This is a genomic window from Lysinibacillus sp. NPDC096212 (genome assembly GCF_044763105.1).
Lineage (GTDB): Bacteria > Bacillota > Bacilli > Bacillales_A > Planococcaceae > Lysinibacillus.
This window is the reverse complement of the sequence record NZ_JBIWFQ010000003.1, coordinates 142044-199714: the sequence shown is the minus strand read 5'-3', so window position 1 is coordinate 199714 and position 57671 is coordinate 142044. Positions and strand designations below refer to the sequence as shown.

Genomic DNA, 57671 nt, shown 5'->3' with positions numbered 1-57671 from the left:
ATAAGATTTGAGCAGTATTGCATCCGTTCCAAGATGCCAGGCACATACGAAAAAACCCCTTTTAGCAAAACTGCTAAAAGGGGTTCCAACTATTTCTGCCAATTATTAAGTTCCTTTAACAACTCAGGTAGCTGCAATTTCTTAACATCAATCGGTGGTAACGCCTTGATAAATTCCTTACCATACGACTTTGTTGAAATGCGGCGGTCTAAAACGATAAAGGCTCCTTTATCCTTGGATGAACGGATTAAACGACCAAAGCCTTGTTTAAAACGCATGATGGCTTCTGGTAGTGATAGCTCATTGAAGGAGTTGCGACCTTGTGCTGTAATATGCTTTGCGCGCGCCTTAAATACAGGCTCTTCTGGTGAGGAGAACGGCAGACGTACAACGATAACCGACGCAAGTGCGTCACCCGGAACATCTACACCTTCCCAGAAGCTGTTTGTACCAAAAAGAACGGCATGGCTAAATTTTTGGAATGATTTCAGGATTCGCATACGACTACCACCCGTTACACCTTGTGCAAAGAGCATATAGTCATCAAGGAGTTCACTATCTTGAATAAGCTCCACTGTTTTTCGTAGCATGTCCTGAGCGGTAAATAGGACAAAACAACGTCCTTCTGTCATCCGCACTGTACGTGTAATGGCTTGGGCGACCGCTTCAATATATTCATCCTGTGATACATGTTGAATATCGGGCATATCTGTGACAATAAATGCCTTCGCTCCTGCATAATAGGATGGTGGCGCTTGTAGCTTTATTACTTTCACACTATCGGAAATACCGAGTTGACGCGTCACAAAGCGCTCATTGCCTGGTACAGTCAAAGTACCAGAAGTCCATACTATGCTTGCCTGCTTACGAAGTGGTGCAAGTACTTTTTCAATGATCGGCGTGACATTAACAGGCTTTTTAAAGACTTGTAAGCTCCCTGGAACACTCCGTAAATCAAATTCTAACCACACTGAATTATCATCCTGTGACGATAGGAAAATTTCCTCCCATTCAGCGATTTTTACTTTTAATTCACGGATCCAATAATGCCATTCTGATAATATATAGAGCTCATTTTTATCTAATTGCTCAATATTATTTTCAAAAGCCTGTCCTACTTCTGTCGCAAGATCAAGCCACTGCTGTGTGAGCTTACTTACTTGCAAAAGCGGTTCTTTTGCGAGCGATACATCCTCAAAAAATAAAGTGCATTTACTACTAGCTTGTTTCCCTTTTATTTGTTGCTGCATTTTTTGCACGGCTCGCTGAATAGTTTCATCGAATGTCCGTTGCAGGCGTATAAATTGTGCGTCTAGTCGTTGCAAGCTTTGCATAGAAACGCGTTGTTTTTTCTTAGCTGCCTGACTAAATTGCTGGAACAAAGCAGTTTCCTCCATCGTTCCTACTTGACCGAAAATATACTTCCACTGCGTATAGGAGAAGACTACTTCGTCCTGCTGCATGGCAGATTGTATAAATTGATGTGCTTCGTCAATGATCCAACCGTCAATTTGTGTAAAGATCGGTGTTTGACGGACTAAATCACTGAGTACCATAGAATGATTAGTTACAATACAATCCGCAAATTCACTATTTTTTAACGCTTGTTCATAGAAATCAAAGCCCTTCGAAGGTTTTTCATCAGGCATTTTGCGGATTTTCTCTAAAAATAGTTGTCCACCACCAGAAACATTGAGCTCACTTAACACACCTGTTTCTGTTTTAGTCAGCCAAACGAGAATCTGCAAAATCGTAAATGTATCATCATAAGTTTCATCAGCATAAGCCATACATTGCTCAAAGCGTGCAACGTCAATATAATGCTGCATGCCTTTAAGAACAGCAATATTTACTTTAGTGCCAAGGATTTTTTCAATCTTCGGTAGCTCTTCTTCAACAAGCTGCTCCTGCAAGTGTGACGTATATGTGCTAATCGCAATTTTTTTATCGACTGCTCGAGCATATAAAATCGCGGGAAGTAGATACCCCGCTGTTTTACCAATGCCTGTTGATGCCTCTATAACGCATTCCCTTTTGTCATTGAGCGCCTGCCAAATAGTATCCATCATTTCGAATTGTGCCGGTCGTTGCTCAAAATTTGGCATCACCTTTGTCATTAATGATGTTTTGTCAGCTGCTGTTTGTGGATATGATACAATTCCCGCATTATTTGGATGCTTTTTTCGTCCATCACAAATAGCCAAATTGCGATAGTAGGAGACATTCTCATTAGCCGTTACATGCTGTCTTTTAATTTGAAGAGCTTCAAAGAAAAGTTGGGATAAATTTGATTTCAATCTGAATGAACGTTTATGCATTTGTTCAAGAGTTAGCTGAGGGAGACAGAGTAGCTCCTTCCAGCAATGTTTAAAGAGTTCAGCAGTTGCTCGTGCATCGTCATCTGCCCGGTGTGCATTTGTTAGCTCTATATTTAAATCTGCCGCTAAATCACCTAGCTTAAAGCTCAGTGACATTGGGAACAATATTTTGGCAAGCTCAACTGTATCCATCTTTTTACCCTGCCATTTTGGTAAACCTGCACGCTTAAACTCTGCTTGTAAAAAGGATAAGTCAAAATCCGCATTATGCGCGACAAATACACAATCAGCAAGCAGTTCATATATGTAGTCGGCATGTGCCTCAAACGGCAAGGCATCCTTTACATCCTCATCCGTAATATGCGTTAAATCCTGAATGAACGTTGGGATAGCTTTACCTGGATAAATAAACTTCGTAAAGGTCTGCTCAATTTTCCAATCTTTCATAATAACAATTGCTATTTGAATCATTCGGTCCCCATTTGCTGGTGAATGACCAGTCGTCTCTAAATCAACAATTGCATATTTTTGACTTTCCATCATACATCTCAACTCACAGTTCACATTAGATAGATGAATTTTATCACATATTTGGCTCTACGGCATCCCTTCGCCTTTTAGTTTGGACACAAAAAAGAAGCATGTACAACTTGTACACGCTTCCTCTCTATTACATCACCGTTGCTTCTGGCTCATAGGTAATCATTTCTTTAATTGTATTGCCTTCGCCCATAATAGCTACTGTTGGCTTATGATCTTTTGCCTCTTCGTTATCTACGTACACATAAGAAATTATAATCACAATATCTCCACGTTGTACTAGGCGTGCTGCTGCACCGTTCACACAAATAACGCCTGATCCACGTTCCCCTGCAATAATATATGTTTCAAAGCGTGCGCCATTGTTGTTATTAACGATATGCACTTTTTCGTTTGGAAGCATCCCTACTGCATCTAAAATATCCTCATCAATCGTAATAGATCCAACATAGTTTAAATCTGCTTGTGTCACTGTAGCACGGTGGATTTTACTGTTCATCATCATTCGTAACATATTACAATCCTTCTTTCACATTAAAGATACAATTATCAATTAAACGAGTTTTACCAATATAAACGGCTACAGCTAAAAGCACTTGCTCCGTCTCAGCAGTTGCAGGTATTAAATCTGGATACGCTAATAGTTCAATATAGTCGATGTGGCCGTGTGTACGTGCTGCAATGTGTTCCTTTGCTTTAGCAAGCGCATTCGCAACATCACCATTCGCTAAAAAACTATCACGAGCAAGCTGGAGCGATTCATTAATTGCCGGTGCCTCAAGACGATCCACTTCACTTAAATAAACATTACGAGAGGATTTCGCTAAACCGTCCTCCTCCCGCACAATAGGTACTACTCGCATTTCCAAAGGGAAATTAAAATCGCGTACCATCGTAGCAATAATAGCAACCTGCTGCGCATCTTTTTGTCCAAAATAAGCTCGTGTCGGCTGTGCTAGGTGAAATAATTTTGATACGACCTGTAAAACGCCATCAAAATGTCCTGGACGGCTCGCCCCACAAAGAATGGTTGCCTGTTCACCCGCATGAATACGAATACCACCATCATGCGGATACATTTCTTCAACGCTCGGTGCGAAAATAATATCTACACCGACAGACTCTGCTAAAGCAGTATCCCGTGGCAAATCACGTGGATAGCTTTCAAAGTCTTCGGCTGGCCCAAATTGTGTTGGGTTAACAAAGATACTCATAACGACTAAATCATTTTCGGCATGAGCTGTTTTCGCTAGTGTTAAATGACCCTCATGTAAATAACCCATTGTTGGAACGAGTCCAATTGTTTTTTGAGCTTGCTTAGCTGCTTGAATTTCTACGGCTAATGCTTGGATTGTAGTGACGACTTTCATTACTTTACGCCCCCATATAGCTGATCCAATGCTTCCTCTTTCATTGTGAAGGAATGCTTCGGCGCAGGGAATGTACCTGTCTTTACCGCTTCTACGTAACTAGCAATTCCACTGCTTGCTTCTTGACCCATATTAGCAAACTGTTCCACAAATTTTGGTACATGATGTGAACCGTAGCTTAACATGTCATGATAAACCAACACTTGCCCATCAGCCTCAACACCAGCTCCAATACCGATCGTTGGAATAATAAGATTAGCAGATACCATCTCTGTTAGCTGATGCGGAATACATTCTAAGACGACTGCACATGCTCCAGCCTCTTGACATTTTTTTGCATCTTCAATGAGTTTCGTTGCCTGTTCAGCTGTTTTCCCCTGAACTTTGTAACCACCAAGCACTCCTGCTGATTGAGGTAGTAAACCTAAATGAGCTACCACCGGAATGCCAGCTGACGTTAATTTACGAATTGCTGGTAGAACATCGTCTGCACCCTCTAACTTTAGTGCATCTGCTCCTGTTTCTTGCATCATGGATACTGCCGTTTTTAACGTCTCATGTACATCACCATGGTATGAACCAAATGGCATATCCACAACAACAAACGTATCCTTTGCCCCTCGGCGCACTGCTTTTGCGTGGTGAACCATATCGGCTACTGTTACTGGCATTGTAGAATCATAGCCTAGTACGACCATACCTAGTGAATCTCCCACTAGAATCATGTCGACGCCTGCTTCCTCGGCAAATTTTGCAGCAGGATAATCATATGCAGTAAGCATAACGATTTTCTCACCTGCTGCCTTCATCTTTAAAAAATCTGAAGTTGTTTTCATCATGTAGTCCTCCTTTTTTAAGGAAAGAAAACAGAAAAACCCCTCTGTTCCTAAAATGGACAGAAGGGTAGTGTTTCGTTCGTCATCAAAAATCACCTCTCGTTGTTGTGTAGAGGCCATAACTTAATAAAGGGATACGGAAACAAATCTCTTTGAGAGAATTGCCCATTCCAATGAATCAAGTTATATTTTTGAACGCTTGTTTTCTTCCGTCCCTGTCATTAAAAGATCAAGGCAGATATTTATTGTAAATAGTTCTTACGTTTTTGAAGGTGCCGTTCACAAAAGGATACTGCCCTTCGCAAATACTATAACAGATTCCCCTAGTAATCTTCAAATATTATTTTCTAATAATTACGATCAATAAATATTACTAAATTCAAACCATTCGTTTCTGAAAGTTTGATTTTCGATAAACTTCATACACTGTAAATAGAAACAGGGCAAATAAAAATGTGAATAAACCAGATGTTACATTTGTAACTGGTACAAAGACGACATCCCAAAATGAATTAATTAAAGCGTGGAAAATAATACAGAGAAAAATACTTTTAGTGGAGAGGTAAATGATTGTCAATAAAAAGGATAGTGCTAAAGCTGTTAGAGAAAACCATAGGAAGTTCATGTTCATTTGGTTTGATCCAATGACGAACCATAATGGCAAATGCCAAACTGCCCAAATAACGCCCACAATAATTGTACTTGTGAAAGGAGACCATCTTTTTTGTAATGTAGGCTGTAAAAAACCACGCCAGCCAATTTCTTCTAGTCCTCCACCAATAATCATGATTGGCAATTCAAGTAACGCCAGATACATTGGATTCTCCATAGTCGCTCCACCCCATAGAGTTGGTAAAAAACACGCCGCAAATGCGAATCCGATTGCAAATAGGTACCATGAAACAGGAAGCTTAGGATTTTTCACATTATGGATAAATGATTTGAACTCTTCTTTAGTCGAATATTTCTTTTTCAACCAAATCTCACAAATTGCAGGAGTAATGCCGCCGAGAATAAATAATATCATTGATATTGCATTGCCAAACTCCAGTAAATTTAGCTGTGTTAACAAAGCTAAACTGCCCCATATTATCCAAGACGTAGCAAAGGTATAAAATAGAAATCTTCTTATCTCTACTCCCAACTTTAATCCTCTCCTTCTTTCGTACCCAATAGTAATAATACGGATTTGCAAAGTGTATTCATCAATCGAATCTCATCAAACTGCACTTGATCATTTGAGAACATTCCGTAACATTTTTGCAAGACAACGTCTCTCACAATGCCACCAATGGATGTCATCATAAAAGTAGATAAATCCTCTATCGATATCTCAAGCTGAAAACATCCTGAAGAAATACCCTTATGGATTGAATGAAAAATTTGTTGCATCAAATATTGCCCACTTTCATTTTCCACAATGTTCGATAAAATTTTCTTTTCTCTTTCTGGATTGTTAGCAAATAAAATCGTAAGCTCAAATTGAATTTTGCCAACTGTTGATACGTTTTCCTTCATGTACTCTCCAAGAAAACTAAATAATTTAATGATTGTTTTTGAGGGAGAGTTACTCGCACCCGTAATTCCATCGATAATATGTTTATAGTCTGCGTTAGCATTTACTTGATTAATAACATCAACAAGTATTTCATCCAAGTCTGAATAATAACGATAAATCCCACCTTGACTTACTCCTGACGCTTTAATAATATCCCTCATCGTAATGTCATAGAGCGGCTTCACTTTACATACTGCTATGGCTGCTTCTAAAATGCTGTTTTTCTTTTCCTGTACATATTCATGGCTTACCTTTGGCATTATCTTTACCTCCAAACATTTAAAATGACACCATTGTCATTTTATCGTAATTCATATACCTTTTATTGTCAATTTAAAAATGACACTACTATCATTTTTAATTTCCGTTTGAACTTTTTTAATAAAGTTTGACAATTCAATGTGATATGTAATATACTTCCACCATACTATACGACGTATAATATAAAATCTTGTATAGGTAATACATTGTGAGGTGAGAGAAGATGACATTTCAACTTGGCTCAGCTTTACTTGACGCTTGTGTACTCGCCATCGTCGATAAAGAGGATGCTTATGGTTACTCATTAACACAGCAAATACAATCCGTGATGGATATATCAGAATCTACGCTGTACCCAGTATTACGTCGTTTACAAAAAGCAAATTGCTTAACAACCTACGATCAGCCCTACCAAGGCAGAAATAGACGCTATTACCAAATTACTGATCAAGGTCGAATCCGATTACTGGAACTATTAAAAGAATGGCAACAGTATAAAGAAATGGTTGATTGTGTACTTATAGGAGGGAAATATGATGAATAGAGCAAGCTATTTGAAAAAGCTACGGGGGAAATTACAACGTCTTCCAGCGCATGAGATTGATGCTGCGCTTGCCTATTATGAGGAATATTTCGATGAAGCAGGAGAGGAAAACGAACAGCGGGTCATTCAACAACTAGGCTCCCCTTCTCATGTTGCATCACAAATAATGGCGGACTATGCATTAAAGGATTTAGAAGCAACTTCAAATTCAAATTCAACTTCGACTTCGACTAAGAAGAATATGTCTGCGATTTGGCTTATCATTCTAGCAATAATATCTGCCCCACTTTCTTTACCGCTACTTGTAGTTGCTATAGCACTTATTTTCTCATTTGGAGCAGTTATATTCAGCGTTATCATCGCAATTATCGCAACTGTACTTGGTATCTTTTTCGGTGGAATCGCTGCACTTATTTCAGGCTTCTTCATTTTAACTCAGGACTGGCCAACAGCATTACTCTTTATGGGTGTTGGCTTTATCGTAACAGGTTTGGGCATCCTACTTTTCCCAATCGTTACACGTTTGATCAAAACAATCGTTGTTGTTTGTGTTGAAGCATTAGGTAAACTATTCCATAAAATAACGAAGAAGCGGAAGGAGGGATACTAATGACGTCCCGACATACCCATATTGCCATTACTATGATCGCTTTAGGCGTACTGTTAGCTCTAGTTGGTTTTTTCTCCGGTGGGAAATGGAGTTTTGTCATAAATGATGAAGGTATCCAACTGCCTGAGAACAATAAACTAGTAAACAATTCCTATAAACTAGATGATTTCACTAATCTCAATATTATCAATCACTATGGAGATGTTGAAATTATTACTAGTGATCGTTATACACTAGAAACAAATGTTATTAAAGATGATGATGTGACGTACAGTATTAAAGATAAGACATTAACTGTTGAAACAAAGAGTAAGAAGAAGAATGGTTTCGAATTCGGATTTTTCAGCTTCAGTACTCCTTCCATCAAAATCTATGTTCCTTCAGATGTAAAATTGAAAACCGTTGTCCTTGATAGTAATTTTGGAGATATAACCATTCGTGGTCTAAATTATCAAGAGTTAAATCTTATTGAAGATTTTGGAGACATACTATTGAAAGACACTACTGGTGATAAAACAGAAATTACACAATCATTTGGTGATATGAAGCTACAACAATTTTCAAGTAATGGCTTCGTTGCTGAAAGTGAACATGGTGATATTAACATAGATGGAACATTAAATGGTCAATCCACTATTACATCTGACTTCGGAGATACTACACTTCATTTACAAAATAAAAAAAGTGAACTTGGCTATGAATTAGAAACTGACTTCGGGGATCTTACAGTTGATAAGAAAGATCAAAACAGCAAGGTAACGCAATCTTATAACGGTGATAACCAGTTAAAAGTAACACTTTCTTACGGTGACTTACAATTAATGTTAAAGTAAAGGGCTTTGGCAAAACGAGGAGTTGATTTCCGTTCCGGCTAGGCGCTTTGTCGCTGACGCTTCGCTTTCGCACAGAAAACATTTGTCGCTGACGCTTCGCTTTCGCACAGAAAACATTTGTTGCTGACGCTTCGCTTTCGCACAGAGCAAAGCTTCCTGGGGCGTACGATGAGCCGCTTCTCTTTCGCTCCAAGAGCAGATAAATGATAATGATTAGAAATTTTCATCAGAGCAATCGATTCTTGTAAGTGAAGGCAATAACCGAGGTGAATCAGGTCAGTTACGCCGTCATCTTGGAGATAAAATTCGATTTATGAGGTGATCATTATGAAAATTAGAAAAGCAAACATTAAAGATGCTCAAGGTATCGGAAAAGTACATGTTGACAGTTGGCGAACGACTTATAAAGGCATTCTTCCAGATGATTTTTTGAATAACTTATCTTACGAGCAGCGAACAGAGTTATGGAAGAGGAATATTTCAGATGCTACGAATTATGTACTGGTAGCGGAAAATGAACAAGGTGAAATAATTGGCTTTGCAACTGGTGGCACACGAAAAACTAATTCAGTACCCAATGCAACTGATTTAACATCTATCTATCTTTTAGAAGAATATCAAGGAATGGGAATCGGGAAGCAACTACTCAAAGAAGTATTCGCCTATTTTAAACAAAAAGGATACGAAAAAGTATTTGTTGAAGTATTAGCAGAAAATAAAACACGTGATTTCTATGAATATTATGGTGCACAATATGTCAATAACGTAGAAATTAAAATTGGTGGAAAAATAGTAGAAGAGCTTATTTATGTATGGAATGATATTGATGGGGTTACAAATGGGGCTTTGAAATAAAGTCGTACCGTTTATGAAAATTGTACCATTTTAAGTAAATTAATACTGTTTATAAAAAAGTTGCACCGTTTAACTCCTTTGGATGTACTTTGTCTAAAGGAGATTTTCATGAAATAACGACCTCTCATAAAATTGACATTTTGCGAAAAATATAAACTCATATACAGAAATGGGAGAGGAATCATTAATGAAAAAGTTAATAAGTACAATTTTAAAAACAGTTATCTTTTTTATTGGATGGGCAATTTTAATTTCTTTTACGCCTGATATACAAACAAATAATCAGGCAGTATTACGATTATGGTGGGAATTCGTACCACTTGCTTTAGTAGTTTTATTATCTATTATTTTTGTTTCAGTAATAGAAAAGGGTAAAATTAAGATCCCCATAGCTTCAAGATTCTTTAAAAATTCTCTAATAGGTGTTGTAATGGGTATCTTATGGTTGGGTAGCTTGGTAGCTGTCCTTTTACTTACAAAGACATTAAATATACATGGCAAAACAATATTGATTACATATGGATTTGGATTTTGGCATCATTATTGAATGTTGTAATGCAAGAATTGTTGATGAGAGGTTATCCATATCAATTATGGAAGCATAAATATAATGTAATTGTGGCAACCTTTTTAACTACTCTTTTATTTTCTGCGATGCACAGTGGAGCATTTGAAGCAGGTATTATCCCAGTGCTCAATGTTATTTCAATGAGTATACTTGTAACATTACTATTAGAATACACAGGCACAATTGTAGCACCTATAATTGCTCATTTCACTTGGAATACAATTGGAGCGATTATATTTGGCGGTGTTTCTTTGGCAAGTGATTATCCAAATCTCTTAAACAGTACGTTTCAAGGAAATCCATTACTATCAGGTGGCATCTATAAAATTGAAGGCAGTATTATTGTCTTAATTGTTAATTTAATTCTAATTACATACTTGTTCATATTAAATAAAAGAATGTCTAGCTAAAAATTAAATCATCAAATATATAAAAGAACGTATATTCTCTGATTGAAAATATACGTTCTTGTTTAATTAAAAACAGATAAGCAAGTACTCACGAGTATGCTAGTACTCTATGCTCTATGCTCTACAAAATTTTTATATCTCCAGAATAAATTGTTCGGACAGTGCCATCATCCTCTGTTAGCTGTAGTACACCTTCGTCCGTTATTCCACTGGCAATGCCTTCAAAGCGCCCGCGTAAAGTCGTTACTTCAATACGTTGTCCAATAGTACATGACATTTGTTCCCATAGCTTTTTAATGCTAGCAAAGCCCTCCTTCACGTATAAATCCGTGAATTGTTCTAAATATTGAAGAATAGATGCAACGAGGGCTGCACGATTAATTTCCTCACCCGCTTCTAAACGTAAAGATGTAGCTATATCAGCAATTTCTGGGGAGAAATCTGATTCGACTTGGTTTGCATTAATACCTATGCCTACTAGCAGTGCTTGTACACGGTCTGCCTCAGCCTGCATTTCTGTTAATATACCGGTACATTTTTTACCTTTAATGAGCAAATCATTTGGCCATTTAATGGCTGGTTCAATTTGTTTATATAATGTTTTAATAGCCATCGTAACCGCAACTGCTACGACAAGCGTATACGATGAAGCTTGCTGAGGCGTAACATCCGGTCTCACAATAACGGTCATCCAAATACCTGTACCATTTGCAGATTCCCATGGACGCGCCATACGACCACGACCAGCAGTTTGCTCCTCCCCGATTATAATCGTGCCATGCGGAGCGCCTTCCTGTGCAAGCTTATGTGCGATGGTTTGTGTTGAATCTACAACATCAAAATAATGAATTTCACGTCCAAAACGCTCCGTATTTAAAAATAGTTCAATTTGTGTTGGACTTAAGCTATTTGGCACACCAGTCAGTACATAGCCCTTTTTCTTAACCGTTTCAAATGTATAGCCTTCCTCCTGTAACGATTGCATATGTTTCCATATAGCTGTACGTGATACTCCAAGGGAATCTGCTAGCTCCTGACCCGAAACCGCTTCACCATTAGCAGCTAATATTCTTTTTAAAATTTCATCCTTCATAGAAATACTCATGCTATCAATCCTTTATTAAACTCTGCTATATTTTTATGCTTACATAATTTTGATTCAATTGTATTAATCATACTGTAAATTATGACAATTGACCACAATCTATCATCAAATATCTTTTAGCTACTAGTTATTCATTATTTTTAACTCTCTTGGAATCACCGTCATAACAAGTGGTTGATTTCCGTTCCGACTAAGCGCTTTCCTGGGACGTCTAAGCCGCTAATCCCTAAGGAGCTGCCCAGCCTCCACTACAATCGACTTATACTCATGGTAAGCATTTTAACAAATGCAACTTTTGGTGATAAGCTAAAAATATGATAGCACCAAAAATGGAGCCAAATTAATAAGGAGCCGTCTCATTCATTTTTTGAGACGGCTCCTCTTTTAAAAATCGATGTTGATTATTCTTTTTTGAAATAATCGTGTTCTATCCAATTCTTTATCTGTTGTCGGTCATTTTGAAGTTCGCCATTCACCACTGCTTCAAGCATTGCCTGCAACGCTTCTTTTACCCATGGTCCACCTTTTTTTCCGGACCATTTTAACAAATCTGTACCTTTTACAATAAGCTCCTGTTTATGTCTAATAGGAAGCTTTGTCTGTATTTCAAGTATACTTTGTTGTGGCATTTGAACATCAAGCTGTCTCAACTCCGCAAAATAACATGCTGCCTCCAGTTCCTGTTGAGCATATACAAAGTAATCCATTTTCGTCCAGCCACTTTTTAAAGCTTTTAAAGCTTCTAACACAGCTTTTACAAATGCCATCTCCTTATTCGATAAACGATAGTCACCTAGCACTTCTCGCCAATGATCACCCTGTAAAGCCGCAAAATATGCCCAGCCTAATAGCTTGTCCTGCGTGTTAAATTCAGACCAGTCATCAGCTTGAAAAGTACCATTCAAATAATTCACTAGGCTACTTTCCTCAAGCTTTTTTATACCGTTAAAAACATCTTTCCCTACCCATAGTTTATCGAGCTCCGCCTTTATACGCTCTTTCGCAATCCAAGAAATATTATCGGCCTTGTCCTGCATTGCTTTCATGGTTTCTGATTCAATTAAAAAACCGAGCTGAGCTGAAAAACGTACGGCCCGTAGCATTCGTAATGCATCTTCCGAAAAACGTTTCTGTGCATCACCAACAGCTCGAATTACACCAGCCTCAATATCTTGGCGTCCTCCGTAAAAATCAACAAAAGAACCATCACGACGCATCGCAATGGCATTCATCGTAAAGTCTCGGCGCTGTAAATCTTCTTTTAACGAACGTACAAATTGCACTTCCTCGGGTCTACGGTGATCCGTATATTCACCATCTGTGCGATATGTCGTTACCTCCACCGATCCAGCTGGGTCGATAACAAGTACCGTCCCATGCTGAATCCCTATATCAACCGTGCGATTAAAGACAGACTTTACTTCGTCTGGCATCGCAATTGTCGCAACATCTACATCGTGGGCAGGACGACCGAGTATAGCATCTCGTACCGCACCACCAACGATCACTGCTTCAAAGCCTGCGTTTTCTAGTTGTTCAATAACTGAATAGGCTGCTTGCCATTCTTTATTGTTTTGCATGATTTCTTTCAGCAACCTTTTCATACAAATTTTCATATTGTTCTACAATTTTAGATGAATGGAATTTTTCATCAACAGCACGGATAGCTGCTTCTCGGAAATGTTGTAATTTCTCTTCATCCTTCAATAGGTTCACTGCATACTCTGCCACTGCGTCCGTATCACCTAATTCTACTATATAGCCATCTACACCATGCTCAATGACTTCTGGAATACCGCCTACAGCTGATCCAATACAAGGTACACCACAAGCCATTGCTTCAAGTAAGACTAACCCGAATGATTCCTGCTGTGATAGTAATAATTTAAGGTCACTGATCGCATATAATTCAGCCAAATTTTCTTGTTTGCCTAAAAATAGAACGTCCTCCATATAAGAACTTTCCTTTACTTGATCCATTACACGATGCTTTTCTGGGCCATCTCCTACTAGCAACAGCTTTGCCTTCATGTTGGCACGAATCTTCATAAAAGCGTCTATAATATGGGGAAGATTCTTAATTTTACGGAAGTTAGATACGTGAATAATCACTTTTTCATCCTCTTGAATTCCAAATTGTTCCTTCAGGGTTCCTGAATTGCGCGGGAAGTATTCACGTTCATCAACAAAGTTGTAAATCGTATTAATTGGCTTTACTGTATCAATAAGCTCATAGGTTTGTTGCTTTAAGGCCTCTGACACTGTCGTAACAATATCAGATTTGTTAATTCCATACTTAATTGCCTGTGAAAGGGTGGAATCCTGCCCAAGCACTGAAATATCTGTACCATGTAGCGTTGTGACAATCCCTATGTCACGACCACTCATTTCACGTGCTAAGACAGCACAGACCGCATGTGGTATTGCATAATGCACATGAAGCACATCTAGTTCTTCATCCTTAATCACGTCCGCCATTTTACTCGCTAATGCTATATCATATGGCGAATATTGAAATACTGAATAATTATTAACTTCTACTTCATGGAAAAAGACGGTTGGATAAATTTTATTCAATCGAAATGGTACGCTTGAGGTGATGAAATGAATCTCGTGTCCTCTCTCTGCAAGCATTTTTCCTAATTCTGTTGCAATAACACCAGAGCCTCCAACAGTTGGATAACAGGTAATGCCAATTTTTAGCTTTTTCATTCGATTATCATCCTTTCTAAATCACGTCTTTTTTTAATTTCGTCTTTCTTGAATCAGTCTCCAATCCACAAAGCCTTCTTGTAGGCCTTTTAGTAATATTTCTGCAGTTCCCATATTTGTGGCCAGTGGCACTTGGTAAACATCACAAAGACGAATAAGTGCAGAAACATCTGGCTCATGTGGTTGTGCTGTTAAAGGATCACGGAAAAAAATGACCATGTCCATATCATTATTGGCAATCATTGCGCCAATTTGTTGATCGCCACCGAGTGGTCCAGAACGGAAACGTGTTACTTCTAAGCCTGTAGCTTCCATAACACGCTGTCCTGTTGTACCTGTAGCAAACAACGTATGCTCATTTAAAATATTTCGGTAAGCTATAGCAAACTGTACTAAATTATCTTTTTTACGATCATGTGCAATTAATGCGATTTTCATAATGCTTCCATCCCAATCTTTAGATGATGTTTTCTAAACCATATACAAGTTGATCCATTTTCATGACCTCTTCTACGCAGAATGCTACACCAGACATAAAAGAATTACGGTTTAACGAATCATGACGAATTGTTAATAGCTGCCCATCTCCGCCAAATAACACTTGCTGGTGTGCCACTAAACCTGGTAAACGAACAGAGTGAATACGCATACCATCAAATTCTCCACCTCTTGCACCCTCAATAGTTTCTTTTTCCTCTGGATGTCCTTGCATCTTTTGTGCTCGCACTCCTTGAATCAACTGTGCCGTTTTAACAGCTGTTCCTGATGGAGCATCCAGCTTTTGATCGTGGTGCATTTCAATAATTTCAACATCAGGTAAATATTTTGCCGCTTCCTTAGCAAATTTCATCATAAGGATTGCCCCTATAGCAAAGTTTGGAGCAATAATACAGCCTAGCTCTTTTTCTTTAGCCATTGCTGATAATTCCACTAGTTGTTCATCTGTAAAGCCTGTTGTACCAATTACAGGTCGTACATTTAAATTCAAGGCCTCTTTAGTATGTTTGTATACTGCATGCGGGCTTGTTAAATCTACTAATACGTCAGGTGCAGTCGCCTCTACAAGTTCAGACATATCTGTAAAGATTGGAGCCGTATAACTTGCCGGAAACATCTCCAAATCACCTAATGTTTTTCCAACTTCCTTATAATCTAGTACAGCTACTAATTCCATTTTGTCATGCTTCATGACCGTATGTACAGCCTCAGCTCCCATTTTTCCTCTAGGTCCTGCTATTGCTACACGAATTGACATCATTCTCCATCCTTTCTAGTCCAGCGATCTTTATCCCTTGTTTCAAATTTATGTATAACGCGTAAAAGTGCTTCATCTAATTTAATGCCCTGTGCATTTGCAAAGCACACTAAAACAAAGAAAAAGTCACCTAATTCTTCTTCAATACTGTTTGCTTCCTCTGTATTCTTTTTCTTCTTTTGCCCGTAAACGTCTTGCACTTCACGAGACAATTCACCAAGTTCCTCGGTTAGACGTGCCAGTAACTCGAATGGCGGGAAATAGCCTTCTTTAAATTGTCCTATATAATCATCTACACGCTGCTGTAAAGCTTGCATTGTCACTTGTTCAGTCATCTAAATCACACTCCTACTTACCATCGTATAAAATTTACACCATTGTTGTCAAAAACAATAAAATGTCAGATAATAGATAGCACTACTTCATTTGTTTGGAACTTCAGGAGGTCATATGCTAAAACAGATCAAAATCAGCAATATCATCGCAATAATGCTCGGAGCTGCGATTTTTAGCTTCGGCTTCGTCCACTTCAACATGCAAAATCAACTCGGTGAAGGTGGCCTAAGTGGGATTACACTCATACTTTATTTTACACTTGGCTGGGACCCTGCTTTAATGAATTTACTATTAAACATTCCTATGTTTATTATTGGGTATCGTTTACTTGGGAAAAAATCATTTATTTATACGCTTGTTGGAACTTTATCTGTTTCAGTTTTCCTTAAAGTTTTCCAAAAGTATCAATTTACTATTCATTTAGAGGACGATCTGTTACTTGTTGCTCTTTTTGCAGGGGTTTTTGTTGGACTAGGGCTCGGTATCGTCTTTCGCTTCGGTGGTACAACTGGCGGTGTAGATATTTTGGCTCGCCTTGGGCATAAATATTTTGGTTGGAGTATGGGTAAAACGATGTTCATCTTTGACGCAATTGTCATTATCCTATCATGGCTAACATTTTTAGATGCACGCTCTATGATGTATACCCTTGTTGCGGTATTTGTTGGTGCGCGCGTCATTGATTTTGTTCAAGAAGGAGCATATGCAGCACGTGGAGCACTTATTATATCTGAAAAATCTAGCGCCATTGCTGAGATGATCGCAATACGAATGGAACGCGGTATTACTATACTTGAAGGTCATGGCCATTTTACTAAGCAACAAAAAGAAGTTATTTATTGTGTCATCGGCCGCAATGAGGTTGTACGTTTAAAATCCATTGTTCATGAGGTGGATCCACACGCTTTCGTTTCTATAATAGAAGTACGTGATGTTGCAGGAGAAGGCTTCACGCTAGACGACCAAAAACAACCGCTCCATTAAAACGAACAATTTGCCTGCTCTTTCGAATAAAACATTCGTTGAGGTAGGCTTTTTTACATAGTAAAGTAACGGATTAAAAAACTTGCTATAGTGAATTACCACTACAACAAGTTTTTTATTAGTCGTCACTTCGCATATTTGTAAAGATTAATACTAAACGTAATAATTCTAATACAGCTACTGCTGCCGCGGCAACATATGTTAATGCTGCAGCACTTAACACTTTGCGTGCTGGGCGCTCTTCTTCATTTGTAATAATACCTAGAGAATTCATTTGCACTAACGCACGCTTGGATGCATCAAACTCTACTGGTAACGTTACTAATTGGAAAACCACGCCTGCTGCTAACAATACGATACCTAAAAGTAAAAATTTTGGATTCGTTGCAAAAATACCAATCATGACAAATATCCAAGACATATTTGATGAAATATTTGCAACTGGCACTAGCTTACTACGTAATGTCAGCATTGAATAAGCTTCTTTATGCTGGATGGCATGGCCAACCTCATGGGCAGCAACTGCAGCTCCAGCAATACTCGCCTCATAAAAGTTACTTTCCGATAAAGCAACTGTTTTTGTCGCCGGATTATAGTGATCAGACAACACACCTTGTGTTGGAACAACTCGTACATCATATAAGCCGTTTGCATCTAAAATCGCACGCGCTACCTCTGCACCTGTTTGTCCCTTCATTGTACGTTCTTTTGCAAACTTATTATACGTGCCCTTTACTTTCATCTGTGCGTAAAGCGGCAGTAGCATTATGATTGCAAAATAAACAATATACATACTTGTTGACAATTTTTTAACCCCTTTCTATCTCAATACTATAATTCTATAATCAATTACCTAATTCGGCAAATATTTGCGCCACCTAATTGAGAAGATGGCTAGAAAAATGCATGTAATGGATAACCAAAAAGTAAAATAACCAATATAACTTGTATAATCTGCTAAATCTCGGTACATCGGCATTTGGCCAAATACATAATCAATTACATCATTATGCAATGTCCATACGGCTGCCACGGCAATATGCCAATATGAAAAAACATATTTACCGAGATACAAAATTGCTTGAACAGCCATAGCAAAATGTGAGCCAACAAGCATCCAGCCTTGCCAGCCAATAGATCCCGTTTCAACCAACGTCCAAATATTCATCACATCGGCCCAGATTCCATATTTGACCAGCGTTATAAGTGCTAGCACTTCCATTAGCGGCCATTTTTTTTCCATAATCCATGCTAACAATACAAAGCAAAAGAATAGGCTGGCTGTCGGGCTGTCCGGCACAAAAATATAAAAGATGGGCTTCGTGATGGCAAGCTGCCCTCCATACCAATAATAACCGTAAATAGTTCCTAATAGATTGATAATAAGTAATAGTATTAAAAATGATTTATGTGTAAGGAGAAACCAGACGTTTGCACGTGTAATTTGCATAATTAAAACTCCTTTATCTTCTGTCTTTACTAAGATGCCTTTTTTATTTGTTATTATGTATAAATTAATCTTTAATTAGCCACATACTATCGATAATGAATATTGGCAGTATTTTTGTTGTCCAAAACCTTAACGTGGGGTTGATTTCCTTTCCGACTAGGCGCTTTCCCGGGGGCGTTCAGTCGGAAAGGAAATCAACTTATGTACATAGCTTACATTTTAACCAATGTCATGCCTATCTTTTATTGATGAGCTTTTTCTAACACTTCAAAATAGACCACATCAAATGTTTGGATAGCACAGGGTTAGTTCTACATAAATTCCGGGGACTGGCCTGCCACTTTCGAATATCTAAAATGTATCCTCATAAATATTATAGAACTAAAATACATTCTGGGGAACTTTTTTGAAGTTGTAACAGTCACATTATTATACTAGAAGAAAAAAAGAGCCAGTTTCCTGACTCTTTTAAACTATACTTATTTATCTTCTTTTAAGCTCGCAACAAATTCAGCTATTTGCTTCGCTTCTTCATCTGTACCCTTGAATACACCAGGTGGCATTTTGCCTCGACCGTTATGGATAATATCTTCAATTTCGTCAGCTGTTAGTGTGTTACCAAGTAATGTTGGAGCAGCTGGGCCACCTTTTAAGTCAGCCGCATGACAGCCGATACAAGATTGAGCTGCGTCACTTGTTTCACCAGTCCAAATTTTATAACCTGGTAGTGATTCATCAATAGTAACTTGAACTTCTGTTTCAATTGCGCCCATTGCTTTTTGAGCTTCCCAGTCATGGTTAGCAACTGCTTCCCATGTTAAGTAAAACATAGATGCCAGAGTCAATAACATAAACGCTGTTGGTAACGGACGTTTAGATGGACGACGTTCTGGACTTTTATCTAAAAATGGCATTAATAATAGCGCTCCAAATGCAAGACCTGGAATTACAACTGTTCCAATAACATTATATGGACCTGAAGCATATGTGTATTTTAATAATTGATATAAGAATAAGAAGTACCAGTCCGGTAATGGAATGTACGCTCTTGTCGGATCAGCTGGTCCTTCAAGTGGTGATGGATGTGCAACTGTTAATATTAAATAAGCAATTAAAAATACAGCACCAACCATCCATTCTTTTAGTAAGAAGTTCGGCCAGAAAGCTTCCGTCTTACCTGGATATTCGGAATAATCCTTTGGAACGTTCGGCATTCTGTGATTCGCTTTAATACGAGAATCACCAACAAATTTCATTCCTTTTCCGCGATGCATTATGTCCCCTCCTTTAAAAAATCATCGAACCGTCAAGAACTATTACAACGGCCCTGAAATTCCTTGACGACGAATCATGATAAAGTGTGCTGCAAGTAATGCAAACAATACTGCAGGTAAGAAGAATACATGAATCGCAAAGAATCGTGTTAACGTTTGAGCACCAAGAATAGTTGAGTCACCCGCTAATAAGATTTTAATCCATTCACCGATAAACGGTACAGATGCAGCAATTTGGATACCTACTTTTGTAGCGAATAATGCTTTCATATCCCAAGGCAATAAGTATCCTGTAAAACCAAGACCCATCATAACACCAAAAATACCTACACCAACCATCCAGTTTAATTCACGAGGTTTCTTATAAGAACCTGTAAAGAATACACGAAGTGTATGTAAGAACATCATAACGATTACTAATGAAGCTCCCCAGTGGTGCATACCGCGTACGATTTCACCAAATGCTACTTCGTTTTGTAAATAATAAACTGATTTCCAAGCATTCACTACGTCTGGTACATAGTACATTGTTAAGAACATACCTGATAGAATTTGAATTACTGTGATGAAGAAAGTTAATCCACCGAAACAGTAAACGAATGCTGAAAAATGATGTGCAGGGTTCACGTGCTCTGGCACTTCGTGGTCGGCAATATCACGCCAAATAGGTGTAATATCTAAGCGTTCATCGACCCAATCATAAATTTTATTTAGCACTGTTTTGTACCCCCTTACTTAACTAGAGTATTTGGATGAATTGGCCCAAGCGATAAATAACCATCATCTTCTTTAACTTCATATTCATCCAATGGACCTAATGGTGGTGTTCCTGCTACGTTATTACCATTCTTCTCATAGCGTCCACCATGACAAGCACAGAAGAATTGATCTGGGTGTGTTGAATCTGTTCCCCAGTCAACCATACATCCTAAATGCTTACAAACAGGAGATAATGCAACGATTTGATCGCCTTGTTTGAAAACCCATGCTACGTTTGTTACGTCTGATTTGTACCATGCATCAACTTGTTCAAATGTTAAGTCAACTTTAACAGGTTTGTCAGTAATATCAGCGATTTTATGCTCTGTTTTTACAAAGTTCCCACCAGCATGACTTTGTAGCACTGGGTCTATTGCAAAACGAAGCATTGGCATCAGCATACCTGCCGCCATAAAGCCACCTACACCAGTTAGTGTATAGCTTAGGAATTGACGACGTGAAACTCGATTATTACTCATTTTTTTCCCCCCTCTAACTTAAAGGTCAGTCCAACGGACATTCATTTACAAATAGTAATACTAGGACATATCTATGATATATCAACTCCATAGCTTGGTCAATATAGCATTCTGTGGAAAGCTGGAGAATGTGAACAATTATTGAAACTAATTGTTAAATCTGTGTCCATTTGGTCGAAAAGATCGGAATCACTTGTCGCAATTGATCTTCGAGAATGGAGCTTTTCACGCCTTTATCCATACTTTCTAACGGAATCGCTGGTAGCCAAATAACATTTACTTCATCTCCAATATTTGTCCAAAAATGGTCACAAGTAATGAAGAACACATGCTTAAAACCAGCATTATGTAATTGTGCCTCTAATTGCTTCGGCATATCTTCGTTTTTTAATGTTGCACTATACGTAAACGGTGGCATCAATAATAAACGACCTTTAAACTGTTGTTCGACAAAAGATGTAAGCGATAACAAAAAATCCACTTCTGTACCACTCTGTTTCATTTTTTCAGGAGTTAAATCGACGGTTACGAGTGGAACAATTGCTGTATCGATAAATTCCTTCTGTGCCATAAACAATGTCACATCACTTGCATTAAAATACATCTCACAAACCTCCTCTTGTTGCATAAATCAATTTCGCCTTGGCGTAATTGCGTCCGGATTTTGGGCACAATCCCGCCGGGGCTTTATCTTCATGCAGCAGGGTTTGGTACCCCCACTGCATGAAGATAAAAAAATGCCCTTCTCCACTCTTCAATAGGATAGCCAATAAAAAGTGAAAACAATCATTCACTTGTTATGTTATCATATTGAGGTAGATAAAGGACATTCCATTTTTACTTATAACTAACGTAAATTAGCCGTTTCCTTTAAAGCTTGTAACAAATTAGACAATTCATAAAAGCGATCTTCATCTCCCTGATCGAGGGCTTCATCAATTTGCGCGAGTAATTTTTCTTCTTGGAATACGAGTAAGCTGTTGGAAAGCAGCTCTTCAGCCAGTAAGCGATCTTTTTCACTAACAATCAGTGCTTCTGGCATATAAGGGTTTTCTTCAAGAACTGCTAAGTATTGTGCACTTGGTGGTACATTTGGAAAATTCAATTGTATATACATATCTTCATGCTCATGTAAACGTAAATCATGGAAGGATTTCTCAGCATCTGCTGTCATTACATTGCCTTTGTAAAAACGAAACGGCACTCCTGTTGAATCGACCGTTGACATTACCATTGCTCTAGGGCAATAGTGAGCTTCTTCAACAAATCGAATTCGTTTTAATAACTCATCGTTACTTAATAAGTAATTCAAAATCCATACACACTCACGACGTTTCAATTGATAATTTTTTAAAAACCATCTAACAAATGCTTTTTTATCGACAACTGATACAGAAGCAGTCATACCCACTCCCTCCTTTACTCAAATTCTAAGGTTTCTAACTTCTCTTGCCACTCCAGTTCACCCGGCTGAATAGTTATTAATTGACCGAGCACTTCTTTAGCTTCTGAGCGTTTTCCTTCCTCTAACAAGAAATAAACATACTTTTCTAAAAATACTGCGTCTTCCTTAAAATCATTATATGCCAAACGGTAAAATTCGTATGCACGGTCGTACAATTCTAAATTTTCATATGCAACCGCAGCAAATGGGTATAAGGTGCTCCATTCAAAATCATTTTTTTGCAACGTTTCAAATAATTCTATTACATCCTCATGACGCTCTTGCTGTGCCAACACGGAGATTAATGTTAATACTGCCTCCATGTATTCAGGATCTAAGGCAATGGCTTCACGTAGATGCTGCTCACCCTCAGCTGGCAAACCAGTTTTTAAAGCCATTTTACCGGCGAATAAAAATAAGGACTTATCGTATTCGTCACGCTTTAATCCTTCCAGAATGGCAGCGTATGCTTTTTTATTGTCCTCCGTCATGGCATAGCTTTCAGCAAGCAATAAATAGGCAGAAAAATAATCAGGGTCTAATTCTTTTAATTCCTCTAATTGTTTAATGGCCATTTCATATTTTTGTGATTGAAAGGCTGAATACGCTGCACCAAATAAAACATCTGGCTTTACTTCAGCTTCCAGAGCTTTTAAATAGTAATCTAAGGCCGTTTCATAGGCAGCTCCTGCACGATACACCTCAGCAAGTCGTTCTGTAAGACTTACCCCAGCAAATTCAACTTGTTGTTCATACAATTCTTCATATAGTCTCGCAGCCTCTAAGAAGCGACCCGTTTCAAATAAAAGCTCCGCTTTAGCAAATTGTAGTAATGGCTCATCAGGTAATATAGATAGTGCCTCATTGATGCGCATTTCTGCTACTTCAAACAATCCTTGCATTTGATAATAATCCGCTAATACTAATAATGCTTGAGGATATTCTGGAGCTGTCTCCTCTACTTCTAATAAAAAATCTAACGCTTCATCTTCATCGCCAAGTTCCATTAAGACGTTTGCACGATCAATTTTCAACTGTGCTTCTTCTGGGAATAAAAATTGTAAATGCTCCAGTACACGGTCAGCTTCCTTCATATATCCATACTGCATAAAAACTTCAGCTAGCGCATAAATGTCCTCAGGTAGCTCTTTCGTTAAAAATGTTTCAAGTAGCTGTTCAATTAATGCTAAGTCCCCTTGTTCAAGTGCTTGCATCATTTCAGTCATCGCATTGTTCACAGTCATTCACCTATTCTTTCATTAATACCTTTATGCTACAAAACATTTTCTCTCGAAACAAGAAAAAACTCCCCAAAAGACTTGGAGAGTCAAGCATAGATTTATATTACTTCCTCTATATGCTCGAAAAACGATGGATAAGAAACCGCAATACATTCTGCGTCATCTAAAGTTACAGCCCCATCTGTTATTAGTGCTGCAACAGCACCCATCATCCCTATACGATGATCACCATAGGTTTTAAGGCTAGCACCACGTAATGGAGTTGGTCCTTCAATAATCATGCCATCCTCAGTAGCTTCAATATTAGCACCTAGTTTTTTCAATTCATCCACAACAGCCGTTATCCGGTCTGTTTCCTTCACTTTTAACTCCTCGGCATCCTTAATAATAGTTTTACCGTTTGCCTGCGTTGCTAATAAAGCAAGGATCGGGATTTCATCGATAAGACGAGGAATAATATCTCCCTCAATGGTAGTGCCTTTTAATGTTGACGTTTCAATTGTAACTGTTGCTGTCGGCTCTGACTGGCTATCTTCATCCGGTATAAGTGTTATAGATGCTCCCATATTATGAAGCACTTTGATAATACCATCTCGTGTTGGATTAATTCCGACATTTTCTAGCGTTATTTTACTATCCTCACAGATGGCCCCTGCTACTAAGAAAAAGGCCGCAGATGAAATATCACCTGGCACAGACACATGTGTCCCTGTTAAAGTTTGTCCTCCTTTTAACGAAATAACACCATCCACCTCATCAACCTGTGCACCAAATTGACGTAGCATTCTCTCAGTATGATCTCGAGATACTTCAATTTCTCGCACAATTGTAGTACCTTCAGCGCGTAAACCAGCAAGTAAAACAGCTGACTTCACCTGCGCACTTGCAACAGGCATGTGGTAATCAATAGCTTGTAATGCTGTACCTTGAATGGCTAATGGCGTATATTGTCCATCTGCCCTTCCAGTAATGTGTGCGCCCATTTGACGTAACGGATCAATAACACGGCGCATCGGTCGCTTTCCAATGGACGCATCCCCTGTCATTACTGAATGTACAGTAGATCCAGCTAAAATACCTAGCATTAAGCGTGTCGTTGTACCAGAATTTCCTGTGTATAGTACCTCTGTAGGCTCTTGCCACCCCTCTATACCTGGGCTGTCGATGGATACATTTGTTCCTTCTACGTCAATTTTCACACCGAGCTTACGGAAGCAATCAATTGTACTTAAACAATCCTCACCTAATAAAAAGCCGTCAACTGTTGTTTTTCCCGTTGCAATAGCTCCAAACATAACGGAACGGTGAGAGATAGATTTATCGCCAGGAATCGTTAAAGTTCCTTGTAAGGAAGGTTTATCATATTGTAATACTTTTTCACTCATCGTTTTCTTCCCTCCAATATGAAGATAGAAAGCGCCGTAATTTCGACGCTTTCTTTTAAATAGGCATTTCCTAGGATCCTATGAAATATATGTTTCATAATTAGCGCGCTTTTGTATACACGCTGCTGCACGTTCACGGTCACTTTCACTTTGTAAGCTAATAACAAGAATCCCGAAAACGTCTTCTCTTGACTCTACGATACGTAAATTTGTAATACTAATCGCTTCGTCTGCAAGTAAGCCTGTCACCTCAGAAATAACCCCCGGATAGTCAGGAACATCAACATATAAGTCAAATGATGTGAACATTGCTCCTGCACTAATCGGTAATTCATCTCTTAGCTCTTTAGCAACTGCAAAGTATGTTTCTATGTCATCCGAGCTACCATTGAAAAGCAGCTCCTTTACACGACTCATTTCCTTTTCCCAGCCTTCTAGCTGCGCAATAAGCTCTTCTCGATTTTGTAATGTAATATCTCGCCATAAAATCGGATTGGACGAGGCAATACGCGTTACATCACGGAAGCCACCTGCAGCAAGTGAACGTGTCATTGGATATTCCCCGTTTTCTCCGCCCAATTGATGCACAAGAGAAGCAGCTACGACATGCGGAAAATGACTAACTACAGCTGTCATATGATCATGCTCACGAGCAGATACACTAACAACTTTTGCATGTGTAAATTTTAATAAACTTTCAAGCTGTGCCATATTGACAATTTCTTCACCGGCGAGCGGTGTTAGCATATAATACGCATTTTCAAAAAGGTGAGCCTTAGCAGCTAAAACACCGCTTTTATGTGAGCCTGCCATTGGATGTCCTCCAATAAAGGTAATGCCTAACTCACGTAGTTCCCCAGCCTTTTGCATAATCTTCTTTTTTGTACTTCCTGTATCTGTTACGATTACTTTATTTTTTAACGGCCATGTTTTTAATTGTTCCATCCATTCAAGCGTTGCGTTGACGGGAGTTCCAAAAATGATTACATCCACGTCGGCCACCACTTCTTTTGGATCTGTCACAATATCATGAACAATATTTACTGTTATCGCATGGTCACGAGTTTTCGCATCCATATCATAGCCAATAATTTTTGTTTCTGGTGCCTTTTGCAATGCCAAGGCAATCGAGCCTCCTATTAAGCCTAGCCCAATAACGAGCACGTTGCGTGTCATGCAAAAACTCCTAGCTCTTTTAGGACGTTTTCAAGGTGGCCTAACAATGCCGTATTTTGAGCCTCTGTTCCGATTGTCACGCGGACAAACCCAGGTAATCCTAACGCATTTCCACTACGGATTATAAAGCCTCGTTTCATTAGCTCATTGAAGACAACATCACTATCAGCATTCGTATTAAAGAAAATAAAGTTCGTATCAGAAGGGAAGTATTTCAAATTATGTTTCTCACAAAATTCAATATATTGTTTTTTACCTTTTTCATTTGCTTCACGGCAAGCATTTATATATTCTTGATCACTTAAAGCGATTGTCGCAACTGCTTGACTTAAAATTGTATTATTAAATGGCGCTCTTACTGGATCAAGCTTTGCAATTACTTCTGGTTGCCCAATTGCATAACCAACTCGGAAAGAAGCAAGACCATATGCTTTGGAGAATGTACGCATTAATAGTACATTGGGAAACTCGTCTATTAAAGGTAGAGTATCTTTGTGACCAGGATGCGTTACGTATTCGATATATGCTTCATCTAATACTACTAGTACATCACTTGGAACTTTAGCTAAAAATGCACGCAATTCAACATCAGGTATCACCACACCTGTTGGGTTATTTGGGCTACAAACCCAAATGATCGATGTATTACCATCAATTGCTGCTGCCATTGCATCAAGATCATGTGCACCTTCGATACAAGGAACTTTGCGTACCTCTGCGCCTTCTATTTCAGCATTGTGCCAGTATTGGGAGAAGGATGGGTCTGCCATCACTGTGTTTACACCTGGATACAACAATGCACGCGTAATAATTGCAATGATATCGTCGGAGCCGTTACCAAAAAGAAGCTGTGTTTCTTTGACACCTAGATGATTTGCAACAGCTGTACGTAAATTTTGCGCATAGCCGTCTGGATAGATCGCATGATTTACTGAATTATTTTGTAAATAAGCAGTTACCTTAGGTGAGCACCCAAATGGGTTTTCATTAGATGCTAATTTTACGACTTCTTGTAAGCCATATTCACGTTGTACTTCTTCAATTGGTTTACCAGGCTTATATGCTTGCATACCGTCCAATTGTTGTTTCCATTTCATCTCAAACATCTCCTCTTTTTATTTAGCTTGGGCTAAATCTGGTCTTAATTTCACTGCATCATTGAGATACAAGTGTTTTACATCCTTTTGTGCTACTTCCACATTTGCATGGATTAACACACGAATACAAAGTGGCAATGCGTTTGGCACGTCCATTTCATGCGTACACATGACAGGTACATATTGCCACCCGTCCATTAACCGTACAGCACGTGCTGGAAATGCTGACGTAATATCAGGTGTTGTGGATATTAGTATAGAAGCAATATCATCTATTTCCACATTATTGGCTGCTACTACTTCACGCACTAATCTTGCTGTCTCTTCCCATACAAGCTCTGGCTTGTCAGATTCAATTGTAATTGCTCCTCTAAGTCCACGAATCATACAAGCACCTCCGCTAATAGCTGTCGGAATTCGGCATCTACTTCTCTGCACTCCGCTAAATCAATTGGTTGTATGAATGGTTTACCAATTTTATCCAGTAGCACGAATTGTAAAATACCATACTCCGCTTTTTTATCTTTCATTAAATACTCTGTTAACTGTTCAAAGGAATATTCTTTTACAGCTTCAAATGGATAACCATTCTTCACTGCAAACTGCAAAAATGCTGTAGTGAAGGTACGATCTAATTCACCGTATCGTTCACTTAATAATAAACAATATACGAGTCCAATCATGACAGCCTCGCCATGCGCTACTTTTCCATAACCAGCGGCCGCTTCAATGGCATGCCCATAAGTATGACCTAAGTTTAAAAATTTCCGAACGGATTGCTCGGTTTCGTCTTCTGCTACGATTTGGGCCTTCACTTCAATACCTTTTCTTAGCTGCTTCGCTAATTCTTCAGTGGTGAAATGAATAACTGTCTCTGCAGCCATTAATTCCTCTAACCACGATGCATTAGAAATCATCGCGTGCTTGATCACTTCTGCTGTTCCTGAACGTACCTCGCGCTCAGGTAAGCTTTCGATAAAAACAGTATCATAAATAACTCCCTCAGGTTGATAAAATGCACCAATCATATTCTTACCTAGTGGATGGTTAATAGCTGTTTTACCGCCTACAGCTGAGTCATGTGCCAAAATCGTAGTTGGGATTTGAATAAACGGCACCCCACGCATATAAGTGGCTGCAACAAAACCTGTTAAATCACCTACAGCTCCCCCACCAAATGCAAAAATAAATGATTTACGCGAGCATTTTTGTTCAAGTAAAAATGTTTGCGCTGCATTGTATTGTTCAAATGTTTTACATGCCTCACCACCTGGTAAGATAAAAACCTCAAAATGATAAGGGAAATGAGCCTTGAAATAATCTCCTTGCGCTGCCCACACATTAGCATCCGTAAAAACAATGAGCTTATCCGCTTTTTGAAGCTTATCATCAAATGCTTTTACTGCTTCTGCTAAAAATTTATGACCAAGGACAACTTCATATTGATGGGATTTCGTCGCTACTGGTACTCGCATATTAGAACCCCTTTGTATAACGACGGTGTTCGTCGATTTGAGCTTTTAGTTGGGGTAATTGATCGCTATGGAATTGTTCCAATATTGCATTCGCTATTTCCCAGGCAATAACGTGCTCAGCAACAACTGACGCAGCTGGTACTGCACAGCTATCCGAGCGCTCTACACTTGCTTTAAATGGTTCTTTCGTTTCAATATCAACACTTTGCAACGGTTTATATAATGTAGGAATTGGTTTCATTACACCACGTACGACAATTGGCATTCCAGTAGACATTCCACCTTCTAAACCACCAAGTCGATTTGTTGCACGTGTATAGCCTTCTTCCTCTGACCAAATGATTTCATCATGTACTTCAGAGCCTTTACGGCGTGCCATTTCAAAGCCAATTCCAAATTCAACACCTTTAAATGCATTGATAGATAACATGGCAGCTGCTAATTTAGCATCTAGCTTACGGTCATAATGAACGTATGAACCTACACCAGCTGGCATTCCTTCAACAATGACTTCTACAACACCACCAATTGAGTCACCAGCTTTTTTCGCTTCATCAATTGCCTCCACCATTTTTGCCGAAGCCTCTGGGTCAACGCAATAGCAAGGATCTGCTTCAACAATGGCACGAATTTCATCTGCAGATTTTCCTTCGATTACGGAAGTGTCTGCCTTAATACCAACGATTTCTGTTACATGTGCCACTATAGAAATGCCTAATTCATTTAATAGCGCTTTGGCAACCGAACCTACTGCTACACGAACAGTTGTCTCACGCGCAGAGGAACGCTCTAACACATTGCGTAAATCACGGTGTCCGTATTTCATGCCGCCTACTAAATCTGCATGCCCTGGACGAGGGCGTGAAATTTGACGTTTGATATCGTCAGGATTCACATCTTCTGCTAACGGTTCTGCTCCCATAATTTTTGTCCAGTGCTTCCAGTCATCATTTGTGACTACGAGCGCTACGGGAGAACCAAGTGTTTGTCCGTGACGAACACCAGCGACTATTTCCACTGTATCTGTTTCGATTTGCATACGGCGGCCGCGTCCATGCCCTCCTTGACGACGTTTTAAATCATGGTTAATTTTTTCTGCTGTAATTGGTAAGAGCGACGGTAGGCCCTCAATAATTGTTGTTAATTGGGGTCCATGTGACTCTCCCGCTGTTAAGTAACGCATAAACACTTTCTCCCTTCAACTCGCTAAAGTATGTATTTTTCACTATAACATATATTCTCTAAAAAAACAGTCCTTTTGCAAATGTCTTTTAAGACTCGTTTTAATTGTTCGCAAATTTCGGATTGTTCCAGAAACTGTCCACCTCGTTAAATTAGAATATTCTGAACGATTCGCCCGAAAAAATTTTCTGCATATCCACTAATTGTTAGTCTTCAACAATCAGTTATCCCCTACCTAAGCTTTCATTAAAGTCTGAGGTTGGAGCCTTGCCCGAGATTCGAGATAGCTAATAAAAAATACGCTTTTTGCTTACATCAAGCGAAAAGCGTACGATTCATCTATGTCTAAAGCTTTGAAAATATGTACATGACATTCATATTATCTATTGTACAAATGCTTTTCTCATATTATTAACTATTTTCGTTTATAGAAGAACGTATCCTCGACTTCAAACTCATAACGAGATGGATTAAAGATTTGCTCTGTTGATCCAACAAATAAAACCCCATCTTTACGCAATGCTTTACTAAAATTAGTATAAATCTGATCTTTCGCTTCTTCCGTAAAATAAATCATCACATTGCGGCAAACAATTAAATCATGATTAGAATCGTAATGATCATTAAGTAAATTATGCTTCTTAAACGTCACACAACGTTTAATCTCATCCTTGACCCTATAAAAGGAACCTTCTTGCTCAAAATACTTGGCTTTAATATCACTCGGCACTTCTGCTAATGATCGCTCTGGATAAACACCTAATTTCGCCTTTTGAATGACATTCTCATCTAGATCAGTAGCAATGATTTGAATTTGAGATAATGGCAGTAATTGAGATAATACCATGACTAAAGAATAGGGTTCTTCACCCGTTGAACAAGCAGCACTCCAAATTTTTAAACGCTTATTAGATTGCAGTAATTTCGGAAATATTTTCTTCTGCAACACTTCCCAGCGCTTCCCATTGCGATAAAATTCGGAAACATTAATCGTCATACGATCTAAAAACTCATTCATTAAATTACGATCTTGTTCAAGTGCCTTTAGAAAGTCCACAAAATTACGATATCCCTTTTTCTCATACAGAGATGTTAATCGTCTTTTCATTTGCGCTTCTTTATATAGCGCTAAATCTATTCCTGTTTTGCGCTTTATACCTTCTATAAATTGTTCATAATCAGACATGCGGTCTTCTTCCCCTCTAGCGTCGTATTTCCATTATAGCGGAAAAGTGCCATTCCTGAAATAGTCTTTCACATGTAATCCAAGTTACTTGGTTGAGTTTTGTTTTTCCTCTAATAATAACACTTTGGATTGCTCTAATTCTAGACGTAATTTCTCTGTTTCCATCGTATACGTTTCTAATCTCAGCTTCTCTAGCTCCAATTCCTTTTCGATAGACTTTAATTTAATCTTTTGCTTTCTTGTGTTTGCATCAGTAAGTATCCCTACTAGTGCGATTAATACGCCTCCGAGAATTGCAACCATTGGAATTGACAATACGTCCACTTCCTTTCATTAATAATGATTATACGGCAAAATGGAAAAAATAGTTTCATTTTTCTTTTCATTCTTTCATTAATTTAGCAAAAATATTCATTTTGATATTTGTTACGACGTAGCCATTTAGTAAATTGCATCACGTCGTCCTATGATAACTCCTTCGAGACAAAACTTCCTTTTGGCCAATACTACTACGTCCAGTCGGAACGGATATCAATCTCACGTTATTGTATTGATCCAGTATTGTATTGATCCAGCCTTTCACAAAAAAAATGAAGGTAGTTTGACACCACCTTCAAAATGTTTAGTCCTTTAAACTTCTACTCGATAACCCTTTAAATCTTCGCGCAATTTTACCTTCATGAATTTTCCTACAGAAGTTTTCGGTATCTCATTTAAAAATACAATGTCATCAGGAATCCATGTTTTATGGAATTGCGATCGTAAATCTTCTAGTAGCTCTGATTTCGTAATAGAATCCTTACATTCAGGCTTTGCTACAACACACGCTAGAGGTCGTTCAAGCCATTTTTCGTGGGGAATGGCTATAACAGCAGCCTCAAACACTTTAGGATGCGACATTAAAGCATTTTCAAGGTCTACCGAGGAAATCCATTCTCCACCACTTTTTATTAAATCTTTTGTTCGATCTGAAATTTTAATATAACCATCTACTGTCACTACAGCAATATCACCAGTGTAGAGCCAGCCATCTTTAAAGGCTTCCGTTGTTCGTTCATCATTATAATACTCGGCAGCAATCCACGGGCCCCTAATTGTCAATTCGCCCATTGTTTTGCCATCCCAAGGGACTTCACCGTTTTCATTGACTACGCGTGTTTCAATGAGCGGCACTGTTATTCCCTGTGTAATACGAACGTCCATTTTTTCATCCATCGTATAATCTTGCATATGTGTTAAATACGACGATATGCTAACAAGCGGCGATGTTTCGGTCATACCGTAGCCCGTCATGTAAGGAATTTTAAGCTCCTCCTCAAAGCCACGAGTTAGACCGAGCGGAGATGCTGAACCACCACATATAATTAATCGTATCGAAGACAAATCACGAGGATTTTTGCGTTGCTCCTGTAATACCCCAAGCCAAATTGTCGGTACTCCTGCAGTCAACGTGACCTTATATGTTTCAATTAAATCAAGTAATAGTTGTGGTGTAAACATTGGCCCTGGTAGCACCTGGGTAGCACCAAATAATACACCAGCAAACGGAAATCCCCACGCATTCGCATGAAACATTGGTACGACAGGTAGTAAAACATCAGCCTCGCCTATCGCAATACTATCGGAGAGTCCTGCTGCCATCGTATGGAGGACAATACTTCGATGAGTATACACCACACCCTTTGGCATTCCTGTAGTGGCACTTGTGTAGCACATGCCAGCAGGTGTATTTTCATCTAAATCATCTGGGAATCTAAAATTCTCATTCGCTTCTTCGAGTAATGCCTCATAAGATAGAGCATTCGGTAATGGGATGTTTTCTAGCTCGACAGCATCTCCCATTACGATAAAATGCTTTACCGTTTTAAGCTGTGAGACAATCGGTGCAATAAGCGGAACTAAGTTATCATCAATTAGTAATATTTCATCTTCTGCATGATTAATAACGTAAGCAATATGCTCAGGTGCTAATCGAATATTAATCATATGCAAGACAGCTCCCGCGCATGGTACTGCAAAATATGCTTCTAAATGACGGTGGTGATTCCAAGCAAAGGTACCTACCTTCATACCTCGCTCCATTCCCAACTTTGTAAGAGCATCAGCTAGTTTACGAGTTCTTTTTACATATTCTTTATAGGTAAATTCGTGAATTGTTGTAGGGCTTGTCCGCGAATATATTTTTTTCGCATGAAAAAATCGTTCTGCTCGATCCAAAAAACTAGTTAATAATAAAGGTGTATCCATCATATGCATAATAACGCTCCCCTTTGTTCATAAAATTTTTGAATCGTCCAAGGCTTACTGCTACTACCAATAAGTACATACGAAACAAGCTAACTTATTCAGCTTTTTATCCGCAGACAAGCCCCTTTTCACTTCAGAGCTTCACGAAGGCGCAATCACAAAAAAGGTGATATTAGCCTTCACTCAATCTTTCTAGCTTATTTTGCAGGAGTCGAGCACCTTCAAGTTTCCCCTATTTTGGCTGCATACGAATCGCGCCGTCCAAGCGAATTACTTCACCATTTAATAAACCATTTTTGATAATACTTTCGACTAGTAGCGCGTATTCCGATGGCTTCCCAAGTCGTTTAGGGAACGGTGTCATTTGGGCAAGTGCTGTTCTTGCTGGTTCTGGTAACGATGCAAACATTGGTGTCTCTACTAATCCTGGAGCAATCGTCATAACACGTACCCCAATTTCTGCAAGCTCCCTGGCAATCGGCAAGGTCATCGCTGCCACACCACCTTTTGACGCGCTATATGCCGCTTGTCCTATTTGTCCATCAAATGCTGCCACAGATGCAGTATTAATAATAACGCCACGTTGACCATCCTCGTTTGGTTCATTATGTTGCATCTGCTCAGCTGCTAGGCGAATAACGTTGAAAGTACCAATTAAATTTACAGAAATCACTTTTTCGAATAAATCAAGGGCATGTACACCACGCTTTGAAAGTACTTTACTTGCATCAGCAATTCCAGCACAATTCACTGTGACATTAATGGACCCAAATCTCGCTACTGCTTGCTCAAGACCTGCCGCTACATCAGCTTCTTTTGTGACATTTACACGTGCATATTGGACATTCTCCCCTAACTCCTCTACTAGTGCATGTCCTCGCTCGTCATTAAGATCAAAAATTACTGCTTTGCCACCCTCTGCAACAATTTTACGAACAGTCGCCTCTCCTAAACCAGATGCTCCCCCTGTTACAACTGCTATTACTTCATTCATCAAACACAACCCCTTTTACATTTTCTCAATAATAGTGGCATTCGCCATTCCCATACCTTCACAAATTGCAAGTAAGCCATAACGTAAATTTTCTCGTTCCATTCTGTATAGCATCGTTGTTAACAGCTTTGTACCTGACGCTCCTAATGGATGCCCTAAGGCAATTGCTCCCCCGTCTGGATTTAGTTTATTTGGATCCGCTCCAATTTCATGTAACCAAACAAGTGGTACTGGCGCAAAAGCCTCATTCACTTCATACGTATCAATTTCCTCTATCGTAAGACCTGAACGTTCTAGTGCTTGTCTAGTTGCTTCAATTGGACCAGTTAGCATTAACGTCGGATCTGAGCCAACAACAACTCTTGTAACAATTTTAGCAAGCGGTTGGATGCCAAGCTCCTGTGCTTTTTCTAAAGACATTATAACTACCGCTGAGGCACCATCACTCATTTGACTTGCATTACCGGCTGTAATCACACCATCTTCCTGGAATACAGTTTTAAGCCCATTTAATTTATCAACTGTCGTTTCTGCCCGAGGTCCCTCATCAACAGAAAACGTTGTAACTGCGCCGTCTTCTTGCGTAACTTGGACAGGCAGTATTTCCTTTTTAAAATGGCCTGCCTCAATTGCAGCTAAAGCTCGTCTATGACTATTGTAAGCATAGTTATTTAGCTGTTCTTTTGATAAGTTCCATTTTTCCGCTATTTTCTCGGCTGATAACCCTTGATGTATAATCGTATAGTTTTCTTGTAATCGTTTACCTGCATAGGCACCCTTCATGTTAGAACCCATTGACACCCTCGTCATGCTTTCAACCCCACCAGCAATAACAATGTCCATATCCCCCGCTAAAATAGCCTGTGCTGCGAAATGTACAGCTTGCTGACTTGAGCCGCATTGACGATCGATTGTCACACCTGGGACACTTTCCGGAAAGCCTGCCATTAATAATGCTGTACGAGCTATATTTGCTCCCTGTTCAGCAGTTTGCGTTACACAGCCAAAAATTACATCCTCCACCTGACCCTTATTGATACCTGCTCGTTGCACTACTTCTTGCAGAACATCTGCCGCTAAGTCATCTGCTCGAACATTGCTTAATGCCCCTTTACTCCTGCCAACCGCTGTACGAACAGCTGATACAATCACTACTTCTCTCATAAAAAAATCCCCTTTGTACTGTCATCTCTCTCATTTCCTATCACCCAATGTATTTAGATGTTATGAAATATATTCTTGATAATAAGCTATATCAATTATGCCTCGGCATAATTGCGTCCGGAATCGGCTTAGTGCTTAGGCCTGCACGATGTCGGTCATTTCGGTAATGCCACAGGACGTGGCGTTTTTACCGATGCAGGTCAGTTAGCCGTTATCGCATGGATGCGATGATCTTAGGCTAACATCCTATGTGAACTCCTTTCCGATTCCGTGACATCCGCCGGAGGCTTTAACTTCTTTCAGCGGATGTTTTTTGTACCGAAAGCGTAGCGACAGCTACAGATGTTTGGACACCCGCTGAAAAGTGACTTAAAACCGCATTCATCTGACCGCCTATATAGGTGGTAGACTTCTGCTGAAAGAAGTTAAAAACCTTAATTATCAGAATATTATATCTATTATTTTACATGACTAAGAAGTATTTAACAATTCTATATGTATCTAGAAAATTCTATTCAACTGTTTTAGTAGATATACTTTTAATTCTTGGGTTCTACCTGTTACTTTAACAAAACTATCCTTCACTCCATTTAGAGCACAAAAAAAGCAATCTCAAATTAAATTGAGATTGCTTAATCTATTTGCAAATTAAACTTTGCTAATTAAACTAAATCTTCACCGAAGAATAAGCCGATTTCACGCTCAGCAGAAGCTAGTGAATCAGAACCGTGAATGATGTTGTGAGAAACAGTTGTTGCATAGTCACCACGGATTGTACCTGGGTTAGATTCTTCAGGTTTAGTTGCTCCCATCATTGTACGAGCAAGCTTAATTACGTTTTCGCCTTCCCATACCATAGCGAATACTGGACCAGAAGTGATGAAATCAACTAATTCACCAAAGAATGGACGCTCAGCATGCTCTGCATAGTGCTTTTCTGCTAATTCTGTAGGAATTACCATTAATTTAGCACCTTTCAATACAAAACCGCGACGTTCAAAACGATCTACGATATCTCCTACTACTTGTCGTTCTACGCCATCAGGCTTAACCATTAAAAAAGTTTGTTCGATTGCCATGTTTAAAACACTCCTTAAATTCGTATAACAGGTTTTACACCTACCGATAAATATTAACAAAAAATGAGCCTTTGTACAACAAAAAGCTAGAATTTACGCTTACCCATAAATAAAGCGACATCACGAAGTTTTTTCTTGACGGGATGTTTTGGTAATGCATCTATTTCCTGTAATGCCTTTTTCAAATATTTATCACTCATTTTATTAGCTTGCTCAATCGCGTCGGATTTACGCACATACCGTAGCATATTTTGACGTTCTGTTTCCGTCAATGTGCCTGCAAACACTTTTTCCAGATAAGGTTGCATTACGGGATCATCTTTTAACATTAGAATCGGTAGCGTAATATTACCTTGCAGTAAATCACTACCTGCTGGCTTCCCTAATTCTTTATCTGTTGCCATAATATCTAAAACATCATCGATAATTTGGAAGCTCATGCCCACAAAATAGCCAAATCGTTTCAAATGTCTCACCGTTTTAGGATCGACACCTGCTGCCACTGCACCAAGTTCACAACTAGAAGAAATCAGTAAGGCCGTTTTTCGTTTGATTCGTCTAAAATAATCTTTTAATCCTTGATCTAATCTAAATTTATCTTCGATTTGAATGACTTCACCGTTACAAATTTCAACCATTGTACGCGCTAAAATTTGATGAACTAATGGGTCTTCAAGCTTTGTAATATATTCAAGTGCACGCGCAAAAATAAAATCGCCCGTGTACATTGCAACTCTATTATTCCATTGTGATTTGACCGTCGGGCGTCCTCTTCGCATATTGGAATCATCAATTACATCATCGTGCACAAGTGATGCCATATGAATAAGCTCTACTGGTACGGCTACATCTTTCATCTTTTCGATATCATATTCGCCAAATTTTGCGCCAAGCAACACAAAAATTGGTCGTATCCGTTTGCCACCAGCTTGCAATAAATGGAGAGAAGCATCATTGATCAAACATGAAGAAGAGTTCACTGCTTTTTCTAATTCTTGTTCAATGATATCGATATCTGATTTCAAATCGGAATAGAGTAGTTTTAACTTCATCTTTTCCACGTGTGAAAACCTTCCCCCATTAACGTACTTTTTTTAAGCCCATATGCATTGCCGCAGCACCGCCACTGTATGCTTTGTACGTTACTTTTTCTAAACCTGCCTGCTCAAACAATGCCGCTAATTTCTTCATACCTGGGAAATCATTTGCTGATTCCTGTAGCCAAGAATATTCTTTATAGCTTTTCGCAAATATTTTACCAAATATCGGCATTATATATTTAAAATAAAAACGGAATAGTTGTCGATAGCCTGGAATTTCAGATTGAGATGTTTCTAAACAAACAACCATTCCCCCTGGTTTTACAACACGATTCATTTCCTTTAAAACTTGTAAATAATCTGGTACATTGCGAAGCCCAAAACCAATTGTTGCATAATCAAAAGTATCGTCTGGGAAAGGTAACTCCATAGCATTTCCATGTATTAGCTCGATTTGTGGGTATGGCTTTACCTTTTCCTCGCCAACCTTCAGCATGTTTTTACTGAAGTCTACCCCTTTTACTTCTCCGCCTTCACCAACTGCATTGGCTAATGCAATTGTCCAATCTGCCGTACCACAGCAAACATCTAGAGCCTTCGCTCCAGGTTTTACTGCCATGTGCTTCATCGTATCATTGCGCCAGCCAACATGCATCTGGAAACTAATAACGCCATTCATTTTGTCATAGTTATCCGAAATACTTTCAAATACTTCGTGCACGTGCTCTTCTTTCGTTTTAGCCATTTTGAAAAACCTCTCTTATCCATTAGTAGAAGCAATGGATGCCTCTACACGTGCTTGTAGAGCTTGTTTCACATCACCTTGTAAAAACGATGCATTTTCTATCACCTGTAACAGCTCTGTTTTTAATTGCACAATTTTGTCCTTTATGGCGTTGCCATAGGTCGCTCCAGTATATCTCGCGCTTTCTTCAAGAACTTTACTCATTAAAGATACTTGCCCACGTTGATATGTCGCCAATTCTCTTTCTAAACGCAAGATTAATAAGCTCTTCTCCACAATTGGAATATAATCACCAAATGAATAGAGCTCAAAAAATTTTGAGATTAATCCTGATTCAATGTTAGTTATTGAGGCAAACCATTGTTCGATTGATCGTTTTTCTGCCTCATATACTTTAATTTGGTGTTCACAACGTGCCACAATTCCTTGTGACAAATTTCGAATCAATGCGACATTTCCCGACATCGCTAAAATCTCATAATACCGGCCACTATAAAAGTCTCCTGCTAAAACGGTTAGCTGCTGTTCTTTTGATGTGGCATCTAGTTCTTTAATATGATCGTGCGCTGCTAAGGCTGCGTACACAATTCCAACAGTGATTGCAGCTTCTCGTTCATTTTGTTGCCACTCTTCCCCATTAAAAAAGGGAACTAACAAGTAAAATAATTGATTTTCATCGAGCACAGGCATTCCTGTGTATTTTTGCAAAGTTCTATGACGAACATCCATGAAAATCTCTGTTTTTAATTGTGCAATTGAATTTTGAATGTATGTTGCATTCATAGACCTTACTCCATTTCACTTTCAAATACGTTAGTCTTTTCATGACCTAACGCTTGCTTACTGAGTCATTATAGCATACGCGACGATTCGTAATAAAAATTTTTTGCTTTATTCAACATGATAGGCAGAAGAGCTTCCCCGTTAAAAAACAGAAGAAATCCAACTGCCTATCAATTATGCCTCGGCATAATTGCGTCCGGAACCGGCTTTATGTTTAGGCCTGCACGACGCAGGTCAGTTAGCCGTTATCGCATGGATGCGATGATTTTAGGCTAACATCCTATATTGAACTCCTTTCCGATTCAGAACATCCGCCGGAGGCTTTGGGCCAACACGTTGACCACTCAGTCGTGTGTTGCTGCAGTCGCTGCGCTTTCGCACAGCTAAATTGCCACAGAACGTGGTGTTCTTAGACTGAGTTCCTCTATTTCAGCGATGTTCGACACGCTCTATAAGAATCGAATCGAAAACATCATTACTTAGTTTTACACATCTGGTCGATTTATATGTGCCATTACTAATTTGAATAAACATGAAACCATTCATAAGCACTTCTGAATGTAATTTCGTTCTATTACTTTTTAGCTTCGCTATTTATAACACCGTGTGCTGTATGAATCTGTGCTTTCCCACGAATTTTCATGGCAGATGTATGTTCGGTAAATTGAGCAATCATAACTTCGCCTGCATCTAATTTTTCAGAATGATGGAACTTTGTATCTGTACCTCGTGTTAAACCGATTACATGTACGCCATCTTCCTCTGCTTGAATAACAATATAATCTTGTGCCATTGTTTGTACACTCCTTAAATCCGACAAATTCTTAGTCCATCATAACATAATTAGACACTCAATTTAAGACATTTGAATAAATGATAAAACTTCTCTACGTTTTACTTCATCTTCTTCGTAAATACCACGAGCAACCGATGTCACAGTTTTAGATCCTGGCTTCTTAAGTCCTCGCATAGTCATGCACATATGCTCCGCCTCTATCACTACATAAACACCTTTTGGAGAGAGCATTTCCATAATTGTCTCTGCCACGGTGGAAGTAATTCGTTCCTGTAATTGCGGACGACGAGCAATAGTTTCTACTGCACGTCCTAATTTACTTAGTCCAGCAACAATGCCATCGTTTGGTATGTATGCGACATGAGCCTTTCCATAAAAAGGAACTAAATGATGCTCGCACATCGAATAAAACGGAATGTCCTTTACAAGTACTAATTCCTCATGGTCTTCATGGAACACTGTTCTAAAATAATCTTTTGCATCTTCATGTAAGCCACTAAACATTTCCGCATACATTTTTGCTACACGTTTCGGTGTATCGAGTAAACCTTCACGATTTACATCTTCGCCTACCGCCTCTAAAATCATTTTTACTGCTTCTTCTATTTTCAATAAATCAATATTCGACATCCGTGAAACCCTCCTGCGTATCATTACATTACACATTTCCTTATGCATCGTAGCATATCCAAAAGGTAAGCGCAAAACGACTTACTTGATTCAAAAGAAATTCATCGCTATATGAGCAAAATAGCCAATTAATGCTTTCTAATTTGGAGCATATTTTATAACTCACCGTCATAACGTGTGGTTGATTTCCGTTCCGACTAGGCTTTTTCCTGGGGATCAACTTTTAGTGTTGGACCTCAAATAATATTCTATCTACGTTACTTACACTCATGTTTATTGCATCTTTCTATGTATCATTAACTTATTTAGCTATGTACGCAACTCTTCGTAGTGAAGATCAATTATACCTCGGTATAATTGTTGCTGTCGCTTCGCTTTCGCACAGATAAACAATGCGTCGGGAATCGCTGAAAGAAGTTAAAAAGAGCAGCCTCCATGTCATTTACATGAAGACCGCTCTATGTAACTACTAGACGTGTATTATTTTACAGCATCTTTAAGCGCTTTACCTGGTTTGAAAGCAGGTACCTTGCTAGCAGCGATTTCGATTTCTTTACCAGTTTGTGGGTTACGACCTTTACGAGCCGCACGTTCACGTACTTCAAAGTTACCAAAACCAATTAATTGTACTTTGTCACCCTTTGCAAGAGCATCTTGAATTGTATCAAATACAGCTTCAACTGCTTTAGAAGCGTCTTTTTTAGAAAGACCTGCAGCTTCAGCAACAGAGTTTACTAATTCTGTTTTATTCACACCATTCACCTCCTCTCAAAGGGTCATGAACCAATTCTGTAAAAAGATTAACACATTGAAAACCGCTACGCAACTGTATTCATACATGATTATAACCAAAAAATGCGTTTTTCACCCAAAAAACAAAAATAACAGGACTTTTCGCATAAAAACGAAGAGCCCTGTAGTAATTTTTTGTGCTTTATTTTTCATTTTTTCACTACAAAATAAATGTAACTAATCCTCTATCCCCTTCATTCACCATACGTTCAATTGTTTGTCGCATCCGTTTTTTGGCTGTCGCTGGAACGGCATCCATTTTATAGCGTATTCCTTCTTTTAACACTTCATGTAGCGGAGTTCCAAAAAGTTGTGTACTCCATAAAGCTTCACGATCATGTAAATAGGCATGATTTAAATCCTTAAGTAATTGTTGACTATGGAATTCAGAGCCAATTAGTGGCGCGAATTCTGATTCCATATCTACACGAATGATATGGTATGATGGCGCTTTTGCCTTCATACGCACACCATAGAAATTATTTTGTTTAATGAGCTCTGGTGCTGTTGGCTCAAACTCCTGCATCATCGGCAATGTTACGCCATAACCTTTCGAATCTGCTTCACTAATAGCAGTTTTAAAGCGTTTTTGCGCCTCTTTTGCTTCTGCTGCCTCTTTAATAAATAGTAGCCAATCTCGCTTCGTCTCAATCGGCTCATCTAGCCATTCATTGCAAACCGACTTATATAGCTCACCTTGCAATGACACCCGAATAACTGCGGTCCCAACACCAGCATCCACATGCACCACTTCACTCTGGTCAATAAAATCAATGGCTTTAAAGGCATCTGATGCCTGCTGTACATCTCTAATTTTCATAATAGATGACAACACTTCTTCCATCGAATCAATTAATGCAACATTCAATGGGTGTGTTGCATCTAAAACATCTAACCAATCTGGTTTTTCCACTTCAATTGTTCGAATTGGAAATTCAAATAATGCTTCTTGCAAAATATACTGAATATCAGATGCACGCATTTGATCAATTGAAGTAGCAATTACTGGAACATTATAGCGCTCAAATAACTCATTTCGAAGCTGTACCGTTTCCTCTCGTGCTGGCATTTGGCAATTTAATACAATAACGAAAGGTTTTCCAATATCCATTAATTGTTCTACAATTTCCTCTTCAGCCTTTTCTGCCGCACGACGACTTATACCATTTACCGTGCCATCTGTTGTTACAACAATTCCAATATTGGCATGGTCACGAATAACTTTATCTGTGCCTATTTTCGCGGCTTCTTGGAAGGGGATAGGCTCTGTATGCCAAGGTGTATGCACATATTTCGGCCCATTTTCATCCTCATAGCCCTTTGTACCTTCAATGATATACCCAACGCAATCTGCTAAACGAATTTGAAATGACATTTCATCATCACCGACCGCGATACGTGTTGCTTGGGCAGGCACAAACTTCGGCTCAGCAGTCATAATGACTGGCCCCGGCGAACTTTGTGGCAACTCGTCTTGTGCACGCATTCTTTCTGTATCATCCACAATATTTGGTAACACGACCGCTTCCATAACCTTTTTTACAAATGTTGATTTACCTACACGTACTGGACCGACAACACCAATATAAACATCGCCATTTGTGCGCTCTGCAATTTCTCTAAATACTGCTTCACTCAAGGTTTCTGCCTCCTTTATCTACGCTTTTTCACTATATGCGAGCTGATAGATAAATATGAAAAGCTCCTCACAAATGTAAGGAGCTTAGTAACTAATCTTTTTTATTTTTGGATTCAGACTCTTGAATTGCTTTTTCTCTAGCTTTTTCTCTAGCTTTTTTTGCGTCACTATTATAGGCGTCCATAAAATAAATTGGCTCACCTTTTTCATCTACTGTATATGGTAAAGAATAAGCTGGTACTACTGGATATTTATCTACAAGTAGCTGACGAATATCATCTCCAGGCTTCACATTAGGCTTGTCTTCCTTTAGTAGTTGACCCAAATCGATTGAATAGTCCACATGCATTTCACCATCGCCTGTCATAAATATTGGTAATTCGGCACCAGAATAGGGGCTTTTCACAGTTACATCTGTTTTATAGCCCAATTCTTCAAAGTTAATTTGATATACATTATCAGAAGTCGCACCCTTTATCGGTAAATATTGGGTAGCAAGTTTTTGAATATTAATTTCACGAATTCGCTCTGCCGCATTTAAATCTACCAATTTTACTTTAGCTTCATTCTCAGGATCCCAAATAATATACTGGAAAATCCCACCCTTTTCATAGGCGTTCCCTGGAATTTGTGCAAGATATTTAGGCATTAGTCTTTCAAAATCAATTAAATATTTTATATATATATCTGTATCTAGCTCGCTATTTTTAATTGGAACTAGGCCTCCAGTTGCTTCACGGTATTCATCAACCGCACGCTGAACAGCAGCTAACTGGTCAGCATCAGGTACTAATTTCGCCCTTTTTTCATCCTCTGGATATGCACAACCTACTAGAAGCACTGCGGTTACGATTACCAAAAGAAAAGCACTTAGTTTTTTCATGTCACTTCCACCTCATCATTTTTTATCATGGCCATGTTGCTACAATTAGTACCATTAAAAATGTGCCAAGTCCAAACAGTATGTATGCAATTAAATTTACGATTGTACGTAAAAAAACGTTCGAAACCTTATTACGAGCTAAATAAATTAACCCGACAGATATAATCATAAAGCCGATACAATAAAATGATACCCACATTACATCAAGCGCAGGCAAATGTTTTAACGGACCCATTTAAGACAACCACCTTTCTTTAACGTCTCGAAACAATCAAAGTATATTATACTATGTGCTTTCGCTAAAAAGAAATAGTTGTCCTATAACTATCAATCAATTATGCCTCGGCATAATTGCGTCCGGAATCGCCTTTGTGCTTGCACAAAGAACTCCTTTTCGATTCCGTGACATCCGCCGGAGGCTTTAACTTCTTTCAGCGGGTGTTTGGACACTCTCTGAAAAGTAGCTTAAATCCGCATCATACCACCACCTACTGAGGTAGGAGACATCTGCTGAAAGAAGTTAAATGGACAACCTTTATAATTTTATAGATTATTCCATTAGAAGCACACAATAAGGTGTCTCAGTTATTTACTGAGACACCTTATTTATGTCCATTTTATGACAAACCTTATAGATCAGGTATAATGATTACCTATTTTACTCTACAAATATATATTATCAATATATCATGTCATCGATTTCTCGCTTTTTCATACGCATCATTAATGCATCAACCGCTACTTTCGGTTCTATATCACTAAATAGAACACTATATAGCTCAGTAGTTATTGGCATAGCAACATCATATTTCTCTGCTAGTTGATAGGCAGCTTTTGTTGTGCGAACCCCTTCAACAACCATGCCCATTTGGTCTAGTACCTCTGGCAGTTTCATTCCTTGCCCCAGTAAATTACCCGCGCGCCAATTACGAGAGTGCACACTTGTACATGTTACAATTAAGTCTCCCATGCCTGTAAGTCCTGAGAATGTAAATGGATTCCCCCCCATTTTAACACCAAGACGTGAAATCTCAGCTAATCCTCGAGTAATTAGTGCTGCTTTGGCATTATCACCATAATTTAAGCCGTCTGAAATACCCGCAGCTAATGCGATTACGTTTTTTAAGGCGCCACCTATTTCTACGCCAATCACATCTTTGTTTGTGTAGACGCGGAAAAATTGATTCATAAATAAATCCTGTACTTTTTCTGCGGCTTCAATGCTTGCACAAGCGGCTGTAACAGTTGTCGGGTGGTGTAAGACAACTTCCTCTGCATGACTTGGACCTGAAAGTACAACAATCTCTTCTACACATTCAGCTGGTAGACTTTCTGCCAGAATTTCTGAAATTCGTTTTAATGTATCAGGCTCGATCCCCTTCGAAACATGAACAAACAGTACTTTTTTATCGAGTTCTGCTATCATTTTTTCACATACTTCTCGAATAGCCTTAGTAGGCACGGCTACGACAATTGTCTCCGAATGAGCAACTGCCTTAGCAATATCGCTTGTCGCATACAAATTTGTCGGTAGTACCGTTTCAGGTAAATACTTCCTATTTGTATGCAGGTTGTTAATTTCTTCAGCTTGATCTGTTCGATGAGTCCATAGAAGTGTATCATGCCCATTTTCTGCAAGCACCATCGCAAGCGCTGAACCCCATGAGCCTGCCCCTAACACACAAACTTTTTCCATTCAAAAACCTCCCTTGTTTTGAAAAGACAATTCACTCCTATTAGTTACAAAAAATGCTAGAGAAAGGCTTATAACAGTAAAGCTTTCAAAGCAATCTTATTAGTAGACATTAGAAAAATTATTCTTTCCTCTCTTGTAAAAAGACGCCACCCAACAATAATTGTCGGGTTGGCGTATTGTATGTGTATATTTTTCCTAAGCACGAGCACGGGTAATTAAACGAATTGGCGTTCCTTCAAAATCAAATGTTTCTCGAATACGATTTTCTAAAAATCGTTCATAAGAGAAATGCATTAGCTCTGGCTCATTAACAAACACCACAAAAGTAGGTGGCTGTATCGCAACTTGGGTAGCATAGTAGATGCGAAGACGGCGGCCTTTATCAGTTGGTGCTGGGTTGCGTGCCACTGCATCCTCAATCACTTCATTAAGGATAGATGATTGAATACGCATTGCATGGTTCTCACTTACACGTTGTATAATCGGTAAAATTTGATGTACACGTTGCTTTGTATTGGCCGAAACAAAAATAATTGGTGCGTAGTCTAAGAATAAGAAATGCTCGCGAATTTGTTGTGTAAAGACGTTCATTGTTTTTTCGTCTTTTTCAACAGCATCCCATTTATTAACAACAATAACAATAGCTTTTCCTGCTTCGTGCGCATAGCCTGCAATTTTTTTATCTTGCTCTTGGATGCCTTCTTCTGCATTAAGAACAACTAAAACAACATCAGAGCGTTCAATTGCACGTAACGCACGCAATACAGAGTATTTCTCTGTCGTTTCGTATACTTTTCCTTTTTTACGCATACCGGCAGTATCAATAATGACATATTCCTGTCCATCATACTCATAAGGCGTGTCAATAGCATCTCGAGTAGTACCCGCTATATTACTAACAATTACGCGGTCTTGGCCTAAAAATGCATTTACTAACGAAGATTTCCCCACATTTGGACGACCAATTAACGAGAATTTAATAACTTCGTCCCCATATTGATCTTCATCTTCCTTAGGGAAATGTTTTGCACATTCATCCAATAAATCCCCTAAGCCTAAGCCGTGAGAACCAGAAATTGGCCAAGGTTCACCAAAGCCAAGCGCATAGAAATCATAAATCATCTCACGCATGTCCGGGTTATCAATTTTATTCACTGCTAAAACGACCGGTTTTTTTGTTTTGTATAAAATTTTTGCTACTTGCTCATCAGCAGCTGTTACACCTTCACGGCCATTTGTCATAAAGACAATAACGTCCGCCTCATCAATGGCAATCTCTGCTTGTTGACGAATTTGTTCTAAAAACGGTTCGTCCCCAATCTCAATACCACCTGTATCAATAATATTAAAATCATGTGCTAACCACTCTGCCGAACTATAAATACGGTCGCGTGTAACTCCTGGAATGTCTTCCACAATCGATACACGTTCTCCAACGATACGATTAAAAATCGTCGACTTACCTACGTTCGGACGACCTACGATGGCTACTACTGGTTTCGTCATCTGTACTTCATCCTTCCAACTTCTTGTCTTTCGCTATTATACACGAAAAATGCCATTATATCATATCATATCCATAAACGAGCGCGCTATGTACCGTTCTATTCATCTCTCTGGTATTTTTTTCATCATTTCCTCTTAAATTTGGTGGTTCGATGTGGCTCTTTGGCTCTTTGACTCTTCTATCTATTTTCCTCCATAAAAAAGCGAGGACACAAACTGCATCCTCGCATGTCTAGTTTATTTAAAATTTTTCAGTTTATCGCCAATGACATCACCGAAAGAGAAGCCTGTGTTTTCTTCTGGTAATTCATAGTCGACTACTTCCTCTGCCTCAGGGTTTTCAAGTAAATCCTTAATACTTAATGCTAAGCGACCTTCTTCAGCATTAACGTCAAGCACTTTTACTTGTACATCTTGTCCCTCTTTTAGCGCTTCGTGTGGCGTGTTAATATGCTTATGCGCGATTTGTGAAATATGCACTAAACCTTCTACACCTGGGAAAACTTCAACAAATGCTCCAAATGAAGTAAGACGTTTTACTTTTCCATCTAGCACTGTTCCTTTAGCTGCACGCTCTTCGATGTTCGACCAAGGACCAGGAATCGTTTCTTTAATGGATAGCGAAATACGCTCATTTTCTGGGTCTACAGAAAGAACTTTTACCTTCACCTCTTGTCCTTCCGATAAAACCTCGCTCACATCACTCACATGCTCATGAGACACTTGTGAAATATGCACAAGGCCATCAATACCACCAAGGTCAATAAATGCACCAAATGATGCGATACGCTGTACTTTACCATCTAAAACATCGCCAGTTTTAATTTGATTAATAACATCTTTCTTTTGAGAAGCTTTTTCAGCTTCCACTACAGCACGATGTGATAAAATCAAGCGATTTTTTTCTTTATCTAGCTCAACAATTTTAAAGCTAAGAGATTTACCTTTATAGTCTTCAAAATCATCAACAAAGTGGTCTTCTACTAGGGATGCTGGAACGAAGCCACGTACTCCTAAATCAACGACAAGACCGCCTTTAACAATATCTTTTACTTCCGCTTCGAAAATTTCCTCAGCGTTGAATTGTTGTTCAAGTGTATCCCATGCTTTTACAGCATCTACTTTGCGTTTTGATAATACATAGTTTTCTTCTTCAACTTTTGTAATCATCAACTCTAACTCATCTCCAACAGAAATTACGTCAGACGCTTTTTCAATGTGTAAGCTTGATAATTCACTTATTGGTACAATACCGTCAAATGGTGCACCTGGAATTGAAACAGTTACCGCTTTTTCATCAACTTGCTCTGCAATACCTTTGACGATATCACCTTCGTTAAACGTTTGTTCTGCATAGTTCATTTCTTCAGACATATGTAACCCTCCTTCGCATCTTCCCTTACTATTTTATTCGAAATTGAAGATAAAGACAAAAATAAATCCTTTAAATTCAAAAAATGTCTGAAATTTTAGGATTTACACCCTTTTTTCTTGCGCTAATTTTAAAATGGCCTGTGCTGCTTCATCAATTGACAATGCTGTCGTATCTAAAAATACGGCATTTTCCGCTTGAATTAGTGGCGATGCTTCACGCTCGCTATCCATTTTATCGCGCAGGGCAATTTCTTCTTGAAGCTTTTCAATAGAAGATTCGATTCCTCGTTTTTGATTGTCCATAAAACGACGTCTTGCTCTCTCTTCTACAGTTGCGGACATAAAAATTTTTAGTTCTGCAGTCTTTAATACATGCGTAGCAATATCGCGCCCATCCATAACAACACCACCATTAGCCGCAAGCTTTTGTTGCTGTGCTACTAATAGTTCACGTACTTTAGCATGTGCCGCTACTTGTGAAACAGATGAAGTTACCTCATTAGATCGAATTTCTGCCGACACGTTCTTCCCGTCTAAAAAGACAAGTTGTCCTTCAGCAGAAGGCTTTAATTCAATTGTGCTGGATGCTAGCATTTCTGCTAATTTTGTTTCATCATCTAAATGTATGTTTTGTTGCATTGCTTTATACGTCACAGCACGATACATAGCACCTGTGTCGATATAAGTAAATCCAAGTGCCTCTGCAACAATTTTCGCGATTGTGCTTTTCCCAGCACCAGCCGGTCCATCAATCGCAATTTGAATGTTTTTCTTCATATTTTCCCCTACTTTCTAACACACCATATTGTATCATAAAAAAGCCCTCTTTAAGCAGAGGGCTTTCTGAAATCAAAATACTACTTGATTTGAAGGTAATGTAAACTCCCTACAGAAATTTCATGGAATTTCCTACTCACCAATAGAGGTTGGGAAGACCAATCAATTATGCCACGGCATAATTGCGTCCAGAATCGGCTTTGTAAAAATCAAGCATCAAAAGGATTTATTTCTTTACGACGATTCACTAATTGACGTTCAAAACAGAAACGAACAATATGCTGTTGGTCTACATCATCGGTATCTGTTAGTTGAATAGTTGCAATTTTTTTATCATCTTTTTCGTATATACGAACAACCATCGCGTCTGTGACCACGTATTTTACATCCCCATTGGCATATGGTAAAACGATTGTTAGCTGAACCTCATCACCATCTTGGAAAGCAATTGCCCCTTTCAAGATCACTGCCAAACCACCTGCGCTAATGTCCGATGTTACTAGCTGATATTTGTAATCCTTAAACTTTATCGCTACATCCACAGGCGTTTCCACACGTACATATTCACGACGTTGAATTTTGATAAAGTCATCTGCCTGTGGACAATGCAACATAATCATAGGTATATTACCAGCTTTACGTCCAATCACTTCAGTATTGAAAGCAAATGATTGTTTATCCTCCGTGCGAAAAGTTGCTCTAAATTCAGAACCATCTATTAAAAAAGCTGTTTTCTTTGTGGCAACATTTATTGGATAATCGATATAAACAATATTTTCTTTTTGTTCTACAACTTTACAGCGGAATTTTTCAACACTCTCTGTATAAGTTGGTTCTAGTTCTAATTGTGTACCAATTTTTATTTCCATGAGCATCTCCCCGAACACAAATATACATTTATTATCGCACGAGATGCCCAATTTGGCTATATAGACTGGTAGTTTTTTCTTATATTAAGTTAAATATTCCACTTTTAAAACATTGTGATTTTCAGCGTCAATAACAATTCGGAATGTTTCTTGCGCGTTTTTATCACGGACCGCAATTACCTCATAACAAAGACGTTGTTCAAATGAGCCGTTATCTGTATAAATATTTTTCACTTCTTGTACTTTCACATCATCATCGAAGAAAGTTCTCCAATCAATTGGTTTTGGAGTTTGTGGTTTAATCGTCTCTGCCTGAATATATTCCATCGCATTTGCACCAAGTAACTCGCCTGTATCCTTAGCAAGTTTCAATTGCACCCCATCTGCATAAATCAATGCATTATCGCCAGGGTGAACACGTGCAAATGTCACATGCCACGCTTGATGGTTTTCACGAGATTCCACAAATGCAACATCATTCATCCCAAGTCGTTTTACATATTCTTCAGCTTTGTTCATGATTTCATCTTGTGATAGCCTTGCTTCATCTACTGGACGTTCCACTAAATAGGATATTAAATGTCCACCCTTTTCTGTTAGATCGACATATCCTAAACGAATATCTTGGTGGAATTGGATATGATAAAACGGATATGGTGCAGTATCGCTACTTTTCGTCACAGTAAATGTTGCATCTTTTATGATAGGGAATAATTGTTTTACTTTTTCCAATGCTTCTTTTTCAGTAATGACTGAATCTTGTAATGCTTTAAGATCTATTTTTTTCTGCCAATCTGATTCGCTTAATGTAAGCGGGAAGTCTTTTTCACTGTAACCCTTTAATGTCTTTTGTACATTATCAAAAGTCGTATTTGGGTTTTTCGTATCTACTTGTCTTAACCAAACATCCATTTTACCGTTATTTTTATAAAAATCTACTGTTGCAGCTGACCATTCATCTGAAAGTGATTGTAAATTCGTTGAGACTTGTGGCATTTTTTCTCGCCAAGCTTTATAATCACCAGTTTTAGATGTTTTCTTTGCCTCATCTCCTAGACGTCCTAAGTAACTTAGCCAGTCGTTCGACATTTCCTGCCCGATAGGAATATTCGACATGGAAGATCGAACGTCAGAGCTTAGTCGCCAAACGGAATCTAACTCATTGTGAATGGCATTGTCATCCCGAAACAATAGAGATTGTGAAACTGCTTGTTGTAGATGAGATAATTTCTCGGATGCATCCGTTAAATTATCTGTGTACTGAGCTAGCACAGTACGTTGTAAACTTGCATTTTTTCCGTGCATATTAATGCTATATGCCCCTAATCCAATAACTGCCGCAGTGAGTATAACGAGCATAGTTCTCATTTTTTTCCTCCTTTCTTATGAACAGAAAATATGTTCTCCAATTCGTTTAATTTGAGGTCGTGACCAAATCCACTTACTTGTTGCTGTTTTCGGATTAAAATAATACAGTGCATTTTCCGAAGGATCCCATCCATTCATAGCATCAAGAACTGCTTCTTTTGCACGTTCATTTGGTTCAAGCCAAATTTGCCCATCTGCCACTGCAGTAAATGCTAGTGGTTGGAAAATAATACCTGAAATAGTATTTGGGAATTCAGGACTTTCCAAACGATTTAAAATAACAGCCGCTACAGCCACTTGACCTTCATAAGGCTCTCCCCTAGCTTCACCATAAACCGCATTCGCTATTAACTGTACATCTCTGTCAGTATACTTTGGAGGTACTTGAGTTTTAGTCCCATTATTATTAGTACTGCCACTACTTTTACCTCCTCCACCACCGCCACCAGTGTTTGTTTTCACTTGCTGTTCAAGTGGCGTTCCACCATAATAAGTAAATTGATTTCCTGCATTTAATTGCGCTTTTACCCATCCTTCATCGTAATCTGAATAACCCGATAAAGTTTTTTTAGTTTTAGCACCGGCTATTCCATCTACTGGTAAACCATATTTCTCTTGGAAAATTCGTAAAGCCCAATATGTGTTATAGCCAAATTTTCCATCAATTTTACTTTTATAAAATCCTAAGTATTGTAGCCTTGCCTGTAGCTCAATTACATCATCTCCATAAGCACCACGAGAAATCTGTTGCTCGGTAAATGCAATGGCGTCATTTTGCGGAATAGCAAATATACTAATCCCCAACATCAAAGCAAAAACTATGCTTACTAAACGCATTATCATCACTCCTTTTTTTCATAGCTTGAAACAAACGACTCATTTTATACATATCAATTTTGCCTCGGCAAAATTGCGTCTGGAATCGGCTTTGTGCTTAGGCCTGCAGATGTTTTTTGCGCGAAAGCGAAGCGGCAGCGGCACCGATGCAGGTCAGTTAGCCGTTATCGCATGGATGCGATGGTTTTAGGCTAACATCCCCTAAGAACTCCTTTCCGATTCCGTGACATCCGCCGGAGGCTTTAGGCCGACACGAAGTTGGTCACTCAGTCGTTGCCACAGGACGTGGCGTTCTTAGACTGAGTTCCTTTATTTCAGCAATTTTTTTGTAGCGAAAGCGAAGCGTCAGCTACAGGTGTTTGGACACCCGCTGAAAAATAACTTAAATCCGTATTCATCTCACCACCTATAGAGGAAGAAGATTCCTATACCTGTCGCTACGCTTTCGGTACAAAGGAACATTTGCTGAAAGAAGTTAAAAATAGAAAAGCGCAGAAATCTTTTTTAGATTTCTACGCTTTATATTTTTTTATGCATATGCAAATGTTGTACTAGGTGATAGTGAGCGAGCTTGACTTTCCGTAGCCCAAACCACCACAAAAATAGCATAAAAGGGATCATTAAATATACCCAATACCCTTTGAATGATAAAATTGTATTATATAAAATGTGTAATACTACCGGTGCACATAGCGCCATAGCAATCATTTCTTTCGTCTTTGCAAGCTTAGAAAACTTGGCACGTCCATAATAATAGCCCATTACAACACCGAACAAAGCATGACTCGATACAGGTAATAATGCACGCATAAATGCAGTATTCAAACCGAAAGAAAATAAATAAAGCACATTTTCTATCGTAGCAAAACCAAGAGATATACTTGCACCATACAGTATGCCATCATAAGGATCATCGAATTCTACATGATTGTAGATTGCGATCAAAAGAACAAACCATTTAAAAAACTCTTCAACTACACTAGAAAAAACTACATCTTGTAGATAAAGATAACGAAAGACCCCTTCCTCTGTTAGTACATATTGTAAGAACAAGATTGGGAACGTTAAAAATGCGCCATACAAAAACGTTTGAAGTAAGGTTTTTCTTGGCTCCGTTGCCATCTGATTGCGCAAATAAAAGTAACTAAAAAGCGCTAGACCGGGAGCAATGGCAGCTGATAATAAAATGATCATGATGCCGGCTCCTTTCAAAAAATCATTTTCGCCTTGACATATTTATGTTAAGATTTTAAAATTCGTGACATCCTTCTAAAGTATTAACAAATATTTTCTGCGCAAAAGCGAAGCGACAGCGCATAATGTTGGTTAACTTTGGCGTTTTCAAAGGATGTAAAATTCCATATCCTAAGTTTATCTTTATCTACCGAATATTGGACACCTGCATAAAAAATATATCCGTATAGCTCAGGTGGAAAACTTATTAGACTTAAGCTTCCGTTTTCGACAATAAATATCTATTACATGAAGATAAACTGCTATTATTATACCATGATATGACATAAAACTTTTTAAAAGGAGATAAATATTTTTTATGAAAAAAACAATTTTATTAATTCATACAGGTGGAACAATTTCTATGGCGATGAGTGATGAAGGTGCCGTTATGCCAAACAAGGAAAATCCTCTAATGAAGGAGAGCAGTAAACTTGATGCACTTGCCACAATTATTGAAATGGAGGTTTTTAACCTCCCATCACCACATATTACACAAAAAGAAATGCTTAAATTACGTAATCTTATAATCAAAAAAGTTGCAGAGGAGAAAATTGATGGCGTTGTTATCACTCATGGTACTGATACATTAGAAGAAACAGCTTATTTTTTAGAGTTAACGACTGATTTATCAATTCCTATTGTCTTAACAGGTGCAATGCGCTCCTCAAACGAACTCGGTGCAGACGGTATTTATAATTTAGTAGAAGCCGTTCGTGTGGCCGTTGATGAAGAAGCTCGAGAGAAAGGTGTGCTTGTTGTCATGAATGACGAGGTCCACCTTGCTGTTAACACTACAAAAACAAGCACTAGTTCGGTAAATACCTTTCAGTCACCTCAATATGGCCCGATTGGACTTATTACAAAATCAAGAATATTATTTCATCATGCCCCTCTCCGCCGTCAATATGTAGAAATTGATGGATTATCAAAACGAGTAGCCATGCTGAAAGTGTATGCTGGTATGGAGGATGACTTACTTAATGTAGTACTCGCATGTAAATACGATGGCGTTGTGTTAGAAGGCCTTGGACAAGGCAACGTCCCTCCAACAGTTGTTAAAGGTATTGAAAGTCTTTTAGAGCGCGGTATTCCTGTTATACTCGTATCCCGTTGTTTTAATGGTATCGCAGAAGGAGTTTATGGCTATGTTGGCGGTGGCAAAATGCTCGAAGACTTAGGAGCTATATTTGCAACTGGTATCAATGGTCAAAAGGCGCGACTAAAATTATTAATTGGGCTCAACAAAGTAGAAACTCCTCTTGATTTAAAGGAATTTTTCATGTAAGACTATTGTATTCAATTAGGCTTATGCCTCTACAATTTGCTTATAATAATTCAAGATTTTATGTAAATGATGGATTGCTATCTCAAAGTCCGGTTGAATAACAGAGAGCTGTATGAAATCTCTTTGACGTAAGTATTGACTATCTGCATGAACATAATAACCATTTAAATTTAAATCACTCTGTAGATTTGCCAAAGTCTTAGGAAGTTGTAAAGTGACCAACATCGGATACGGTCTAGTTGAAACTTGGTAGTGCATAAATGGTAGTTGCAGTAATGTTTTAAAACGTTGCTGTAACTGTCCATATCTTTCTGGATATGCTTGTAATGCTGCAGTAACATTTGCAACAAGTACTGCTGGTAATGTAAATGGAATCTCACCTTGCTGGTAAATAGCTAAATCGAGATAAGCAGGTAATGTTGAAGAAGATTTCACAATGTTTTGCGAAAAAACAAAAGCCAAACCACTGAGCGCACCAATTGCTTTTCCACTCACCGCAGTCGCTAAATAACAATCTTTTAAAGAAAATGGCATTGCTCCGAAAGAACTAATGCTATCAATGCAAAGCTTAATATTATATCGCTTTGTAAGCTGTAAAATTTCCTTAATATCATTACAAGTACCAGTCGACGTTTCTCCATGCACTGCAAGAAGCCATTGATAAGATCTTTTTTGCAAATAAGCGTCCAAAATATTTGTATCAAAGGAACTTCCCCAATCTTGCTCCATTACATCAAAATCCAATGACCATCTCTCTGCTTGCTTCCGAAGACGTTCTCCAAACTCTCCATTTGTTAAAATTAGTCCACGCCCTAATTGTTGAGCCTTCAATTGCCCGAGCATAACTTCATTTGCCAATGTCCCAGTCCCTACAATTGTAGCTACATGCTCCGCTCCTGATAATTGAAGCAACTTATTTCTCATTTGCTCAAATAATGATTGAAAGCCTAATGAACGATGAGAAAGCTCTGAATACATAAATGGTTCTCTTTGTTTCACTGGACCTGGATAAAAAGTATGGCACTCCTTCGCAAGTCTTTGCTGTAAAGATTTTTCAAACTGCTGTCTAGTTAATACCATTGGTAAAAATAAAGCACCCTCTGTCCCTGTAGCAGGTGCAAATTGGGTAAAGCCCATTTGCTTATACAGCTTCTCTTCACGAGTAGTACCTGAGATAACCGCTGCCGAATAACCTTTTTCATACGCAAAAGCAGTCAATGCCTGCGTCAATTTCAGCAGTACTCTTCCTGTTCGGTAAGCCTTCTTAACGGCAAGCAATCTAATTTCACATAGCTTAGTACTAATCTCTTTTGATAAATACTGCTCAACCTTTCCTATCTTTTCATCAATTGAGAACGGCCTCTGATCTCTAAATGCAAGCATGCCTATAAGTTCTATTCCTTTATAAACAACAATATACGTATTTTCATGATGAAAACGGTCAACTTTTTTCCTTTCAGAGTTTGGTTTATGCTGTGGAATTTCTTCGACAAAGGTTTCATAATTTAATCGTGCAATTTCCTCAAACTCCACTTCTGTATGCGCAATTTTACACCAATACATATAATCACTTCCTTCTCTCTAAAGACTCTTTAATATTCGTCATATGTTTAATAAGCATAAAACTTATTGCTACTAGTATCGGTATGTATAACAGTAATTTATCTGTATAAACAATCGCTCCAACATATAAAACAAAGCCACCTAACATACTAAGTGTTAAACTTCTAGTTACACCAAGCGTAATAGCTGTCCCTACAACCATCATGAAAAATAAGCTCGGAGATAATGTCAGACCTACACCTATAAAAGTTGCTACTCCTTTTCCCCCATTAAACTTAAGCCAAAACGGAAACATATGACCAAGCATGCCCAAACTAGCGCCTAACACAATTACCCATTCTTCGAAATGCAATAAACGCCCTATACCAACAATGAGCGCACCTTTTAAAGAGTCCCCTAAAAAAGTCCATAGAAAAGCACCTTTCCCAATCACACTACCAGCATTTCTAGCCCCTAAGTTTCTACTTCTTTCTTCCTGTAAATTAACACCATATGCTTTTCCAACGACATACGCCGTCATAAAGTTCCCTGTAATATAACTAAGAATCCAATATAATCCAAGCATTCTTTCACACCTTTTTTTCTCAACTTCCATTAGAGAAATTATGTATTAACACCTTAACGCGGGGGTGATTTCCTTACGACTGGGCGCTTTCCTGGAGGCATTCGATGAGCGATTCGTTCTCTTTCCGTCGCTCTGGCCCTTCTATCCGTCGCTGTGACCCTTCTATCCGTCGATTCAATCTCTTTCCGTCGTTCTTGCCCTTCTATCCGTCGATTCAGCTCTTTCATCCGTCGCTTTGGCCCTTCTATCCGCCGATTCGTTCTCTTTCCGTCGATTCGGCTCTTTCATCCGTCGCTCTGGCCCTTCTATCCGTCGCTTCGGCTCTTTCATCCGTCGCTCTGGCTCTTCTATCCGTCGCTTCGTTCTCTTTCCGTCGCTCTTGCCCTTCTATCCGTCGCTTCGACTCTTTCATCCGTCGCTTTGGCCCTTCTATCCGCCGATTCGTTCTCTTTCCGTCGTTTTGGCCCTTCTATCCGTCGCTTCGGCTCTTTCATCCGTCGCTCTGGCTCTTCTATCCGTCGCTTCGTTCTCTTTCCGTCGCTCTTGCCCTTCTATCCGTC

General features: G+C 38.8%; 60 protein-coding genes. 9 read left to right on the top strand and 51 right to left on the bottom strand.

All coding sequences use genetic code 11. The annotated features are described in order from the left end of the window. Positions 1–89: 89 nt before the first annotated feature. From dinG to ACIQ7T_RS04370, 6 genes are all read right to left on the bottom strand, one after another. Entirely contained in the window at positions 90–2861 is a 2772-nt protein-coding gene (gene dinG, locus ACIQ7T_RS04395; protein ID WP_402868822.1) for an ATP-dependent DNA helicase DinG, read from the bottom strand. A gap of 127 nt (positions 2862–2988) precedes the next feature. Next, the gene (gene panD / locus ACIQ7T_RS04390) at positions 2989–3372 is read right to left on the bottom strand and encodes an aspartate 1-decarboxylase (RefSeq protein WP_370075839.1); all 384 of its coding nucleotides are present in this window, start codon (positions 3370–3372) and stop codon (positions 2989–2991) included. A 1-nt stretch (position 3373) separates the two neighbouring features. Further along, positions 3374–4228, bottom strand: a complete 855-nt coding sequence (gene panC, locus ACIQ7T_RS04385) for a pantoate--beta-alanine ligase (RefSeq protein WP_370075841.1) — start codon at positions 4226–4228, stop codon at positions 3374–3376. Further along, the gene (panB, locus tag ACIQ7T_RS04380) at positions 4228–5064 is read right to left on the bottom strand and encodes a 3-methyl-2-oxobutanoate hydroxymethyltransferase (RefSeq protein ID WP_370075843.1); all 837 of its coding nucleotides are present in this window, start codon (positions 5062–5064) and stop codon (positions 4228–4230) included. Before panB ends, panC begins: the two co-directional genes overlap by 1 nt. A 379-nt stretch (positions 5065–5443) precedes the next feature. Continuing rightward, positions 5444–6208, bottom strand: coding sequence for a CPBP family intramembrane glutamic endopeptidase (locus tag ACIQ7T_RS04375; RefSeq protein WP_402868819.1), 765 nt, complete (start codon positions 6206–6208; stop codon positions 5444–5446). A gap of 2 nt (positions 6209–6210) precedes the next feature. Further along, positions 6211–6882, bottom strand: coding sequence for a TetR/AcrR family transcriptional regulator (locus ACIQ7T_RS04370; RefSeq protein WP_370075847.1), 672 nt, complete (start codon positions 6880–6882; stop codon positions 6211–6213). Positions 6883–7106: 224 nt separating this feature from the next. Between ACIQ7T_RS04370 and ACIQ7T_RS04365 the strand changes: the two genes are divergently transcribed. From ACIQ7T_RS04365 to ACIQ7T_RS04340, 6 genes are all read left to right on the top strand, one after another. Then, positions 7107–7427, top strand: a complete 321-nt coding sequence (locus tag ACIQ7T_RS04365) for a PadR family transcriptional regulator (RefSeq protein ID WP_370075849.1) — start codon at positions 7107–7109, stop codon at positions 7425–7427. Then, positions 7420–8037, top strand: coding sequence for a DUF1700 domain-containing protein (locus ACIQ7T_RS04360; protein WP_402868817.1), 618 nt, complete (start codon positions 7420–7422; stop codon positions 8035–8037). Before ACIQ7T_RS04365 ends, ACIQ7T_RS04360 begins: the two co-directional genes overlap by 8 nt. Beyond that, positions 8037–8870: a DUF4097 family beta strand repeat-containing protein gene (locus ACIQ7T_RS04355; RefSeq protein ID WP_402868815.1), complete on the top strand. Its 834-nt coding sequence runs from the start codon at positions 8037–8039 to the stop codon at positions 8868–8870. The genes ACIQ7T_RS04360 and ACIQ7T_RS04355 overlap by 1 nt, the downstream gene beginning before the upstream one ends. Before the next feature lie 327 nt (positions 8871–9197). Continuing rightward, positions 9198–9725 carry a GNAT family N-acetyltransferase gene (locus ACIQ7T_RS04350; protein WP_402868814.1) on the top strand — a complete coding sequence of 176 codons (528 nt, stop codon included), beginning with the start codon at positions 9198–9200 and terminating at the stop codon, positions 9723–9725. Between the two features lie 187 nt (positions 9726–9912). Then, complete coding sequence (locus ACIQ7T_RS04345) at positions 9913–10272, top strand: hypothetical protein (protein ID WP_370075857.1); 360 nt, start codon at positions 9913–9915, stop codon at positions 10270–10272. Beyond that, entirely contained in the window at positions 10257–10703 is a 447-nt protein-coding gene (locus ACIQ7T_RS04340; protein ID WP_402868812.1) for a CPBP family intramembrane glutamic endopeptidase, read from the top strand. The genes ACIQ7T_RS04345 and ACIQ7T_RS04340 overlap by 16 nt, the downstream gene beginning before the upstream one ends. Before the next feature lie 121 nt (positions 10704–10824). Here the strand turns inward: ACIQ7T_RS04340 and ACIQ7T_RS04335 are convergent, their stop codons facing one another. The 6 genes from ACIQ7T_RS04335 to ACIQ7T_RS04310 form a co-directional block, all read right to left on the bottom strand. Beyond that, positions 10825–11808 (bottom strand): biotin--[acetyl-CoA-carboxylase] ligase, encoded by a 984-nt coding sequence (locus tag ACIQ7T_RS04335; RefSeq protein WP_402868811.1) that lies wholly within the window; start codon positions 11806–11808, stop codon positions 10825–10827. 401 nt (positions 11809–12209) lie between these two features. After that, positions 12210–13388 carry a CCA tRNA nucleotidyltransferase gene (locus tag ACIQ7T_RS04330; protein ID WP_402868809.1) on the bottom strand — a complete coding sequence of 393 codons (1179 nt, stop codon included), beginning with the start codon at positions 13386–13388 and terminating at the stop codon, positions 12210–12212. Continuing rightward, on the bottom strand, positions 13375–14520 hold the full coding sequence (bshA, locus tag ACIQ7T_RS04325) for an N-acetyl-alpha-D-glucosaminyl L-malate synthase BshA (protein ID WP_370075865.1): 1146 nt from the start codon (positions 14518–14520) through the stop codon (positions 13375–13377). The genes ACIQ7T_RS04330 and bshA overlap by 14 nt, the downstream gene beginning before the upstream one ends. 33 nt (positions 14521–14553) lie before the next feature. Next, positions 14554–14958 (bottom strand): methylglyoxal synthase, encoded by a 405-nt coding sequence (mgsA, locus tag ACIQ7T_RS04320; protein WP_370075867.1) that lies wholly within the window; start codon positions 14956–14958, stop codon positions 14554–14556. Between the two features lie 19 nt (positions 14959–14977). Further along, on the bottom strand, positions 14978–15775 hold the full coding sequence (gene dapB / locus ACIQ7T_RS04315; RefSeq protein ID WP_370075869.1) for a 4-hydroxy-tetrahydrodipicolinate reductase: 798 nt from the start codon (positions 15773–15775) through the stop codon (positions 14978–14980). Next, a complete protein-coding gene (locus ACIQ7T_RS04310; RefSeq protein WP_370075871.1) occupies positions 15775–16110 on the bottom strand; it encodes a nucleotide pyrophosphohydrolase in 336 nt (111 codons plus the stop codon). The genes dapB and ACIQ7T_RS04310 overlap by 1 nt, the downstream gene beginning before the upstream one ends. Positions 16111–16225: 115 nt before the next feature. Between ACIQ7T_RS04310 and ACIQ7T_RS04305 the strand changes: the two genes are divergently transcribed. Next, on the top strand, positions 16226–17095 hold the full coding sequence (locus ACIQ7T_RS04305) for a YitT family protein (protein ID WP_370075873.1): 870 nt from the start codon (positions 16226–16228) through the stop codon (positions 17093–17095). A gap of 118 nt (positions 17096–17213) precedes the next feature. Here the strand turns inward: ACIQ7T_RS04305 and ACIQ7T_RS04300 are convergent, their stop codons facing one another. The 37 genes from ACIQ7T_RS04300 to prsW form a co-directional block, all read right to left on the bottom strand. Beyond that, on the bottom strand, positions 17214–17888 hold the full coding sequence (locus ACIQ7T_RS04300; protein ID WP_053593597.1) for a zinc metallopeptidase: 675 nt from the start codon (positions 17886–17888) through the stop codon (positions 17214–17216). A 60-nt stretch (positions 17889–17948) separates the two neighbouring features. Further along, positions 17949–18545, bottom strand: coding sequence for a lipoprotein heptaprenylglyceryl N-acetyltransferase LhaT (gene lhaT, locus ACIQ7T_RS04295; RefSeq protein ID WP_370075877.1), 597 nt, complete (start codon positions 18543–18545; stop codon positions 17949–17951). Positions 18546–19024: 479 nt separating this feature from the next. Then, the gene (locus tag ACIQ7T_RS04290) at positions 19025–19819 is read right to left on the bottom strand and encodes a menaquinol-cytochrome c reductase cytochrome b/c subunit (protein ID WP_370075879.1); all 795 of its coding nucleotides are present in this window, start codon (positions 19817–19819) and stop codon (positions 19025–19027) included. Between the two features lie 42 nt (positions 19820–19861). After that, positions 19862–20536, bottom strand: a complete 675-nt coding sequence (qcrB, locus tag ACIQ7T_RS04285; RefSeq protein ID WP_053482547.1) for a menaquinol-cytochrome c reductase cytochrome b subunit — start codon at positions 20534–20536, stop codon at positions 19862–19864. Between the two features lie 14 nt (positions 20537–20550). Next, a complete protein-coding gene (locus tag ACIQ7T_RS04280) occupies positions 20551–21057 on the bottom strand; it encodes a Rieske (2Fe-2S) protein (protein ID WP_142508359.1) in 507 nt (168 codons plus the stop codon). A 154-nt stretch (positions 21058–21211) separates the two neighbouring features. Continuing rightward, the gene (locus ACIQ7T_RS04275; RefSeq protein ID WP_370075881.1) at positions 21212–21661 is read right to left on the bottom strand and encodes a DUF2487 family protein; all 450 of its coding nucleotides are present in this window, start codon (positions 21659–21661) and stop codon (positions 21212–21214) included. A 243-nt stretch (positions 21662–21904) separates the two neighbouring features. Further along, positions 21905–22462 carry a ReoY family proteolytic degradation factor gene (locus ACIQ7T_RS04270; protein ID WP_370075883.1) on the bottom strand — a complete coding sequence of 186 codons (558 nt, stop codon included), beginning with the start codon at positions 22460–22462 and terminating at the stop codon, positions 21905–21907. A 14-nt stretch (positions 22463–22476) separates the two neighbouring features. Next, a complete protein-coding gene (locus ACIQ7T_RS04265) occupies positions 22477–23745 on the bottom strand; it encodes a tetratricopeptide repeat protein (protein WP_370075885.1) in 1269 nt (422 codons plus the stop codon). 95 nt (positions 23746–23840) lie between these two features. Next, positions 23841–25127: a 3-phosphoshikimate 1-carboxyvinyltransferase gene (aroA, locus tag ACIQ7T_RS04260; protein ID WP_370075887.1), complete on the bottom strand. Its 1287-nt coding sequence runs from the start codon at positions 25125–25127 to the stop codon at positions 23841–23843. A gap of 78 nt (positions 25128–25205) precedes the next feature. Continuing rightward, a complete protein-coding gene (locus tag ACIQ7T_RS04255; RefSeq protein WP_402868803.1) occupies positions 25206–26303 on the bottom strand; it encodes a prephenate dehydrogenase in 1098 nt (365 codons plus the stop codon). Then, positions 26300–27400 carry a histidinol-phosphate transaminase gene (hisC, locus tag ACIQ7T_RS04250; protein WP_370075891.1) on the bottom strand — a complete coding sequence of 367 codons (1101 nt, stop codon included), beginning with the start codon at positions 27398–27400 and terminating at the stop codon, positions 26300–26302. Before hisC ends, ACIQ7T_RS04255 begins: the two co-directional genes overlap by 4 nt. Before the next feature lie 18 nt (positions 27401–27418). Beyond that, positions 27419–27787: a chorismate mutase gene (gene aroH, locus ACIQ7T_RS04245; RefSeq protein ID WP_370075893.1), complete on the bottom strand. Its 369-nt coding sequence runs from the start codon at positions 27785–27787 to the stop codon at positions 27419–27421. After that, on the bottom strand, positions 27784–28875 hold the full coding sequence (gene aroB / locus ACIQ7T_RS04240; protein ID WP_402868801.1) for a 3-dehydroquinate synthase: 1092 nt from the start codon (positions 28873–28875) through the stop codon (positions 27784–27786). Before aroB ends, aroH begins: the two co-directional genes overlap by 4 nt. Before the next feature lies 1 nt (position 28876). After that, positions 28877–30058 (bottom strand): chorismate synthase, encoded by a 1182-nt coding sequence (gene aroC / locus ACIQ7T_RS04235; RefSeq protein ID WP_402868799.1) that lies wholly within the window; start codon positions 30056–30058, stop codon positions 28877–28879. A 414-nt stretch (positions 30059–30472) separates the two neighbouring features. Then, positions 30473–31243, bottom strand: coding sequence for a CheR family methyltransferase (locus ACIQ7T_RS04230; RefSeq protein WP_370075899.1), 771 nt, complete (start codon positions 31241–31243; stop codon positions 30473–30475). Between the two features lie 84 nt (positions 31244–31327). Further along, on the bottom strand, positions 31328–31567 hold the full coding sequence (locus ACIQ7T_RS04225; protein ID WP_427445869.1) for a hypothetical protein: 240 nt from the start codon (positions 31565–31567) through the stop codon (positions 31328–31330). A 306-nt stretch (positions 31568–31873) separates the two neighbouring features. After that, a complete protein-coding gene (locus ACIQ7T_RS04220; protein ID WP_370075903.1) occupies positions 31874–33499 on the bottom strand; it encodes a long-chain fatty acid--CoA ligase in 1626 nt (541 codons plus the stop codon). 223 nt (positions 33500–33722) lie between these two features. Continuing rightward, entirely contained in the window at positions 33723–34484 is a 762-nt protein-coding gene (locus ACIQ7T_RS04215; RefSeq protein ID WP_370075905.1) for a 3-hydroxyacyl-CoA dehydrogenase, read from the bottom strand. A gap of 15 nt (positions 34485–34499) precedes the next feature. After that, positions 34500–35648, bottom strand: coding sequence for a thiolase family protein (locus ACIQ7T_RS04210; protein ID WP_370075907.1), 1149 nt, complete (start codon positions 35646–35648; stop codon positions 34500–34502). A 662-nt stretch (positions 35649–36310) separates the two neighbouring features. Then, positions 36311–36727: a nucleoside-diphosphate kinase gene (ndk, locus tag ACIQ7T_RS04205; protein WP_053482577.1), complete on the bottom strand. Its 417-nt coding sequence runs from the start codon at positions 36725–36727 to the stop codon at positions 36311–36313. A gap of 86 nt (positions 36728–36813) precedes the next feature. After that, a complete protein-coding gene (hepT, locus tag ACIQ7T_RS04200) occupies positions 36814–37788 on the bottom strand; it encodes a heptaprenyl diphosphate synthase component II (protein WP_370075909.1) in 975 nt (324 codons plus the stop codon). Between the two features lie 19 nt (positions 37789–37807). Beyond that, positions 37808–38512 carry a demethylmenaquinone methyltransferase gene (locus tag ACIQ7T_RS04195; RefSeq protein WP_370075911.1) on the bottom strand — a complete coding sequence of 235 codons (705 nt, stop codon included), beginning with the start codon at positions 38510–38512 and terminating at the stop codon, positions 37808–37810. A gap of 15 nt (positions 38513–38527) precedes the next feature. Further along, entirely contained in the window at positions 38528–39295 is a 768-nt protein-coding gene (locus ACIQ7T_RS04190; RefSeq protein WP_402868795.1) for a heptaprenyl diphosphate synthase component 1, read from the bottom strand. Positions 39296–39869: 574 nt separating this feature from the next. After that, complete coding sequence (gene mtrB / locus ACIQ7T_RS04185) at positions 39870–40088, bottom strand: trp RNA-binding attenuation protein MtrB (RefSeq protein WP_049666799.1); 219 nt, start codon at positions 40086–40088, stop codon at positions 39870–39872. A 63-nt stretch (positions 40089–40151) separates the two neighbouring features. Beyond that, positions 40152–40721, bottom strand: coding sequence for a GTP cyclohydrolase I FolE (folE, locus tag ACIQ7T_RS04180; RefSeq protein ID WP_370075915.1), 570 nt, complete (start codon positions 40719–40721; stop codon positions 40152–40154). A 480-nt stretch (positions 40722–41201) separates the two neighbouring features. Next, positions 41202–41474, bottom strand: coding sequence for an HU family DNA-binding protein (locus tag ACIQ7T_RS04175; RefSeq protein WP_004232618.1), 273 nt, complete (start codon positions 41472–41474; stop codon positions 41202–41204). A 199-nt stretch (positions 41475–41673) separates the two neighbouring features. Further along, complete coding sequence (gene spoIVA, locus ACIQ7T_RS04170; protein ID WP_370075917.1) at positions 41674–43152, bottom strand: stage IV sporulation protein A; 1479 nt, start codon at positions 43150–43152, stop codon at positions 41674–41676. 91 nt (positions 43153–43243) lie between these two features. Next, positions 43244–44035, bottom strand: coding sequence for a hypothetical protein (locus ACIQ7T_RS04165; RefSeq protein WP_370075919.1), 792 nt, complete (start codon positions 44033–44035; stop codon positions 43244–43246). A 25-nt stretch (positions 44036–44060) separates the two neighbouring features. Continuing rightward, on the bottom strand, positions 44061–44270 hold the full coding sequence (locus ACIQ7T_RS04160) for a DUF2768 domain-containing protein (RefSeq protein ID WP_370075921.1): 210 nt from the start codon (positions 44268–44270) through the stop codon (positions 44061–44063). A gap of 444 nt (positions 44271–44714) precedes the next feature. After that, on the bottom strand, positions 44715–45731 hold the full coding sequence (locus ACIQ7T_RS04155) for an NAD(P)H-dependent glycerol-3-phosphate dehydrogenase (protein ID WP_370075923.1): 1017 nt from the start codon (positions 45729–45731) through the stop codon (positions 44715–44717). A 195-nt stretch (positions 45732–45926) separates the two neighbouring features. After that, entirely contained in the window at positions 45927–47237 is a 1311-nt protein-coding gene (gene der / locus ACIQ7T_RS04150; RefSeq protein WP_370075925.1) for a ribosome biogenesis GTPase Der, read from the bottom strand. 237 nt (positions 47238–47474) lie between these two features. Further along, positions 47475–48611, bottom strand: coding sequence for a 30S ribosomal protein S1 (rpsA, locus tag ACIQ7T_RS04145; RefSeq protein ID WP_370075927.1), 1137 nt, complete (start codon positions 48609–48611; stop codon positions 47475–47477). Positions 48612–48713: 102 nt separating this feature from the next. Then, complete coding sequence (cmk, locus tag ACIQ7T_RS04140) at positions 48714–49388, bottom strand: (d)CMP kinase (RefSeq protein ID WP_370075929.1); 675 nt, start codon at positions 49386–49388, stop codon at positions 48714–48716. 209 nt (positions 49389–49597) lie between these two features. Continuing rightward, a complete protein-coding gene (locus ACIQ7T_RS04135; RefSeq protein WP_370075931.1) occupies positions 49598–50257 on the bottom strand; it encodes a flagellar brake protein in 660 nt (219 codons plus the stop codon). Between the two features lie 84 nt (positions 50258–50341). Further along, a complete protein-coding gene (locus tag ACIQ7T_RS04130; RefSeq protein ID WP_370075933.1) occupies positions 50342–51625 on the bottom strand; it encodes a PepSY1/2 domain-containing protein in 1284 nt (427 codons plus the stop codon). 15 nt (positions 51626–51640) lie between these two features. After that, positions 51641–52462, bottom strand: coding sequence for a spore cortex-lytic enzyme (sleB, locus tag ACIQ7T_RS04125; RefSeq protein WP_370075935.1), 822 nt, complete (start codon positions 52460–52462; stop codon positions 51641–51643). Between the two features lie 519 nt (positions 52463–52981). After that, complete coding sequence (gene prsW, locus ACIQ7T_RS04120) at positions 52982–53656, bottom strand: glutamic-type intramembrane protease PrsW (RefSeq protein WP_370075937.1); 675 nt, start codon at positions 53654–53656, stop codon at positions 52982–52984. Between the two features lie 358 nt (positions 53657–54014). Between prsW and ACIQ7T_RS04115 the strand changes: the two genes are divergently transcribed. After that, entirely contained in the window at positions 54015–54983 is a 969-nt protein-coding gene (locus tag ACIQ7T_RS04115) for an asparaginase (RefSeq protein WP_402868790.1), read from the top strand. A 21-nt stretch (positions 54984–55004) separates the two neighbouring features. Here ACIQ7T_RS04115 and ACIQ7T_RS04110 read toward each other — a convergent pair whose 3' ends face one another. Further along, positions 55005–56546 carry an aminotransferase class V-fold PLP-dependent enzyme gene (locus ACIQ7T_RS04110; protein ID WP_402868788.1) on the bottom strand — a complete coding sequence of 514 codons (1542 nt, stop codon included), beginning with the start codon at positions 56544–56546 and terminating at the stop codon, positions 55005–55007. Between the two features lie 4 nt (positions 56547–56550). Then, entirely contained in the window at positions 56551–57111 is a 561-nt protein-coding gene (locus tag ACIQ7T_RS04105; protein WP_402868786.1) for a glycerol-3-phosphate acyltransferase, read from the bottom strand. A gap of 104 nt (positions 57112–57215) precedes the next feature. Between ACIQ7T_RS04105 and ACIQ7T_RS04100 the strand changes: the two genes are divergently transcribed. Next, positions 57216–57671, top strand: a 456-nt coding sequence (locus ACIQ7T_RS04100) for a hypothetical protein (RefSeq protein ID WP_402868784.1), incomplete at its 3' end; no start/stop codon positions are given.

Excerpts from the sequence above, each read along its gene's own strand:
- mgsA (WP_370075867.1), bottom strand. The coding sequence starts at position 14,958 with ATGAAAATCGCATTAATTGCACATGATCGTAAAAAAGATAATTTAGTA.
- aroB (WP_402868801.1), bottom strand. The coding sequence starts at position 28,875 with ATGCGAGTACCAGTAGCGACGAAATCCCATCAATATGAAGTTGTCCTT.
- ACIQ7T_RS04360 (WP_402868817.1), top strand. The coding sequence starts at position 7,420 with ATGAATAGAGCAAGCTATTTGAAAAAGCTACGGGGGAAATTACAACGT.
- ACIQ7T_RS04270 (WP_370075883.1), bottom strand. The coding sequence starts at position 22,462 with ATGACTGCTTCTGTATCAGTTGTCGATAAAAAAGCATTTGTTAGATGG.
- ACIQ7T_RS04255 (WP_402868803.1), bottom strand. The coding sequence starts at position 26,303 with ATGACACGCAACGTGCTCGTTATTGGGCTAGGCTTAATAGGAGGCTCG.
- aroH (WP_370075893.1), bottom strand. The coding sequence starts at position 27,787 with ATGATTCGTGGACTTAGAGGAGCAATTACAATTGAATCTGACAAGCCA.
- mtrB (WP_049666799.1), bottom strand. The coding sequence starts at position 40,088 with ATGGCACAAGATTATATTGTTATTCAAGCAGAGGAAGATGGCGTACAT.
- ACIQ7T_RS04115 (WP_402868790.1), top strand. The coding sequence starts at position 54,015 with ATGAAAAAAACAATTTTATTAATTCATACAGGTGGAACAATTTCTATG.
- sleB (WP_370075935.1), bottom strand. The coding sequence starts at position 52,462 with ATGCGTTTAGTAAGCATAGTTTTTGCTTTGATGTTGGGGATTAGTATA.
- dinG (WP_402868822.1), bottom strand. The coding sequence starts at position 2,861 with ATGATGGAAAGTCAAAAATATGCAATTGTTGATTTAGAGACGACTGGT.
- ACIQ7T_RS04365 (WP_370075849.1), top strand. The coding sequence starts at position 7,107 with ATGACATTTCAACTTGGCTCAGCTTTACTTGACGCTTGTGTACTCGCC.
- prsW (WP_370075937.1), bottom strand. The coding sequence starts at position 53,656 with ATGATCATTTTATTATCAGCTGCCATTGCTCCCGGTCTAGCGCTTTTT.
- ACIQ7T_RS04165 (WP_370075919.1), bottom strand. The coding sequence starts at position 44,035 with ATGAAAAAACTAAGTGCTTTTCTTTTGGTAATCGTAACCGCAGTGCTT.
- ACIQ7T_RS04220 (WP_370075903.1), bottom strand. The coding sequence starts at position 33,499 with ATGCATATGATGGATACACCTTTATTATTAACTAGTTTTTTGGATCGA.
- ACIQ7T_RS04345 (WP_370075857.1), top strand. The coding sequence starts at position 9,913 with ATGAAAAAGTTAATAAGTACAATTTTAAAAACAGTTATCTTTTTTATT.
- ACIQ7T_RS04135 (WP_370075931.1), bottom strand. The coding sequence starts at position 50,257 with ATGGAAATAAAAATTGGTACACAATTAGAACTAGAACCAACTTATACA.
- ACIQ7T_RS04130 (WP_370075933.1), bottom strand. The coding sequence starts at position 51,625 with ATGAGAACTATGCTCGTTATACTCACTGCGGCAGTTATTGGATTAGGG.
- ACIQ7T_RS04300 (WP_053593597.1), bottom strand. The coding sequence starts at position 17,888 with ATGTATATTGTTTATTTTGCAATCATAATGCTACTGCCGCTTTACGCA.
- panC (WP_370075841.1), bottom strand. The coding sequence starts at position 4,228 with ATGAAAGTCGTCACTACAATCCAAGCATTAGCCGTAGAAATTCAAGCA.
- ACIQ7T_RS04305 (WP_370075873.1), top strand. The coding sequence starts at position 16,226 with ATGCTAAAACAGATCAAAATCAGCAATATCATCGCAATAATGCTCGGA.
- ACIQ7T_RS04290 (WP_370075879.1), bottom strand. The coding sequence starts at position 19,819 with ATGCATCGCGGAAAAGGAATGAAATTTGTTGGTGATTCTCGTATTAAA.
- folE (WP_370075915.1), bottom strand. The coding sequence starts at position 40,721 with ATGTCGAATATTGATTTATTGAAAATAGAAGAAGCAGTAAAAATGATT.
- panD (WP_370075839.1), bottom strand. The coding sequence starts at position 3,372 with ATGTTACGAATGATGATGAACAGTAAAATCCACCGTGCTACAGTGACA.
- aroC (WP_402868799.1), bottom strand. The coding sequence starts at position 30,058 with ATGCGTTACTTAACAGCGGGAGAGTCACATGGACCCCAATTAACAACA.
- ACIQ7T_RS04350 (WP_402868814.1), top strand. The coding sequence starts at position 9,198 with ATGAAAATTAGAAAAGCAAACATTAAAGATGCTCAAGGTATCGGAAAA.
- ACIQ7T_RS04160 (WP_370075921.1), bottom strand. The coding sequence starts at position 44,270 with ATGGGTCCGTTAAAACATTTGCCTGCGCTTGATGTAATGTGGGTATCA.
- ACIQ7T_RS04230 (WP_370075899.1), bottom strand. The coding sequence starts at position 31,243 with ATGTCTGATTATGAACAATTTATAGAAGGTATAAAGCGCAAAACAGGA.
- der (WP_370075925.1), bottom strand. The coding sequence starts at position 47,237 with ATGACGAAACCAGTAGTAGCCATCGTAGGTCGTCCGAACGTAGGTAAG.
- ACIQ7T_RS04310 (WP_370075871.1), bottom strand. The coding sequence starts at position 16,110 with ATGACTGAACAAGTGACAATGCAAGCTTTACAGCAGCGTGTAGATGAT.
- ACIQ7T_RS04280 (WP_142508359.1), bottom strand. The coding sequence starts at position 21,057 with ATGAGTAATAATCGAGTTTCACGTCGTCAATTCCTAAGCTATACACTA.
- dapB (WP_370075869.1), bottom strand. The coding sequence starts at position 15,775 with ATGTCAATTCGTGTAGCAATAGCAGGACCTAGAGGAAAAATGGGAGCT.
- ACIQ7T_RS04215 (WP_370075905.1), bottom strand. The coding sequence starts at position 34,484 with ATGAATGAAGTAATAGCAGTTGTAACAGGGGGAGCATCTGGTTTAGGA.
- panB (WP_370075843.1), bottom strand. The coding sequence starts at position 5,064 with ATGAAAACAACTTCAGATTTTTTAAAGATGAAGGCAGCAGGTGAGAAA.
- ACIQ7T_RS04370 (WP_370075847.1), bottom strand. The coding sequence starts at position 6,882 with ATGCCAAAGGTAAGCCATGAATATGTACAGGAAAAGAAAAACAGCATT.
- ACIQ7T_RS04105 (WP_402868786.1), bottom strand. The coding sequence starts at position 57,111 with ATGCTTGGATTATATTGGATTCTTAGTTATATTACAGGGAACTTTATG.
- ACIQ7T_RS04190 (WP_402868795.1), bottom strand. The coding sequence starts at position 39,295 with ATGAATGCAACATACATTCAAAATTCAATTGCACAATTAAAAACAGAG.
- ACIQ7T_RS04110 (WP_402868788.1), bottom strand. The coding sequence starts at position 56,546 with ATGTATTGGTGTAAAATTGCGCATACAGAAGTGGAGTTTGAGGAAATT.
- ACIQ7T_RS04355 (WP_402868815.1), top strand. The coding sequence starts at position 8,037 with ATGACGTCCCGACATACCCATATTGCCATTACTATGATCGCTTTAGGC.
- bshA (WP_370075865.1), bottom strand. The coding sequence starts at position 14,520 with ATGAAAAAGCTAAAAATTGGCATTACCTGTTATCCAACTGTTGGAGGC.
- ACIQ7T_RS04195 (WP_370075911.1), bottom strand. The coding sequence starts at position 38,512 with ATGGCTAAAACGAAAGAAGAGCACGTGCACGAAGTATTTGAAAGTATT.
- hisC (WP_370075891.1), bottom strand. The coding sequence starts at position 27,400 with ATGAAATGGAAACAACAATTGGACGGTATGCAAGCATATAAGCCTGGT.
- lhaT (WP_370075877.1), bottom strand. The coding sequence starts at position 18,545 with ATGCAAATTACACGTGCAAACGTCTGGTTTCTCCTTACACATAAATCA.
- ACIQ7T_RS04265 (WP_370075885.1), bottom strand. The coding sequence starts at position 23,745 with ATGACTGTGAACAATGCGATGACTGAAATGATGCAAGCACTTGAACAA.
- ACIQ7T_RS04330 (WP_402868809.1), bottom strand. The coding sequence starts at position 13,388 with ATGCAAAACAATAAAGAATGGCAAGCAGCCTATTCAGTTATTGAACAA.
- aroA (WP_370075887.1), bottom strand. The coding sequence starts at position 25,127 with ATGAGTGAAAAAGTATTACAATATGATAAACCTTCCTTACAAGGAACT.
- ACIQ7T_RS04275 (WP_370075881.1), bottom strand. The coding sequence starts at position 21,661 with ATGTATTTTAATGCAAGTGATGTGACATTGTTTATGGCACAGAAGGAA.
- ACIQ7T_RS04210 (WP_370075907.1), bottom strand. The coding sequence starts at position 35,648 with ATGAGAGAAGTAGTGATTGTATCAGCTGTTCGTACAGCGGTTGGCAGG.
- ndk (WP_053482577.1), bottom strand. The coding sequence starts at position 36,727 with ATGGCAATCGAACAAACTTTTTTAATGGTTAAGCCTGATGGCGTAGAA.
- cmk (WP_370075929.1), bottom strand. The coding sequence starts at position 49,388 with ATGAAGAAAAACATTCAAATTGCGATTGATGGACCGGCTGGTGCTGGG.
- ACIQ7T_RS04335 (WP_402868811.1), bottom strand. The coding sequence starts at position 11,808 with ATGAGTATTTCTATGAAGGATGAAATTTTAAAAAGAATATTAGCTGCT.
- ACIQ7T_RS04155 (WP_370075923.1), bottom strand. The coding sequence starts at position 45,731 with ATGGAAAAAGTTTGTGTGTTAGGGGCAGGCTCATGGGGTTCAGCGCTT.
- rpsA (WP_370075927.1), bottom strand. The coding sequence starts at position 48,611 with ATGTCTGAAGAAATGAACTATGCAGAACAAACGTTTAACGAAGGTGAT.